This is a genomic window from Pseudomonas ulcerans (genome assembly GCF_036324125.1).
Classification (GTDB): Bacteria; Pseudomonadota; Gammaproteobacteria; order Pseudomonadales; family Pseudomonadaceae; genus Aquipseudomonas; species Aquipseudomonas ulcerans.
This window is the reverse complement of the sequence record NZ_JAZDQN010000051.1, coordinates 1-42,294: the sequence shown is the minus strand read 5'-3', so window position 1 is coordinate 42,294 and position 42,294 is coordinate 1. Positions and strand designations below refer to the sequence as shown.

Genomic DNA, 42,294 nt, shown 5'->3' with positions numbered 1-42,294 from the left:
TTGGTGGAGCTAAGCGGGATCGAACCGCTGACCTCCTGCATGCCATGCAGGCGCTCTCCCAGCTGAGCTATAGCCCCACAATGTCGCTTTGAACTTGATCCGCTTGGCTGGGTGCTTCGCGTTTCGTTTTCGTTCATCGCTGTGGACGGGGCGCATATTAAGATCGGATTGCAGACCTGTCAAATATATTTTCAACAAAATTCAAAAATTTTTTCCCAGATAACAATCACTTACCGCCCTCCCCCGGCAAAAGCCCCGTATTTGCGGGGGATTGACGCTGCACGGCAGGCCCCGAAAACGCTGCGGGGCGAACCCACTGCCCCGGCACACAGCCCCAGGCAGCGGATTCGCCCCGCGAAAAAACAGGCGTCGGCTATCAGGCGATGGTGCCCAGCAGCTTCTCCCATTCCTTGTTTTCTTTCTTCGATACGCCGCCCAGCAGGTCCAGGGCCTGGCGCAGGCGATAGCGGGTCAGGTCCGGGCCGAGGATTTCCATGGCGTCGAGTACCGAGACCGAGCTGGCCTGGCCGCTGATCGCAGCGAACATCAGCGGCATGGCATCACGCAGCTTCAGCTCCAGGGCCTCGACCACGGCCTGGATGCAGCCGGTGATACGGTCCTTCTCCCACTGGCGCAAGCTTTCCAGTTTCCACAGGATCAGTTGCATGACCTGGCGCACCTGATCGGCCGACAGCTTCTTGTGCTCGAACAGCTTCGCATCGAGCTTCAGCGCGCCTTCGAAGAAGAAACCACCCAGCGGGGCGATCTGGCTGAAGGTTTCCACCCGGCCCTGCACGTGCGGGGCGATCTTCATCATGTAGTCACTGTTGAAGGCCCACTTCTGTACCCGTGCGGCGAACTCTTCCACCGGCAGGTCGCGCAACCACTGGCCGTTGAGCCAGGACAGCTTCTCGATATCGAAGATCGGCCCGCCCAGGGACACGCGGGACAGGTCGAAGTGCTCGACCATCTCGGCCAGGGAGAACTTCTCGCGCTCGTCCGGCATCGACCAGCCCATGCGCCCCAGGTAGTTGAGCATGGCTTCCGGCATGAAGCCCATGCGCTCGTAGAAGGTCACCGAGGTCGGGTTCTTGCGCTTGGAGAGCTTGCTCTTGTCCGGGTTGCGCAGCAGCGGCATGTAGCACAGCTTGGGTTGTTCCCAGCCGAAGTATTCGTAGAGCTTGATCAGCTTCGGTGCCGACGGCAGCCACTCTTCGCCGCGCAGGACGTGGGTGATGCCCATCAGGTGGTCGTCGACCACGTTGGCCAGGAAGTAGGTCGGCAGACCGTCGGTCTTCATCAGGACCTGCATGTCCATGCGGTCCCACGGGATCTCGACGTCACCGCGGAGCATGTCCGGAACCACGCAGACACCTTCGCTCGGCACCTTCATGCGGATCACGTGGGGCTCGCCGGCGGCCAGGCGGCGCTGGACTTCCTCCGCTGACAGCAGCAACGCGCGACCGTCGTAGCGCGGAGTCTCGCCGCGGGCCATCTGCTCGGCGCGCATCTGGTCCAGCTCTTCGGCGGTGCAGAAGCACGGGAAGGCATGACCCAGGTCGACCAGTTGCTGGGCGTATTGCTTGTAGATCTCACCCCGCTCGCTCTGCCGGTACGGGCCGTGCGGACCGCCGACGTCCGGGCCTTCGGCCCATTCGATGCCGAGCCAGCGCAGGGCGTCGAAGATCTGTTGTTCGGATTCGCGGGTCGAACGCAACTGGTCGGTATCTTCGATACGCAGGATGAACTCGCCACCGTGCTGCTTGGCAAAGCAGTAGTTGAAAAGGGCGATGTAAGCGGTGCCGACGTGGGGATCGCCGGTAGGCGAAGGCGCGATGCGCGTGCGAACGGTGGTCATGAGAGTCTCGAACAAGAGGTGAAACAAAGCCGGGATGGTAACAGGGAGCGGGCGCCGGGCTCCAGTAATGGGCGCGATCGTCACTTGCGCCAGCGGATCCAAAATTTGTTAAATTTGGTTACATTTCTGGAACGATCGTCCTTATGCCTGCCCAACTCAAGCGTCGCCTGCTGGTTTTTCTTCTTTTGGTTGTCCTGGTCGCCCTTGGCTTCTTCGCCCATTGGTATTTCAAGGGGCGCTTCCATGAAAGCACCGACAACGCCTATGTGCAGGGCGAAATCACCCGGGTCTCCAGCCAGCTGAGCGCACGCATCGATGCCGTCCTGGTGCAGGACAACCAGCATGTGAACAAGGGCGACCTGCTGGTGCGCCTGGAAGGCGACGACTTCCACTTCGCCGTGGAACGCGCCCGCGCCACCCTCGACACCCGTCAGGCAGAGCGCCTGCAGGCGGAAAGCCGGCTGACCCAGCAATCCAGCCTGATCGCCGCCGGCCAGGCCGAGGTGTCCGCGAGCCAGGCCACCCTCGGTCGCGCCCAGCTCGACCTCAATCGCGCCCAGGCGTTGCGCAAGCCGGGCTTCGTCTCCGAGGAACGGGTCACCACGCTGTCTGCGGAAAACAATGTCGCCCGCTCCCAGGTCAGCAAGGCCCAGGCCGACTTGCAGGGACAGCGCCAGCAGGTCAGCGCCCTGGAAGCCGAGCTCAAGCGCCTCGACGCGCAGATCGCCACCGCCCGCACCGATCTGGCCCAGGCCGAGCTGAACCTGACCCGCAGCGAAATCCACGCGCCGATCAGCGGCATGATCGGCCAGCGCGCCGCCCGCGACGGCCAGTACGTACAGAATGGCGCCTACCTGCTGTCCATCGTTCCCGACGAGGACATCTGGGTGCAGGCCAACTTCAAGGAAACCCAGATCGGCAAGATGCAGCCCGGCCAGCGCGCCGAACTGGTCTTCGACAGCTACCCGGACACGCCGATCGAAGGCCGCGTCGACAGCCTGTTCGCCGCATCCGGGGCACAGTTCAGCCTGCTGCCACCGGACAATGCCACCGGCAACTTCACCAAGGTCGTACAACGGATTCCAGTGAAGCTGACCTTCAGTGCCGACAACCCGCTGCATGGCCGCATCCGTCCGGGCATGTCGGTCACCGCCACCGTCGACCTGCGCAACGATGGCCGGTGACCAACTGATCCGTCCCGTCGGCGAACCGAGCCGGCGCGACTGGATCGCGGTAATGAGCGCGATGCTCGGCGCCTTCATGGCCGTGCTCGACATCCAGATCACCAACTCCTCGCTCAAGGACATCCAGGGCGCGCTGTCGGCGACCCTGGAGGAAGGCTCGTGGATCTCCACCTCGTACCTGGTGGCCGAGATCATCATGATCCCGCTCACCGCCTGGCTGGTGCAGTTGCTCTCGGCGCGGCGCCTGGCGGTGTGGGTGTCGCTGGGCTTCCTCGTGTCCTCGCTGCTCTGCTCCATGGCCTGGAACCTGGAAAGCATGATTACCTTCCGCGCCATGCAGGGCTTTACCGGCGGCGCGCTGATCCCGCTGGCCTTCACCCTGACCCTGATCAAGCTACCGGAACACCACCGCGCCAAGGGCATGGCGATGTTCGCCATGACCGCCACCTTCGCCCCGTCCATCGGCCCGGCCCTGGGTGGCTGGCTCACGGAAAACTGGGGCTGGGAGTACATCTTCTACATCAACATCCCGCCCGGCCTGCTGATGATCGCCGGGTTGATGTACGGCCTGGAGAAGAAGGAGGCGCACTGGGAACTGCTGAAAAGCACGGACTACGCCGGCATCGTCACCCTCGGCATCGGCCTGGGGTGTCTGCAGGTGTTCCTGGAGGAAGGCCACCGCAAGGACTGGCTGGAATCCAGCCTGATCGTCGGGCTGGGCAGCGTCGCCCTGATCAGCCTGGTCACCTTCGTCATCATCCAGTTTTCCCGTCCCAATCCGCTGATCAACCTGCGCATCCTGCACAACCGCAACTTCGGCCTGTCGAGCATCGCCAGCCTGGGCATGGGTGTCGGCCTGTATGGCTCGATCTACCTGCTGCCGCTTTATCTGGCGCAGATCCAGAACTACAACGCCCTGCAGATCGGCGAAGTGATCATGTGGATGGGGATTCCCCAGCTGTTCCTGATTCCGCTGGTGCCGAAACTGATGAAGGTGATCCCGCCGAAGATCCTCTGCGCCCTGGGCTTCGGCCTGTTCGGCCTGGCCAGTTTCAGCTCCGGGGTGCTCAATCCGGACTTCGCCGGCGACCAGTTCAACCATATCCAGATCATTCGCGCCCTGGGCCAGCCGATGATCATGGTGACCATCTCGCTGATCGCCACGGCCTACATCCAGCCGCAGGATGCGGGGTCGGCGTCGAGCCTGTTCAATATCCTGCGCAACCTGGGCGGCGCCATCGGCATCGCCCTGCTGGCGACCCTGCTGGATGCGCGAACCAAGGTGTACTTCGACTATCTGCGCGAAGCGCTGGTACCGACCAACCCACAGGTGGCAGAGCGCCTGGCGCAACTGGCGGAGAAGCTGGGCAGCGATGGGGCAGCGCTGGGGCGGTTGAGCGAGATTACCCATCAGCAGGCGCTGATCATGGCCTACAACGATGCCTTCCATTTTGTCGGGATCGGGCTGGCGATCAGCATGATTGCGGTGTTGTTGACCAGGAAATTGCCGCAGGGGCTCAAGGCTGGAGAAGCTCATTGACCTTCAGGCTCCGCGATCGAGGAGCGACGCCCCCCCTGTGGGAGCGGGTTTACCCGCGATGGCGCCGGTGATATCACCATCGTAATCGCGGGTAAACCCGCTCCCACAAGAGCCCTGAAGAGCAAGAAAAATTCAGGCGGTAATCAGCTTCTCGCGCAACTTGGCAATCTCGTCGCGCATCTGCGCTGCCGCCTCGAACTCCAGGTCCCGCGCCAGCTGGAACATCTTCTCTTCCAGTTGCTTGATGCGCTTGGTGATCTCCGCCGGCGACCGCAGTTCCGCCTCGTAGCGCGCACTCTCCTCCGCCGCCTTGGCCATGCCCTTGCGCTTCTTGCTGCGCGAGCCGGGCACGTTGGCGCCTTCCATGATGTCGGTGATGTCCTTGACCACACCCTTGGGCACGATGCCGTTGGCGGCGTTGAAGGCAATCTGCTTCTCGCGGCGGCGCTCGGTCTCGTCGATCGCCCGCTGCATCGAGCCGGTCATCTGGTCGGCATAGAGGATGGCCCGGCCATTGAGGTTGCGCGCGGCACGACCGATGGTCTGGATCAGCGAACGCTCGGAACGCAGGAAGCCCTCCTTGTCTGCGTCGAGGATCGCCACCAGCGACACCTCGGGCATGTCCAGGCCTTCGCGCAACAAGTTGATCCCCACCAGCACGTCGAAGGTGCCGAGGCGCAGGTCGCGGATGATCTCGACCCGCTCCACCGTGTCGATGTCCGAGTGCAGGTAGCGCACCCGCACATCGTGGTCGGCAAGGTAGTCGGTGAGGTCTTCGGCCATGCGCTTGGTCAGCGTGGTGACCAGCACCCGCTCCTCCACCGCCACGCGCTTGCGAATTTCCGAGAGCAGATCGTCGACCTGGGTCAGCGCCGGACGGATCTCCACCTGCGGGTCGACCAGGCCGGTCGGGCGCACCACCTGCTCGACCACCCGGCCAGCGTGCTCGCCCTCATAGGGCCCCGGCGTTGCGGAAACGAAGATGGTCTGCGGGCTGACGCTTTCCCATTCGTCGAAGCGCATGGGTCGGTTGTCCAGCGCCGACGGCAGGCGGAAACCGTATTCCACCAGGGTTTCCTTGCGCGAACGGTCGCCCTTGTACATCGCCCCGACCTGCGGAACGCTGACGTGGGATTCGTCGATCACCAGCAGCGCGTCAGGCGGCAGGTAGTCGTAGAGGGTCGGCGGCGGCGCGCCGGCCGGGCGCCCGGAAAGGTAGCGCGAGTAGTTCTCGATGCCGTTGCAGTAGCCCAGTTCGAGGATCATCTCCAGGTCGAAGCGGGTGCGCTGCTCCAGGCGCTGCGCCTCCACCAGCTTGTTGGCCTTGTGCAGGTATTCCAGGCGGTCCTTGAGCTCGTCCTTGATCCCGTCCACCGCTTCCAGCAGGGTTTCCCGCGGGGTGACGTAGTGGCTCTTGGGATAGAAGGTGAAGCGCGGCAGCTTGCGGATCACCTCGCCGGTCAGCGGGTCGAAGGCGGCCAGGTTCTCCACCTCGTCGTCGAACAGCTCGATGCGGATCGCTTCCAGGTCCGATTCCGCCGGGAACACGTCGATCACATCGCCGCGCACGCGGAAGGTGGCGCGGGCGAAATCCATCTCGTTGCGGGTGTACTGCAGGTCCGCCAGGCGCCGCAGCAGGGCGCGCTGGTCGAGCTTGTCGCCGCGATCGACGTGCAGGACCATCTTCAGGTAGGTCTCGGGGCTGCCCAGGCCGTAGATGCATGACACCGTGGTGACGATGATCGCGTCGCGCCGCTCCAGCAGCGCCTTTGTCGCGGACAGGCGCATCTGCTCGATATGGTCGTTGATCGAGGCATCCTTCTCGATGAAGGTGTCGGACGACGGCACGTAGGCTTCCGGCTGGTAGTAGTCGTAGTAGGAAACGAAGTACTCCACCGCGTTGTTCGGGAAGAATGCCTTGAACTCGCCATAAAGCTGCGCGGCCAGGGTCTTGTTCGGCGCCAGGACCAGGGTCGGGCGCTGCACTTGGGCAATCACGTTGGCGATGCTGAAGGTCTTGCCCGAGCCGGTCACGCCGAGCAGGGTCTGGTGCGCCAGCCCCGCCTCGATGCCTTCGACCATCAGGCGGATGGCTTCCGGCTGGTCGCCGGCCGGCTGGAAACGGGTGACGAGCTGAAACTCGGACATGACGAACCTCTAGGGAAGTGCGGATACAGGGCAACTGTATTTTTAGCCAGTAGTTATACCCAATTAAAGGCGTCCTACGCCAGTTTCAACCCGACACTCGGCGGATTTCCTACTGTTGACTGAAGGATTCGACTAACGGTCGAAAAATATTCCGGGAAACAGCAGGAAAAGCTGCGGCAGACTGTCGCCGTGACCAGTCGGTATCACTATACTGACTCCCCGTTTGTGCACCGCTCTAGTGCATTCGGCTGGAGCGTGCAGACCCCTACTCACCCTCCATTCAGAGCCAAGGTAATAATGAGCCTGTTTTCCGCTGTCGAGCTGGCACCACGCGATCCCATTCTGGGCCTCAACGAAGCATTCAACGCCGACACCCGCACCGAGAAAGTCAACCTCGGCGTAGGCGTTTACTGCAACGAAGAAGGACGCATCCCACTGCTGCGTGCGGTCATCGAAGCCGAAACCCAACGTGCCGCCCAGCACGCACCCCGCGGCTACCTGCCGATCGACGGCATCGCTGCCTACGACCAGGCCGTGCAGAAACTGCTGTTCGGTGCCGAGTCGCCGCTGCTGGCCGAAGGCCGCGTGGTCACCGTGCAGGCCGTCGGTGGTACTGGCGCCCTGAAGATCGGTGCCGACTTCCTCAAGCAGCTGTCGCCGAACGCCGTCGTCGCCATCAGCGACCCGAGCTGGGAAAACCACCGCGCCCTGTTCGAGACCGCCGGTTTCCCGGTGCAGAACTACCGTTACTACGACGCGCCAAGCAACGACGTGAACCGCGCCGGCATGCTGGAAGACCTGAACAACCTGCCATCGGGTTCGATCATCGTCCTGCACGCCTGCTGCCATAACCCGACCGGCGTCGACCTGAGCCTGGCGGACTGGAAGAACGTCCTGGAAGTGGTCAAGGCCAAGGGCCACGTGCCGTTCCTCGACATGGCCTACCAGGGCTTCGGCGACGGCATTGCCGAAGACGCCTTCGCCGTGCGCCTGTTCGCCGAGTCGGGCCTGGAGTTCTTCGTTTCCAGCTCGTTCTCCAAGTCGTTCTCGCTGTATGGCGAGCGTGTCGGTGCCCTGTCGATCGTCACCAGCGCCAAGGAAGAAAGCGCGCGCGTGCTGTCCCAGGTCAAGCGCGTGATCCGCACCACCTACTCCAACCCGCCGACCCACGGTGCCAGCATCGTCGCTGCCGTGCTGAACAGCGCCGAGCTGCGTCAGATGTGGGAAACCGAGCTGGGCGAGATGCGCAGCCGCATCCACGGCATGCGCAAGCAGATGGTCGACCTGCTGGCCGAATACGGCGCCAAGCGTGATTTCAGCTTCGTCGGTCGCCAGCGCGGCATGTTCTCCTACTCGGGCCTGAGCGTTGACCAGGTGGCTCGCCTGAAGAACGAATACGGCATCTACGCCCTGGATACCGGCCGTATCTGCGTGGCCACGCTGAACCAGAGCAACATCCACGTGGTGACCAAAGCCATCGTCGAAGTGCTGTAAGCGACAATTTCCCGGGGGAAGCTTGACTTCCCCTTGGGAATCAGTAAGATACGCCCCAGATTCCGCGATAGCTCAGTCGGTAGAGCAAATGACTGTTAATCATTGGGTCCCTGGTTCGAGTCCAGGTCGCGGAGCCAAATACTGAAAACCTCCAGATGCGCAAGCACTGGAGGTTTTTTATTGCCGCTTGAAACTTACGGCTTGCAGCTCAAAGCCGCCCGATCGGGTAGAACTCGCCCGAGCTCCACACACCCAGCCACTCCTCGCCATCGATCTTTCGCGGTACCGCCAGGTCCACCAACTGGTAGAACACATTGCGATGAATCAGCGCCTCCAGGTTGGCGCGCATGTGCACATAGGGCGAAGGCTCCTGGGTCAGCGGATCGATGACGAAACGCAGCGGATGCCCGGGCCCGGCCTCGACCCGGTCCTCGACATTGCTGGTGAACGCCAGCACCTGCTGCTCGCCCTCCCCCTGCACGTCCACGCCCACCGCCACGAACGGCGCATCATCGACCTTGATCCCGACCTTCTCCACTGGCGTCACCAGGAAGTAGTCGTCGCCATCGCGGCGAATGATGGTGGAGAACAGGCGGACCATGGGCTTGCGCCCGATCGGCGTACCCAGGTAGTACCAGGTGCCGTCGCGGGCGATGCGCATGTCGATATCGCCACAGAAATCCGGATTCCACAGGTGAACGGGCGGCAACCCCTTCTCCGCCTTGGGGATCTGCGCCAACAGGTCGTTGGCCTTGCCCTTGTCAACCATTGCCTTGCGCCCTCAGCGACTCATGCCCAGAAGCGAACGAGCGTAGTCCTCCAGGGGTGGCCCGAGCAAATCTTCCGGCTTGTTGTCGTGGAACGTCAGCAATCCGCCGCGGCTGCGAATGCGCGCGGTGTCGATCAGGTAGCGGGTATTGGTTTCGATGAGCATCATCTGCACGACGCCGGTATCGACGCCAAGACGATCCACCGCCTGCTCGTCATACCATTCGTCGCCATTGCCGATGCGGTTGTCTGCCTTGGCGAAGCGGGTATACAGCAGGTAGTGCGCACCGTACGAGCGGGCCTGGGCCAACGCCTCTTCCAGGCCGATCGGCGCTTCGGCGCGGCGCACCAGCGGGAAGTACTCGACGAAGCCCCTGAACGCCTCCTCGGCCACCACGTTGGGCCGCGGATAGGCTCGACCGGGCGGAGCAAAGGCGCCCTGGGCAATGAAAATGAACGAGTCGGGTTGCAGGCGCAGCGATATCGAGCGCTGGGTGTCACTGTGGTCGAGCAGACCGGCGTCGCTCATGTGATAGCGGGCACCTTCGCCCATGTCGCTGACATTCATGCAGCCACCCAGCGCGATGAACGCCAGCAGCAGAACCAGGCTACGCATCTTTCCTCCAGAGGCCGGCGACGGAAAACCGGCGAACAGCCCCGAGATGCAGGTTCTGCGCCAGCTTGCCGGGTCAGCCGCCGATGATCTTCATCACCGTAGCACCACCGGAGAAGGCCACGCTCTGCTTGTCGCCGAGGGCCTTGACCAGCAGGCCCTGGAGAGCCGGCAATGCCTGGTGGCGCGGGCGGTCGAGCAGATCGCCGATGTAATGGCGGTTACTCGACGACAGGCAGCCATGCAGCCAGCCGGTGGACGACAGGCGCAGGCGCGAGCAGGTCCGACAGAACGGCACGCTTTCGTTGGCGATCACGCCGAAGCAGCCTTGCCCCGGGATCCGGTAGCGCAGCGCGGTGGCGTCCAGAGGGGCATCGGTCTGGGCGTACTCGTAGCGCTCGCCGATCACCTGGAGCAACTGCTCCAGGCCAACGAACTGCTGGAGGAACTGGTTGTTGTCCCTGGCCAGGTGCCCCATGCGCATCAACTCGATGAAGCGCAGCTCGTAGCCATGCTCCAGGCAGTACTCCAGCAACGGCAGGACCTGGTCGAGGTTCTGCCCGCGCAACGGCACCATGTTGACCTTGATCTTCATGCCCGCTGCTGCAGCCCGGGCCATGCCATCCAGCACGGTAGCCAGGTCGCCACCACGAGCGATGCTGCGGAAGGCCTGGGGATCGAGGGTGTCGAGGGAGATATTGAGACGACGGATACCGACGTCCACCAGCAGCGGCAGCTTGCGCGCCAGCAACTGACCGTTGGTGGTGAGGCTGATGTCGTCGAGGCCGAGCCCGGCAACACTGCTGAGGAAGGTTTCCAGCTTGGGACTGACCAGCGGTTCGCCACCGGTAACCCGCAGGCGCTCGATACCGGCGGCCTCGATCAGGTACGCCACGCCGCGGGCCAGGGCCTCGGCAGAGAGCTCGTCCTGGGCCGCGACCAGCCGCTTGCCGTCGGGCACGCAATAGGTGCACGCATAGTTGCAGGCGGCGGTAAGGCTGACACGCAGATTGCGAAAACGCCTGCCTTGACGGTCGACGATCATGGAGAACTCCGGCATGGATGAATCGGGCCGGCAAAACCTGACTCAAAAATCAGGTTTTTGCAAGCCTCATCTCCAAAGTATATTCCTGCCCCGTCGCGTCCAGTAGCGCTCGTGTCGCCAACAGATATCAGCTGGCGGATGGCTCCGGGTCGCGCTTGCGCTTGTTGCCCATGCGCACACCGATATCCATCAGGAACTGGAAGAAGCCTTCCTGGTCTTCCAGGACATTGCTCCAGAACGGCGAGTGGTACAGCGCTACGGCGCCATGCACCAGCGCCCAGGCGGCACAGTAGTGGAAGTACGGCGGTACGTCTTCAAGCTTGCCTTCGCTGATGCGCCCCTTGATCAGCAGGGTCAGGCGATCGAAGTTCGAGGCGCGGATCTTGTGCAGCTCCTCGACCATCTCCGGCACCTGGTGACCCTTGACGACCTTCTCTTCCAGGCGGTCGAACAGCCGGTAACGCTGTGGATCGCGCATGCGGAATTCGAAGTAGGCGCGCGACAGGGCTTCCTTGTCGCGGTCGACATCGGCGGAGTGCAGGAGCTGGTTCAAATCCCGCTCGTAGTCGAGCATCAGGCGCAGGTAGATCTCCGCCTTGGACTTGAAATGCTTGTAGATCGTGCCTTTGCCGATACCCACAGCATCAGCGATCATCTCGACGGTGACGCTGTCTTCACCCTGTTCGAGAAACAGCTTGAGTGCGGTATCGAGAATCTCTTGCTCACGGCGACGAAATTCACGGACCTTGCGAGGTTCTTTCTGCATAAGAAGGACTGGATCAAAATCGAAGCCAAGTATTATGCCTAACTTGCGGCAAAATGCACGGATCATCCAACCATGTCGGGGCTTTCTGACGCTTTCACCCTGCCACCTTGCTCTCCCTCGCCGCCCGGCCGCCACGGCAAGGCGCGGCTGATTTTCATTCCAGAATGCTGCGGCGCCGGTTTTTCCCTGCACATCGCTACCGAACGCCGCTTGATCGCCGAGACATTTCCTACAGTCACGGAAATTGCAGAGCGATGAGTGCTCAGCAGCCGCAGGCGTATTCCAAATCTGTTTAAAAAACGAGCAGAGGGCGCTGGAAGCCCATCAATCCTGATTAATACTTGAACTGTTGGCGGGGCATATCCCCCCAAGTGTCGCGCCAATAAAGGTGATCAAGGAGTGTTCGCCTTTGTTTTACTCCTAATGGTCTTAACCCGGATTCCCCCCCCCAGAACCCGGGTTTTTTTTGCCCGCGCGCCGGGCTCAGGCTTGACGCACGCGCGCCAGAGGGAACAGGCGACGGAAGTTGTCGGTGGTCCGCTCGGCCAATTGCTCGTAGCGCTCGCCTCGCACAAGGGCGATGAATTCGGCGACGTCACGCACGTATTCCGGAAGGTTCGGCTTGCCCCGGTGGGGAATTGGCGCCAGGTACGGCGAGTCGGTCTCCACCAGCAGGCGATCGGCCGGCACCTGGCGCGCCACGTCGCGCAGGGCGTCGGCATTGCGGAAGGTGACGATACCCGACAACGAGATGTAGTAACCGAGGTCCAAGGCAGCCTTGGCCATGTCCCAGTCCTCGGTGAAGCAGTGCAGTACACCCGCCTGCGACAAGGCCGCCTCGCGCAACAACGCCAGGGTATCGGCCCGCGCCGCGCGGGTATGGATCACCACCGGCTTGCCAGTGATCCGGGCGGCATCCAGGTGCAGGCGGAATGATGCCTCCTGCAATTCGGCGGCTTCCGGCTCGTAGTGATAGTCCAGGCCAGTCTCGCCGATGGCCACCACGTTGGGGTGGTTCAACTCCTGCAGCAGCCAGTCCATTGCCGGCGCGGCACCGGGAGCGAGGTCCAGGGGATGAATGCCCACCGAACAATCGACATCCGCATAGCGCTCGGCGAGCGCCTTGACCTGCGCCGCGTTGTCGGCGCTGACGCCGATGCACAGGAAATGCCCGACTCCGCGCGCCCGTGCCGCATCCAGCGCGGCATCGAGGGAGCCACCGTGGGCGGCGAGGTCAAGGCGGTCGAGGTGACAATGGGAATCTACGAGCATGGCGAGATGGAATCTATCTAGGGAATAGGATGGCCGGCGCCTCAGCGCTGGCCTGGCAACAGGGCCCAGGAGGCCAGCAAGGCTTCGATCAGCAACACCCGGTTGAGGTTGGCCTTGCCGAGCACCTTCTGCCGCTGTTCGAGGATCCAGTCCTGAATTTCCAGGACCTTGCCTTGCGGGGTTTTCTGCGCAAGGTACTGCACCACCTTGCGCATATCGGCCAGGCCGAGGCCTTCTTCGTCCTGGGTCAGCTGGTAACGCAGGATCAGGTTCGACCAGTCGCAGAACCAGTCGAACAGGTGCAGCAGGGAAACATCCTTCCAGGACTCGGCGAGCTGGCTGGGGGACTGCTGCTGCTTGAGCAGCTTCTTCACCCCGTCGACCACCTGCGCGCGATGCTCGCGGACACCCTGCGCCTGCAGGCTGATCGCCATCAGCGGTGAACCGGCGGCCAGGCTCAGCAGCTCGATACGCTCCTGCTCGTCACACTCCGGCAAGGCCGAAGCCAGCCAGGCCAGGCTCTGAGCCTCCAGTGGCTGCGGACAGGCGATCTGCTGGCAGCGGCTCTTGATGGTCGGCAGCAACCGGCTCGGCTGGTGGCTGACCAGCAACAGCACGGTATCGCCGGACGGCTCTTCGAGACTCTTGAGCAAGGCGTTGGCTGCGTTCACGTTCATCGCCTCGACAGGCTCGATCAGCACCACCTTGCGCCCACCGAGCTGGGCGGTCTGGGTGACGAAGCCAACCAGGTCACGCACCTGGTCGACCTTGATCGGCTTGTCTGCTTCTTCCGGCTCCAGCACGTAGTTGTCCGGATGACTGCCAGCGGCCAGCAGCAGGCAGGACTTGCACTGCCCGCAGGCGCGCAAGGCTTCGGGGCGCTGGCACAGCAACAGGGCCATCAGGCACTCGGCCATTGCACGCTTGCCAATGCCCTGCGGACCGTGGAGCAGGTAGGCATGGGCATGGCGAACGCGGCCGGCCAGTTGCTGCCAGAGCGTCGCCTGCCATGGGTAGGCCTCAGCCACGGCAACGCTCCACGATCTGACCGACCAGGCCGTCCAGGGTTTGCTGGACCGCCGCCAGCGGCTGCGCCGCGTCGAGCAGGCGATAGCGTTGCGGGTCTGCCTCGGCCCGCTGCAGATACGCCTGGCGCACGGCCTCGAAGAAGGCCTGGCCTTCCTGCTCGAAGCGATCCAGGCGACCACGGGCGGCGGCACGGGACAGGCCGACTTCCACCGGCAGGTCGAACAGCAGGGTAAGGTCCGGCTGCAGGCCGTTCTGGACGAAACGCTCCAGGGTGGCGATGCGCTCGACGCTCAGGCCACGACCCCCACCCTGGTATGCGTAGGTGGCATCGGTGAAACGATCGCACAGCACCACTGCGCCACGAGCCAGTGCCGGGCGGATCACCTCGGCCAGGTGCTGGGCGCGCGCAGCGAAGACCAGCAGCAGTTCGGTATCGGCATCCATGCGCTCCTCGCTGGGCGCCAGCAGCAGCTCGCGGATACGCTCCGCCAAAGGCGTGCCCCCAGGCTCGCGGGTCAGCAGGACATCCAGGCCGCGATCACGCAGAAGCCCGGCCAGGTAGTCACGGTTAGTACTTTTGCCCGCGCCTTCCGGACCTTCCAGGGTGATAAACAAACCGCTCACTCGGCATCCTCGAAAAAAATCATTGCGTGGTGGACTCGCCATTGGTCGGGGCTTCGGTCGCATCCGCCGGGGCTTCATCCGTCTCGGTGGCCGGCGGCGCGACCGGTGCCTCCTGCTGCACCGGTACCTCCGGCAGCGTCGGTGCAGCGCCATTGGCCGGCGCCGGACTGGACCGGTAGTCCGCACGGCGTTTCAGTTGGTATTCGCGAACCGCCGAATTGTGTGCGTCGAGGTCGTCGGAGAACACGTGGCTACCATCACCGCGGGCGACGAAATACAGGCTGCTGCCAGGGGCCGGGTTGAGCGCGGCATGGATCGCCTCGCGACCGACCATGGCGATCGGTGTCGGCGGCAAGCCACTGATCACGTAGGTGTTATAGGGGGTGGATTCACGCAGGTCGGCCCGGGTGATCTTGCCGTTGTAGCGCTCGCCCATGCCGTAGATGACCGTCGGATCGGTCTGCAGCATCATGCCGATCTGCATGCGCCGGACGAAGACGCCGGCGATCTGCCCGCGCTCTTGCGGCACGCCCGTCTCCTTCTCCACCAGCGACGCCATGATCAGCGCCTGGTAAGGGTCGCGGTAAGGCAGTTCGGCGGGACGATCGGCCCACTCCTTGGCCAACACCTCTTCGAGGCGGGCGTAAGCCTGCTGCAGCAACTCGACATCGGTCATGCCACGGACGAACTTGTAGGTATCGGGGAAGAATCGACCTTCCGGGAACACCGTGGGGTGACCGATCTTGTCCATGACCTCGGCATCGCTCAGGCCGACCAGGGTCTGCTTGATCTTTTCATGCCTGGCCAGGGCGCCACGCACCTGGCGGAAGGTCCAGCCCTCGACCAGGGTGAGGTTGTACTGCACCACGTTACCGCGCTGCCAGTCGTCGAACAGGTCGCGCACGGTCATGCCCGGGGTCATGCGGTATTCGCCGGTATGCAAGGCGACACCGGCCATATTGAAGCGCCAGTAGATACGCAGCCAGAACGCGTCCTCGATCAGGCCGTCGTTCTCCATGCGATAGAACATGCGATTGGGGTTGGTGCCGGTCGGGACATCCAGCAGCTCTTCACCGGACAGGTGCAGCGATTGCTTCACCGACGTGCTGACTTTCCACGCGGAATACCCAAGCACCAGGCCAGCCAGGATCAGGCCGATCTCCAGCAACAGCAGCAATTTACGTCTCACGAAATCAGGCATCCAGTAGCGTACGGGCAATGGCCTGCAGTTTACGGGTGAGAGGCCCCGGCGGCCAGTTCAGCGATGCAAATGAGCGTACCGGCCAGATACCGTAGACACTGTTGCAGAGAAACAATTCATCGGCCTGTTCGAGGTCATCCAGGGACAGGTCGCGGATGCTGACCGGGATCCCCTCGCGGACCGCCGCGTCCAGCAGCGCCGCACGCATGACCCCGGCCACACCGCAGCGACCGAGGTCGGCAGTGAGCAACTGGCCATCGCGGACCAGGAACAGGTTGCTGTACACACCTTCGATGACTCGACCGGACATATCCAGCATCAATCCTTCGGCGTATTCGCTCCCCTGCCATTCGGCACGGGCCAGCACCTGCTCCAGGCGATTGAGGTGCTTGAGCCCCGCCAGCAGAGGCTGCTCGGCCAGGCGCGTACGACAAGGAAACAGGCGCACGCCCTGTTCGGCATGTTCGGCGGGATAAGCGGGGGCGGGGTTGCCCTGCAGGATGCGCCGTGGTGGCGCGCCAGCGGCGGCGGCATAACCGCGCTGGCTGTCACCACGGGTGAGGATCAGCTTGAGCACGCCGTCGCCGAGCAAGACGGCATAACGGCAGGTCTCTTCGCGGATCAACGGGAAATCGGCCTCGATCGCCAGGCGCCGGCAACCCAGGGCCAGGCGATCGAGGTGGTAGTCAAGCAGGGACGGCTTCCCCGCGTTGACGGCGATGGTCTCGAACAGCCCATCGCCATACGCCAGGCCGCGGCTTTGCAGCGCCAGGGTGTCGGCGCTGCACCCATCGACCCAGGCCTGCATCAGCCGGCGAACCGACGGAACACCAGCGAGCCGTTGGTACCGCCAAAACCGAACGAGTTGGACAGCACCACGTCGATCGGCATGTTGCGCGCCTCGTGAGCCACGAAGTCGAGGTCGCAGCCGACGTCCGGTTCGTCAAGGTTGATGGTTGGCGGTGCCACCTGGCTGTTGATCGCCAGGACGCTGAAGATCGCCTCCACCGCGCCCGCCGCACCCAGCAGGTGACCGGTCATGGACTTGGTGGAACTGACCGCCAGCTTGTAGGCGTGCTCGCCGAACACCGACTTGACCGCCGCGACTTCGGCGAGATCGCCCGCCGGGGTCGAGGTGCCATGGGCGTTGATGTAGTTGACCTGGCCCGGATCGATCTGCGCGTCGCGCAGGGCATTGCTCATGCAACGCGCGGCGCCGGCACCGTCGTCAGGTGGCGAGGTCATGTGGAAGGCGTCACCGCTCATGCCGAAACCGACCAGCTCGGCATGGATGGTCGCACCGCGGGCCTTGGCATGCTCAAGCTCTTCCAGGACCAGGGCACCGGAACCGTCGGACAGAACGAAACCGTCGCGACCCTTGTCCCATGGACGGCTGGCGCGGGTCGGATCGTCATTGCGGGTCGACAGCGCGCGGGAAGCGCCAAAACCACCCATGCCCAGGCCACAGGCGGCCATCTCGGCACCACCGGCGATCATCACGTCGGCTTCGCCGTAGGCGATGTTGCGTGCCGCCATGCCGATACAGTGGGTACCGGTGGTGCAGGCAGTGGCGATGGCGTAGTTGGGACCCTGCACACCCAGGTGGATGGACAGGAAACCGGAAATCATGTTGATGATCGAACCCGGCACGAAGAACGGCGAAATGCGCCGCGGGCCTTGTTCGTGCAAGGTACGACTGGTGCCTTCGATGTTGGTCAGGCCGCCGATACCCGAGCCCATGGCCACGCCGATACGCTCGCGGTTGGCATCGGTGACTTCCAGACCGGCATTGCGCACCGCCTGGAAACCGGCTGCCAGGCCGTACTGGATGAACAGATCGAGCTTGCGGGCTTCCTTGAGCGACAGGTACTGCTCGACGTCAAAGCCCTTTACCGAGCCGCCAAAACGGGTGGAGTAGGCAGAAAGGTCCGTATGCTCGATCAGACCGATTCCACTGCGGCCAGCCAGAATGCCCTGCCAAGTGCTCGGTACATCGGTACCCAGTGGCGACAGCATACCCATACCGGTGACCACGACGCGTCTACGCGACACAGCGCTCTCCTTTTTCTATATGTCTACATCTTCTGGCAAAGAAAAAACCGCACGCCGGCAAAGGCAGTGCGGTTTTTCCCTGACAAGAAGCGACGACTATGAAGTCTTACGCCTGGTTGGCGTTGACGTAGTCGATAGCAGCTTGAACAGTAGTGATCTTCTCGGCTTCTTCGTCAGGAATCTCGGTTTCGAATTCCTCTTCCAGAGCCATCACCAGCTCAACGGTGTCAAGGGAATCGGCACCCAGATCGTCAACGAAGGAAGACTCTGGCTTCACTTCTTCTTCCTTGACGCCCAGTTGCTCGGCAACGATTTTCTTGACGCGTTCTTCGATGGTGCTCATACCTTGTTTTCACTCCTAATGGACATATGTCAGGCAGCTGGCCGGTGTGTAAGTTTATAGAAAGGCGTCCGCTTTTCAAGCTCAACACGCCCCTCCCCCATCACACCCGCCGACTCCCCTGGAATTTGATTGCAGCTTTATAACGGATTTTAGTCAGCTCGTATGACATTTTTTTAAAGCAATCCGTCACATTTGACTACATGTACATCCCGCCGTTGACTGGAATGGTTGCGCCAGTCACGTAGGCCGCGCCATCGGACGCCAGGAATGCGACCACTTTCGCGATCTCATCAGCCTGACCCAGACGGCCCAGCGGAATTTGTGTCTGCAGCGCTTCACGCTGCGCTTCAGGCAGCTCGCGGGTCATATCGGTGTCGATAAAGCCCGGAGTGACCGAGTTGACCGTGATGGAACGGGAACCCACTTCGCGGGCCAGTGCACGGCTGAAGCCCTCCAGGCCGGCCTTGGCGGCGGCGTAGTTGGCCTGGCCGGCGTTGCCCATGGCCCCGACCACCGAACCGATGCTGATGATACGACCCCAGCGTGCCTTGGTCATGCCGCGCAGCACGCCCTTGGACAGACGGTAGAGGCTGTTCAGGTTGGTGTCGATGACATCGAACCACTCGTCATCCTTCATGCGCATCATCAGGTTGTCGCGGGTGATACCGGCGTTGTTGACCAGGATCGCCGGCGCACCGAACTGTTCGGTGATGCTCGCCAGGACCGCACTGACCGACTCGTCGCTTGTGACGTTCAGTTCCAGGCCGGTACCGGTGATGCCGTGTTCCTTGAGAGTGGCCGCGATACGCTCGGCACCGGAAGCGGACGTGGCGGTACCGATCACGGTAGCGCCCAGGCGACCCAGTTCCAGGGCAATGGCCTGGCCGATGCCACGGCTGGCGCCGGTGACCAGTGCAACTTTACCTTGCAGACTCATGCAAGCTCTCCTAATTAGGCCAGCGCCGCGCGGGTGGCGGCGACGGCATCCGGGGTGTTGAGGTTGTAGGTGGTGACGCCTTCGGCGCAACGCTTGTTGAGACCGGCGAGGACCTTGCCAGGACCGCACTCGACCAGTTGCACCGCACCCTTGGCGGCCAGGGTCTGCACGCATTCAACCCAACGTACCGGCTTGTACAGTTGCTCCAGCAGGTCACGCTTGAGGGTTTCCAGATCGGCCGGCACTGCCGCGCTGACGTTTTGCACCAGCGGGATCTGCGGGGCCTTCCAGGCGATGGCATTGACCGACTCGGCGAAGCGCTCGGCGGCCGGGCGCATCAGTTCGCAGTGCGATGGCACGCTGACCGGTAGCGGCAGGGCGCGCTTGGCGCCACGGGCCTTGCAGCCTTCCATGGCGCGATCGACCGCAGCCTTGGCACCGGCGATGACCACCTGGCCAGGGGAGTTGAAGTTGACCGCGCTGACCACCTCGCCCTGGGCCGCTTCGGCACAGATGGCGACGACATCGGCGTCGTCCAGACCGAGAATCGCGGCCATGGCGCCCTGCCCGGCCGGCACGGCTTCCTGCATCAGTTGACCGCGGCGCTCGACCAGCTTGACCGCGTCGGCCAGCTCCAGGCTGCCGGCAGCGACCAGCGCGCTGTATTCACCCAGGCTGTGCCCGGCGACGAAGACCGGACGCGCGCCGCCTTCGGCCAGCCACAGGCGCCACAGGGCGATCGAGGCGGTCAGGATGGCCGGCTGGGTTTTGTCGGTTTGGTTGAGTTGCTCTTCCGGACCATTCTGGACCAGCGCCCAGAGATCGTAGCCCAGAGCCTCGGAGGCCTCACGGAAGGTGTCGATGACCAGCGGGTGCTGGGCGCCCAGCTCGGCAAGCATGCCGAGCGACTGCGAACCTTGACCAGGAAAGACGAATGCGAGGGATGCAGACATTGAACAAGCCCCTAGTGATCTTGTCGTCGAAAATGAGTGTCCAGCCGTAGCTGGACACAAGAAAACCGAAAGTTGGATGGTAACGAGAACCAAGCGGTCACATTTAACCACTTCCTGGCGAATATGCCTAAAGCAACAGATCCTCGAGACGTCCGTGCAGGCGCTGAGGCAGGTTTTCCTGGATCTCGATGAGCGCGCGCTGGATGGCACTCTGGAAACCCTGCACCCCGGCGGAACCATGGCTCTTGATGACGATGCCCTGCAGGCCGAGGAAGCTGGCGCCATTGTGCCGCGCTGGCGCCAGGTCTGCCTGCAGGCGCTTGAGCAGCGGCATGGCCATCGCTCCGACCACCCGCGCAGCCATGCCACCACGGAACAACGCTTCGATACGCGCACCGATCATGGTCGCCAGGCCTTCGCTGGACTTGAGCAGGATATTGCCAACGAAACCATCGCACACCACCACGTCCGCCTCGCCGCGATACAGGCCGTCACCCTCGACGAAGCCGATGTAGTTGAGGCCGCGGGCCTGCTGCAACAGGCTGGCCGCCAGCTTGACCTGCTGGTTGCCTTTTATGTCCTCGGTGCCGACGTTGAGCAGGGCCACCCGCGGCCGGGAGATCCCCAGGGCCTGGGCCGCCACCGACCCCATCACCGCGAACTGGTACAGGTGCTCGGCGCTGCAATCGACGTTGGCACCAAGGTCGAGCAACTGGCAGTAACCGGTCTGGGTCGGAATCGCCGCGACCATCGCCGGGCGATCGATGCCGGGCAGGGTCTTCAGCACATAACGCGACAGGGCCATCAGCGCACCGGTATTGCCGGCACTGACACAGGCCTGGACCTTGCCGTCACGCAATAATTCGAGGGCGACGCGCATCGACGAATCGGGCTTGCCACGCAACGCCTGGGACGGCCTCTCGTCCATGCCGATCACTTCGCTCGCCGCAACGATCTGCAGGCGCGCGCGATCCGCAGCCGACTGGCCAGCAATCAGGTCTTCAAGGAGGGAGGGTTGACCGACGAGGGTCAGGTGTAGCGAGGGTGTTGCCGAGAGACAAGCAAGGCTTGCCTGGACAATGCTGCGGGGACCGAAGTCCCCGCCCATTGCGTCGATCGCAATGATCTGAGCGGACAAGGATTACTCGTCAGCGCCCTTGTCGATCACTTTGCGGCCACGGTATACGCCTTCTGGCGAAACGTGGTGACGCAGGTGAACTTCACCGGTGGTTTTCTCTACGGACAGGGCGTTGGCTTCGAGGGCATCGTGCGAACGGCGCATGTCACGGGCAGAGCGGGATTTTTTGTTCTGCTGAACAGCCATAATTGATTAACTCCTAAACGTTTGGGTCACGCTTTAACTGCGCCAATACACTGAACGGGTTGGACCGCTTTACCTCGTCCTCGCTCGGTTCGGGCTCATCGGCGCCCGCCGGCTGCTGGCATTCTTCCGGATGATGAGCAGGCACGATGGGCAAGGCGAGCAACAGCTCTTCCTCGACCAATGCCTGCAGATCCAAAGGATCCTCGCCCAGTTCCAGCACGTCATAACCTTTCGGCAACGACTGGGTATTCGCACCCTCCTTCACCACGGCGTAAGTACATTCGCTGTGGATCGGCAGGGTGACCAGCTCAAGACAACGCTGGCAAACCATCTTGACCTCGACGTTCAGGTCGGTGTGGAAAACCACCGAGCCCTGCTCGTCGCGCTCAAAATCGAATTTGGCCTGCACCGTACCGACATTATCGGAAAGCGGGTCGCAGAGTCTCTCCAAATCGGCGAGCGGTACGCTTCCTTCGATGGAAACGCCACGATCGGCCAATTTGCGCGGGTCAACGTGAGGTGGAATCGGGTCATTCAACATAGGCGCAGCATTCTAGGGATGCCCCCCGCCCCTGTCAAAGGAAATTCCGCCCGTCCGGCATGTTAGAATCGCCGAACCTGCACTGGAGTACTTCATGCTACCGCTGATCCTGGCTTCCAGCTCACCCTACCGGCGCGAATTGCTGGCGCGCCTGCATATTCCCTTCGACTGGGCCGCCCCGGATATCGACGAGCGGCGCCTCGACGACGAGCCTGCGGTCGAGCTGGTCAAGCGCCTGGCCCGGGAAAAGGCCCACGCCCTGACTGATCGCTTCCCCGCCCACCTGATCATCGGCTCCGACCAGGTCGCCGTGCTCGGCGAGCAGATCCTCGGCAAGCCGCACACCTTCGACAAGGCCTGCGAACAACTGCTGGCGGCCAGCGGCAACCACGTCACCTTCCTTACCGGCGTCGCCCTGCTCAACAGCGCGACCGGTGAATGCCAGGTGGATTGCGTGCCGTTCAGCGTGCACATGCGAGAACTCGACCTGCCACGGATCGAGCGCTACCTGCACATCGAGCAGCCCTACGACTGCGCAGGCAGCTTCAAGTGCGAAGGCCTCGGTGTCAGCCTGTTCCAAGGCACCCATGGCTGCGATGCCACCAGCCTGATCGGCCTGCCGCTGATCCGCCTGGTGGACATGCTAATAAAGGAAGGCGTCAGCGTTCCTTGAGCCAAATGAAAAGCCGACCATGAGGTCGGCTTCTTTCATCGAGAACGCGATCAGCGCAGGGTCGGCCCCTGGAAGCCCATCCACATCGCCAGGTGCTCGGCGACACTGGCACCGAGACGCTTGGAGAACCGATCGAACGGCGATTCCTCGATGGTGAAGTCCACCAGATCCTTCTCACCCACCACCTCACGCGCCACATAGCCGGCACTGCCCAGGGCATCCACCAGCCCCAGGCCGACAGCCTGCTCACCCGACCAGATCAGCCCGCTGAACAGCTCGGGATGCTCCTTGTCCTTCAGTCGCTCGCCGCGGCCCTGCTTGACGCTGGCGATGAACTGCTTGTGGGTGGTTTCCAGCACCTGCTGCCAGAACTTCGTCTCCTCCGGTTTCTCCGGCTGGAAGGGATCGAGGAACGACTTGTGCTCGCCCGAGGTATAGCTGCGGCGCTCGACGCCCAGCTTCTCCATGGCGCCGACGAAACCATAGCCCGCCGCCGTCACCCCGATGGAGCCGACCAGGCTGGCCTTGTCGGCGTAGATCCGGTCCGCCGCGCTGGCGATGTAATAGGCGCCGGAAGCACCAAGATCGGTGATCACCGCGTACAGCTTGATATCCGGGTATTCGCCACGCAGCCGGCGGATCTCGTCATACACATAGCCCGCCTGGACCGGACTGCCGCCAGGGCTGTTGATGCGCAGGACCACGCCCTTGGTCTTCGGATCCTTGAACGCCGCGCGCAGGCTGCCGATGATATTGTCGGCACTGGCCTCTTCCTTGTCGGCGATCACCCCGCGCACCTCGATCAACGCCGTGTGCCCGTTGCCACCAACCGCACTCTTCTCCATCTTCGCCAGCGGCGAGAACAGGAACAGCAGGCCGAACAGATAGAGGAACGTCAGCAGCTTGAAGAAGATCCCCCAGCGCCGTGCCCGACGCTGCTCCTGGACACTGGCCAGCAGGGTTTTCTCCAGCAGCTGCCAGCTCTTCTGCTCTTCGTTCCTCTCTTCGCGAGGCGCCTTCCACTCATCGACCATGCTTTACCTACCCTGGAATTACCGTTGCCGCCGCCCGTCCGAGCCAGGCCGGCAACTGTGAAAAGTGTTCGATAGACAACTGCGGCTGGTGAACGCTCAACATCTCCAGCGACATCGCACCATAGCCCACTGCCACGGCGTGCATGCCGGCATTTCGCGCCATGATCAGGTCGAAAGCCGAGTCACCGACCATCAGCGCCCGCGACGCCGGGACCTGGCAGTGCGCGAGGATCTCTTCCAGCATCAGCGGATGCGGCTTGCCGCGGGTTTCGTCGGCAGCACGGGTGATGTCGAAGAAATCCTCCCAGCCGTTGGCACGCAGTACCCGATCCAGACCACGACGCGCCTTGCCGGTCGCCACCGCCAGACGGTAGCCCTCGCCCCGGAAGGCGTCCAGCGCCTCGACCACACCCGGGAACAACGGTGAGGGCTGGTCATCCAGAGCCATGTAGATATCGGCATAGTGCTGACGAAACGCCATGACCTCGGCCTCGTCCAGCGCCGGGTACAGCACGCTGATCGCTTCGGGCAGGGCCAGGCCGATGATGCCCTTGACCGCGTCATCGCTGCACAGCGGGTAGCCCGCACGCTCGGCAGCGCCATGCATGGCCTCGACGATACGGCCGATGGAATCGGCGAGGGTGCCGTCCCAGTCGAAGATCAGCAGGTCATAGTCACGTTGCACTCAGGCGCTCCACGGTCTGGGCCCACATTTCGTCAACCGGAGCCTCCAGTTTCAGCTCACCGCCCTCCGGCAGCGGCACGGTCAGGGCATAGGCGTGCAGGAACAGGCGCTTGCCACCCAGCTCGCGAATTTCCCGAGTGAAATCCTCGTCACCGTACTTGCTGTCACCAGCGATGGAATGACCGGCGTGCAGGGCATGCACGCGGATCTGATGGGTACGACCGGTGATCGGGCGCGCCTCGACCATGGTGGCAAAGTCACCGAAGCGGCGCAGCACGCGGAATACCGTCAGTGCTTCCTTGCCTTCATCGTTGACCTCGACCATGCGCTCGCCGGAGCGCAAGTTGCTCTTGAGCAGCGGCGCGTTGACCTGCTTCTTGCTGGTGGCCCAGTGCCCCCGGACCAGCGCCATGTAGCGCTTGTCCACCCCATCGCCACGCAACTGGGTGTGAAGATGGCGAAGCATGCTGCGCTTCTTGGCGATCATCAGCAGGCCGGAGGTGTCACGATCGAGGCGGTGCACCAGCTCCAGTTCCTTGGCATCCGGGCGCAGCTGGCGGAATGCCTCGATCACGCCGAAGCTCAGGCCGCTGCCGCCATGCACGGCGATACCCGCCGGCTTGTTGAGCACGATCAGCGCCTTGTCTTCGTAGACGATGGCCGCTTCGAGACGCTGCAACAGGCCCTGGGCCACCGGCACCGGCTCGTCGCGCTCGGGCAGACGAACGGGCGGGACGCGCACGATGTCGCCGGCCTGGATCTTGTATTCGGGCTTGATGCGACCCTTGTTCACCCGCACTTCGCCTTTGCGCAAGATGCGGTAGATCAAGGTCTTGGGTACGCCCTTGAGGACATTGACAAGGAAGTTGTCGATACGCTGGCCGGCAAGTTCCGGCGGGACTTCGATCAGCTGGACGCTGGAAGTCGGAGGGGTAGTGGTCGTCATTGGCGGATCATAACAATTTTTTATGGAATTGAAGCACTTAATCATTGCTGCTATAGTCGCGAACGCCGCCAAAAGCGGCTGGCCAGCGGACCAATGGCTTCGAGCCGGCCCTGACCTACGCAATTCTCGAGGACGCGAGGCCGTCCGACGGGGCTTTCGCCAGTTTACAGAAATGCCTGGAATCGCCACCAGCGCCGATGAGAGAAGACCGATAAAAAACAACAAGAGCGGCTTTTGACCCTCCCTTCCCGTTTTTTTTCGATGCCACTCTTCTCAGTGCCAACGCTTTCACGCAGTCATGGCGGATGCTTCGGAAATACCTGCCTTAGCCATAAACTGCGCGGGCTCCCGTTCGGAGCCGGCGATAAATGCAACCCGTTGCGGATTCAGCGCGCGGCAGCACCCGATTATCAGGGATACGTGTAGGGTGGAGATGCACAACCGTCGGACCGTGTAGTACTGCGTCCAGGCCTCATCGCCGGACCTGGTCTCGAAACAGGATGCCCTCCGGGCGTCCACGGACGAAGGCTGATTCCTCCTCCTGACTGACGTGCATATGACACAACAGCAAGCAGGACGCGTCGTCGCGGCTTCGGCAGCACTGGTCACCAGTCAACCGGATGTCGCGGGACACGGGATGGCCCGCCACCCCTGACGCACCCTGACACCGACCGTGAGAAGTCGTGTGTGCCGAACGCCGTTTCCGGCAGCCCGGAAACCGACGGTATTACATGAAAAGAATGCTGATTAACGCGACTCAACCCGAAGAGTTGCGTGTTGCTCTGGTAGATGGCCAGCGCCTCTACGACCTGGACATCGAGTCCGGTGCGCGCGAGCAGAAGAAGGCCAACATCTACAAAGGCCGGATTACCCGCATCGAACCCAGCCTCGAAGCCGCCTTCGTCGACTTCGGCTCCGAACGCCATGGCTTCCTGCCCCTCAAGGAAATCTCCCGCGAATACTTCAAGAAGAACCCGGAAGGCCGGGTCAACATCAAGGAAGTACTGAGCGAAGGCCAGGAAGTCATCGTCCAGGTCGAGAAGGAAGAACGTGGCAACAAGGGCGCCGCCCTGACCACCTTCATCAGCCTGGCCGGCCGCTACCTGGTCCTGATGCCGAACAACCCGCGTGCCGGTGGCATCTCCCGCCGCATCGAAGGCGAAGAGCGCAACGAACTGCGTGAAGCCCTCAACGGCCTGGTCGCTCCTGCCGACATGGGCCTGATCGTGCGCACTGCCGGCCTGGGCCGCAGCAGCGAAGAAATGCAGTGGGACCTCGACTACCTGCTGCAACTCTGGACCGCGATCAAGGAAGCGTCCCAGGACCGCTCCGCTCCTTTCCTGATCTACCAGGAAAGCAATGTCATCATCCGTGCCATCCGCGACTACCTGCGCCAGGACATCGGCGAAGTGCTGATCGACAGCATCGATGCCCAGGAAGAAGCCCTGACCTTCATCCGCCAGGTGATGCCGCAGTACGCCAGCAAGATCAAGCTGTACGAAGACAGCGTCCCGCTGTTCAACCGCTTTCAGATCGAAAGCCAGATCGAGACCGCCTTCCAGCGCGTGGTCGACCTGCCGTCCGGCGGCTCGATCGTCATCGACCCGACCGAAGCCCTGGTCTCCATCGACATCAACTCGGCGCGCGCCACCAAGGGTAGCGACATCGAGGAAACCGCCCTGCAGACCAACCTGGAAGCGGCCGAGGAAATCGCCCGCCAACTGCGTCTGCGAGACATCGGCGGCCTGATCGTGATCGACTTCATCGACATGACCCCGGCCAAGAACCAGCGCGCCGTGGAAGAAAAGGTCCGCGAATGCCTGGAAGCCGACCGTGCCCGCGTCCAGGTCGGCCGCATCTCGCGCTTCGGCCTGCTGGAAATGTCCCGTCAGCGCCTGCGTCCATCCCTGGGCGAAAGCAGCGGCATCGTCTGCCCGCGCTGCAGCGGCACCGGCATCATCCGTGACGTCGAGTCGCTGTCCCTGGCGATCCTGCGTCTGATCGAGGAAGAAGCCCTCAAGGACCGCACCGCCGAAGTCCGCGCCCAGGTACCGATCCCGGTCGCCGCGTTCCTGCTCAACGAAAAGCGCAACTCGATCACCAAGATCGAACTGCGTACCCGTGCGCGCATCGTCATCCTGCCGAACGACCACCTGGAGACACCGCACTTCGAAGTGCAGCGCCTGCGTGACGATAATCCGGAAGCCCTGAGCGGCCAGTCCAGCTACGAGATCGCCGCCGCCGAGGTCGAGGAAGCGCCGCAAGCCGCCGCCACCCGTACCCTGGTGCGTCAGGAAGCCGCGGTGAAGACCGCCCCGGCCCGTGCCAACGCTCCGGTGCCGAGCGCAGAAGAGGTGCAACCCGCCCCTGCCGCTCCGGTTCACGTCGCGCCGGAGCCAAGCTTGTTCAAGGGTCTGGTCAAGTCGCTGGTCAGCCTGTTCGCCGGCAAGGAAGAACCTGCCGCCCCGGCCGCCGCCGAGAAGCCTGCCGCCGTCGAGCGTCCGCAGCGCAACGAAGAGCGTCGCAACGGTCGCCAGCAAAGCCGTAACCGCAATGGCCGTCGCGAGGAAGACCGCAAGCCGCGCGAAGAGCGTGCCGAGCGCGCCCCACGCGAAGAGCGCCAGCCACGCGAGGAATCCCAGCCTCGCGAAGAGCGCGCACCGCGCCAGCCACGTGAAGAGCGTCAACCACGCGCTCCACGTGAAGAGCGCCGTCCCCGCGAGGAGCGTCCGGTCCGCGAACTGCGCGAGCCGCTGGATGCCGCTCCGGCCGTGCGTGAAGAACGCCCTGAGCGCGCACCGCGCGAGGAGCGTCAACCACGGGAAGAGCGTGCGCCGCGTGAAGAACGCGCCCCACGGGAAGAGCGCGCACCGCGCGAGGAACGTGCTCCACGTGAAGAGCGTGCCCCTCGCGAGGAACGCCAGCCACGTGAAGAGCGCCAGCCGCGTCCGCCGCGTGAAGAGCGTCAGCCACGCCCAGCCGAGCAGGCTGCCGAGGCTGCCGAGGAACAACTGCCGAACGAAGAACTGCTGCAGGATGACAACCAGGAAGGCGCTGAAGGCGAACGTCCGCGTCGTCGCTCCCGTGGTCAGCGTCGTCGCAGCAACCGTCGTGAGCGTCAGCGCGATGCCAACGGCAACCTGGTCGAAGGTGACGACGCAGGCGAAGAAGGTCAGGAGCCAAGCGCTGCCGAACTGGCTGCCGGCCTGGCCGTGACCGCCGCAGTCGCCAGCAGCGCCATCAGCGCCAACGCCGAAGCCGAGGCGCACGCCCAGGCCGAGCGCGCCACCGCTACCGTCGAGGAAAGCGCACCGCAGGTCGAGCCTGCTCCAGTGCAATCCCAGGCCGCGGAAATCGCCGAAGTCGCCGAGGCGGTGAAGCCTGCCGAAGAAGCCCCTCAGGTGGAAATCGCGCCAGTGGTCGAGCAGCCTGCCAGTGTCGTCGAAGCGGTAGAACCGAGCGTCGAGCCAGTGGTTGAAGTCGTTTCGCAGCCTGTTGAGCAGCCTGCCGAAGTGCCAGCGCCGGTCGTTGAAGCGCCTGTCGAGCCGGTAGTGGCCGAGCAGCCTGAAGCCCAGGAGCCTGTGGCGGAAGTCCAGCCACAAGCCGAAGCGATCGTCGCCGAGCCTGCGCCAGTGGAAGCTCCTGCCGTCGTGGAAGCGCCAGCCCCTGTGGTCGAGGCGCCAGCCGCCGAACCTCTGGCGAGCGAAGCGCCAGTCGTGGCGCCGTCGAACGGCCGCGCACCGAACGACCCGCGTGAAGTGCGTCGTCGCAAGCGTGAAGCTGAAGCAGCCGCTGCTGCCGCAGCCGCTGCAGCGGCCGCCGCCGAGGCGCAGGTCACCGAGGCGCCAGCCAAGGAAGCTGCCCCTGAAGTGGTAGAGGAAGCGCCAAAGGCCCTGGAAACCACTGAAGAGCACAAACCGCACTTCTGATTTCCAAAGGCTGATAAAAAGCCCCGCCAGTGAAAACTGGCGGGGCTTTTTATTTTCTGATTGCTACCGGGAGACCGATTCACCAAATCAGTACAGATTCGGCTCCATCTCCAGCTCGACACCAAACCGCTCCAGCACATCGTCCTGGATCTTCTGCGCCAGCTCATGCAACTGCTCGCCGCTCGCCTGGCCATAGTTGACCAGCACCAGCGCCTGCATCCGGTGCACACCGGCATCGCCGTCACGATAGCCCTTCCAGCCCGCCTGCTCGATCAGCCAGCCCGCCGCCAGCTTCATCTCGCCATCGGCCTGTGGATAAGCCACCAGCCCCGGATGCTGCTCACGAATGCGCCCGGCCAGTTCGGCACTGACTACCGGATTCTTGAAGAAGCTGCCGGCATTGCCCAGCTCGGCGGGATCCGGCAGTTTCTCCCGACGGATGCTGCAGATCGCCACACTGACATCCTTGGCGGTCGGCTCCGCGATATCCGCCAGGCGCTGACGCACCGGGCCATAGTCGAGGTGCAGCGCTGCCGTGCGACTGAGTGCGAAACGCACCCGCAGGATCACCCAGCGCCCGGGATTGCGCTTGAAGTAGCTGTCGCGATAGGCGAAATCGCAGTCTTCCAGGGTGAAGTCGCGCAGCTCGCCGGTCTGCCGGTCCAGCGCGGTAAGGCCGGCGAAGACATCCTTGATCTCCACGCCATAGGCACCGATGTTCTGCATCGGTGCGGCGCCCACGGTGCCCGGGATCAGGCTGAGGTTCTCCAGCCCCCCCAGACCTTGCTCAAGGGTCCACTGCACGAACGGATGCCAGGGCTCGCCCGCCTCCGCCTCGACCACGACCCGCTGGCCATCGTCGGACAGCAGGCGGATACCGCTGCTGCTCATGCGCACTACCAGGGCGCTGATGTCGCGGGTCAGCAACAGGTTGCTGCCGCCGCCGATCACCAGCACCGGCAGGTCTTCGCTGCCGGCGTACGCCAGCAGCTGGCGCACATCGTCGTCGCTGCGGGCCTGGGCAAAATAACCGGCCTTCACGTCGATGCCGAAGCTGTTATAGGGCTTGAGGGAAACCTGTGATTCGACCTTGGCGCTCATAGCCGCCCCTTCAGTTCGATGACTAGGCCGCGGCACGCCGCCTCGATCAGGTCGAGAACCTGTTCGAAGCCCTGCTCGCCGCCGTAGTAAGGATCCGGCACTTCGTCCATGGTGCTTTCGTAGCGACGCAGGAAGAGGTCCAGTTCGGCGCTGGCATGGCCCGGACGCATGGCCTTGAGATGGGCCAGGTTGCTCTCGTCCATCGCCAGGATCAGGTCGTAGCGGGTGAAGTCCGCTACGCTCACCTGCTGCGCACGTTGCGCCGACAGGTCATAGCCACGCAATTGCGCAGCGCGGCGGGTACGGCTGTCGGGCGGATTGCCGACATGCCAGTCACCGGTCCCGGCCGACGCCACGTGAATGACCTCGGCCAACCCGGCCTCGGCCAGCTGATGACGCAGCACGCCTTCCGCAGTCGGCGATCGGCAGATATTGCCCAGGCACACGAACAGGACGCGCATCAGGCCTCCAGCAAGCGCCGCACGCGCTCCAGGTCTTCCGGGGTATCGACGCCCACCGGCGGTGCTTCCAGGGCATCGGCGACGTGGATGCGCACGCCATGCCAGAGGGCGCGCAACTGTTCCAGCGCCTCGGTCTGCTCCAGCCAGCACGGACCCCAGCCGACGAAGTCCTGGAGGAATCCGGCACGGTAGGCGTACATGCCGATATGACGGCGATACGGCACGCCTTCCGGCAATTGCTCACGGTTCCGGGCCAGGGCGTCGCGAGCCCAGGGCAGCGGCGCGCGGCTGAAGGTCAGGGCCAGGCCGTTGCAGTCGGCCACCACCTTGACCACGTTGGGGTTGAACAGGGCCGTGACATCCTCGAGCGGCTCGCCCAGGGTGGCGATGCCGGCTTCCGGATGGGCTGCCAGGTTGGCCGCCACCTGGTCGATGATCGACGGCGGGATCAGCGGCTCGTCGCCCTGCACGTTGACCACGATGGCGTCGGCGGGCAAGCCCAGCGCGGCCGCCACTTCGGCCAGGCGGTCGGTACCCGACTCATGGTCGTCGCGAGTCAGCAGCACCTCGGCACCGAAGGCCTGGCAGGCCTCGACGATGCTCGCGTCATCGGTGGCGATCACCACGCGCTCGGCGCCGCTCTTGTGCGCCTGCTCCCAGACATGCTGGATCATCGGCTTGCCGGCGATCGGCAGCAGCGGTTTGCCCGGCAGGCGCGTGGAGCGCAGGCGAGCCGGAATCACGACGGTGAAGACCAGGCTCATTTGTCCAGGCGCTCGTCGTCGCTCAGGGTGCGTGCTTCGCTTTCCAGCATCACCGGGATGCCGTCGCGAATCGGATAGGCCAGGCCGGCGCCCTTGCTGATCAGCTCGGTCTTGTCGGCGCTGAGCTTGAGCGGGCCCTTGGTGATCGGGCAAGCGAGGATATCGAGCAGTTTGGTGTCCATGGGGGTTTTCCTCAGGCCTGTGGCCGGAAACAGAAAAGAATCAGGGCTGCCGGGTAGTCGGCAGCAGGCGTGCCAGTTGCTCGTCGAGCCAGCGCACGAACGCCGGCGACGGCTGCGCATCGACGGCAAGATACCACCAGTCGGCTGCGGCGAAACTGCGACATTTCACGGCATCCTTCTCGGTCATCACCAGCGGCAGCGACGGGCTGAAAGCCAGGGCTTCGGCGCTGAAGACAGCATGATCGGCGAAAGGATGCTCCACTGGCTTCCAGTCTAGCCCGCGCAGGGTGTTGAAGAAGCGCTGCGGGTTGCCGATGCCGGCCACCGCGTGCACGGCCTGGCCGGCGGGAAAGTGCTCTACGGGGCGGCGCTCGCCGCTGCGCAGGTTGACCAGCGCGGTGGGCCGCAGGCTGAAGGCGAAACCGTCATCGCGATCAGCGACAGCACCGTTGTAGAGCAGCGCATCGACCTCCTGCAGCCGCTCCACCGGCTCGCGCAGCGGCCCGGCCGGCAGACAGCGGCGATTGCCGAGACCGCGGGCGGCGTCGATCAGCACCAGTTCCAGGTCGCGGGCCAGGCGGTAATGCTGCAGGCCATCGTCACACAGGATCAGGTCCAGCGGCTCGGCGTCGAGCAACGCGCGCACTGCCTGCGAGCGGTCCGGGTCGATCATCAGCGGCACGCCGCTGCGCTGCACGATCAGCAGGGGTTCATCGCCCGCGTGCTCGGCCGGCTGATCGGCCTGCACCCGCCATGGCAACTGTGGCGGTTTGGCGCCGTAGCCACGACTGACCACGCCAACGCGCAGGCCGCGCTGGCGGCAGTGTTCGATAAGGAAGAGGATCAGCGGGGTCTTGCCCGTGCCACCGACGGTGATGTTGCCCACCACCAGCACCGGCACCGGCGCGCGGTAGATGCTGCCCTCCCCGGCCAGGAAACGCTGGCGTTTGCCACGTACCACCTTGCGGTACAGGGCTTCGAGGGGCGAGAGCAGCGCAAGCAGTGGATGGCCCTTGTACCAGGCCTCCAGCAGACGATCAGCGAAGGCCATCAGGGCGTCCCCGGCGCGGCCTCGACCGTGGTCATGCGCAGATGGCTGAAGCCGAGCTTGCCGGCCGCATCCATCGCGGTCACCACGGCCTGGTGCGGGGTCTTACCGTCGGCGCTGATCGCCAGCGGCAGCTTGGTGTCACCGCCGGACTCCTTCTGCAAGGCCTCGGTCAGGGTCGCCAGGTCGCTCTTGGGCAGCAGGTTATTGTTCACCGAATACACGCCCTCGGCGCTGATGGTGATTTCCACCAGCTTCTGCTCCGAGTCTGGCGCAGGCGCGCCGCTGGCGGCTTCCGGCAGCTCGACGCGCAGCTGCGTCTCGCGGGTGAAGGTGGTGGTGACCACGAAGAACAGCAGCAGGATGAACACCACATCGATCAACGACGCCAGGTTGATGTCGACGTTCTCGCGTTGCTTGCGCCGGAATTTCACGCCTTGCCCTCGGACAGGTCGACTTCACGGTCGCCCTGCACCACTTCGACCAGCTTGATCGCTTCCTGCTCCATGCCGACCACCAGCTCGTCGATGCGGCGCTGCAGGAAACGGTGGAAGAATACCGACGGGATACCGACCATCAGGCCTGCGGCAGTGGTGATCAGCGCCTTGGAGATACCGCCGGCGAGCACCGCGGCGTTGGCAGTCATGCCCGAACCCATGAACGAGCTGAAGATGTCGATCATGCCCAGCACGGTGCCGAGCAGGCCCAGCAGCGGCGCCATGGCGGCGATGGTGCCGAGGGCGTTGACGTAGCGCTCCAGTTCGTGGATGACCCGGGCGGCCGCTTCCTCTATGCACTCCTTCATGATCTCGCGGCCATGGCGCGAGTTGGCCAGGCCAGCGGCCAGGATCTCGCCCAGCGGCGAGTCGGCGCGCAATGCCTTGAGTTTCTCGGTGTTGAGTTGCTTGTCCTTGATCCAGCGCCAGACCTGACCGAGCAGGTGCGGCGGGGTCACGCGGCTGGCGCGCAGGGTCCACAGGCGTTCAGCGACGATAGCCATGGCAGCGATGGAACTCAGAATGATCGGCAGCATCATCCAACCACCGGACTTGACCAATTCCCACACAGTAAGGACCCCCTCGGAAAAAGTCCTGCACTCTACCATAGGGGCCGTGGCTGCCGAAGGCTGTCATGTCGGTTCGCGCCAGAATCGCGGCCGTTCGCGCAAGCCTCGCGCCTTGCCGAAGCTGCCGAGTCGCAGATGCACGGCGCCGAGCAAGGCGCTGTCGTAGGTGGCGATTTGCCGCGCCGCATAGCGGGCCATCACCAGCAGCGACGGATGGCCGAAGCCGTTGTGCCTGCCACGGGAAATCAGCACGCCGCGAGGTAGCAGGGTGTCCAGGAAGCGCGGGCTGGAAGAAGTGCGACTGCCATGGTGCGGCGCCTGCAGCCAGTCCACCGGCCCGGCCTGCGGACCTTGCAGCCAGGCCTCCTCGGCGAGGCGATCGATATCGCCGGCAAGCAGCAGGGTTTCACCGGAAGCCTCGACCTTCAGCACGCAGGAATGCTGGTTGCTGTCATCGGCGCCCGCCCATTGCCAGAGCGAGAAACGCACCCCGTCCCACTCCCAGCCCTCGCCGCTGGTGCAGGGCTGCATCGGCAATTCGGAGGCTGGCTCGCCGGCGATCACGCGGCGCACCGGCAGACCCTGCCAGACCGCGCCAGCACCTCCGGCGTGATCGGCATGGGCATGGCTGAGCAGCATCAGGTCCAGGGTCTCGACGCCCAGCTTGCGCAGGCTCGGCAGCACTACGCGCTCGCCGAGGTCCAGCGCTTCCCGTGCGGGGCCGGCGTCATACAGCAACGCATGCTCGCGGGTGCGCAGGACAAAGGCCAGGCCCTGACCCACATCCAGTTGCCAGACATCCACCTGTCCCGGCGGAATCTGCTCGCGGGGTGCGAAGCCGGCCAACAGCAAGAGGGGCCAACCGAGCACCCGCATCGGCAGGCCCGCCGGCAATAGAAGCAGGAGTGCGCCCAGGCTGACCAGCAACCAGATCCCAATTGGCAGTGCAGGCGCAATCCAGGCAGGGCGCCAGTTGGCCAGCCAGCCCAGCAGCTCGAAGAGCACGGCGAGCAAGCCACCGGCCAGCCACAACAGCGCCTCCCCCACCAACGGCAACGGCAGCAGGACAGTGCCCGCCAGCGCCAGCGGCAGGACCAGCACGCTCAACCAGGGCACGGCGAACAGATTCGCCAACGGCGCGCTGAGGCTTACCGGCAACCCCAGCGCCAGCAGCACTGGCAACAGACCAACGGCGATGCACCACTGCGCCCTCCCCCAGGCCCGCCATGGCGACCAGGCGCCCAGACGAGCGCTGAACACCAGCACCAACACCGCGACAGCGGCGAAGGACAGCCAGAACCCGGGCAGCAGGCCGGCCAGCGGCTCGAAGAACAACACGGCAATCAACGCGATCAACAGCGGCCACGCGATACCCAGGTGACGGAAGCGCAAGCGCCACAGCAGCACCACTGCCAGCATGACGCAAGCGCGCTGCACCGGTACCTGGAAGCCAGCCAGCAAGCCGTAGCCCAGGGCGGCAGCAAACGCCAGGCCGCAGGCCCAGGGTAGCCACGGCTGACGCGGCGGCCACCAGCCGAACCGGAACAAGCCGGCCACCAGGCTGTAGACCAGCCCGGCCAGCAGGCCGATATGCTGGCCGGAAATCACCAACAGGTGCACGGTGCCTGTCGCCTGGAGCACATCCCAGCGCTCGCGCGCCATTCCACCACCATCGCCGAGCACCAACGCCGCGAGAGCCGCTTCCTGCCCCCAGGCATCCACCGCAAGCAGGCGCTGGCGAATGCCGTCGCGCCAGGCGCCGCTCGCCGCGGACAGGCGCTCACCATCCTTGACCGAACCCAATCCGCCGATGCGCCGTGCCAGCAAGGCCGCCTCGGGATCTGCTGCATGAGGATTGAGCAAACCCTGAGGGCGCTTGAGCGTGACCGCCAGGCGCCAACGCTCGCCGCTGTTGACGGGTGGCGCGTCGCGCCAGGTCAGGCGCAGTCGCTCGGGCAGCTCGGCACGCCGTGAATGCGGGGCCTCCAGTTCGAAGCGGACCTGGTCCGTATCCCGCGTCGGCAGGCCGACCACCTTCCCCTCGATCCACAAGGTGCGGCCATCGAGTTCCGGCGGCAGCCGGTCATCCAGCGCACGCTGCGCCGACGGCACGCTCCAGCACACGCCGAGAATGAACAGCGCCAAAGGCAAAAGCCGCCGCCACAGGCCTATCAGCCCCAAGGCAGCGATAAGCAGCAGCATGCCGACGGACGGCAAGACTGGAAGAAAGAGCGGACACAGCAGTCCGACCGCGAGCGCCAACATCCCTGTGCGCGTCATCTGAGCCCCGGATAATACGAAACGACCCAGCAGGCTTAGCCCATGACGAGGCGGGACTCGCTTATTAATTGTCACAAAGTCTGAATAGGCACAGTTTGTAATACGTGCATACTGGCCCCCTTCCGCACGCCGAGACCCCACATGCCGCGTCGACTTTTCAAGCGCTACATGCCCGATCCGACGGTCATCCGGGAACACAAGTCCTTACGATTCCTCGGTCGGTTGCTGCATGACGCCAACCTCTGGCACCTGAATCGTCACTCGGTGGCCCGGGCCATGGCGGTGGGGTTGTTCGCGGCGTTCATCCCCATCCCGATGCAGATGCTGCTGGCCGCCAGCCTCGCGGTGCTGGTGCGGGGCAACATGCCGATCGCGGTGAGCCTGGTCTGGCTGACCAACCCCATCACCATGCCGCCGGTGTTCTATTGCACCTACCAGATGGGCGCCTGGCTGATGGGCATCCCGGCCCGCACCCTGCCCGAGGAAATCACCTTCGACTGGATCACCGAGCAACTGTCGACCCTGTGGCAGCCATTCCTGCTCGGTTCGGTGGTATGTGGCGTGCTGCTCGGCGTCCTCGCCTACTGCCTGACCATGCTCTACTGGCGCTGGTGGGTGGGCAGGCAGTGGCGCCGGCGCAAGGCGAAGTCAGCTGCGCATTCCGCGTCCGCTGACCAGTAGGCGCACGCAGCCGAAGTACAGCACGGCAGTGGCGATCAGCATGAAGGTGATGGCAACGCCGATGCGAATGTCGGACACCCCGAGGATGCCGTAGCGGAAGGAGTTGACCATGTGCAGCACCGGGTTGGCCATGGACACGGTCTGCCAGAACGGCGGCAGCAGGTTGATCGAGTAGAACACCCCACCCAGGTAGGTCAGCGGCGTCAGCACGAAGGTCGGGATGATCGAGATGTCGTCGAAATTGCGCGCGAACACCGCGTTGATGAAGCCCAGCAGGGAGAAGATCGTCGCGGTCAGCACTACCACAAGAACGGTCACCCCCAGGTGATGCACCTGCAGATGGGTGAAGAACAGTGACAGCAGGGTCACGATCACCCCCACCGCCAGCCCGCGCAGCACGCCGCCCAGGACATAGCCGATGAGGATTGTGTGCGGCGACACCGGCGAGACCATCAGTTCCTCGATGGAGCGCTGGAACTTGCTGCCGAAGAAGCTGGAGACCACGTTGCCGTAGGAGTTGGTGATCACCGCCATCATGATCAGGCCCGGGACGATGTACTCCATGTAGGTGAAGCCGCCCATGTCGCCGATCTGCCTGCCGATCAGGTTACCGAAGATGACGAAGTACAGGACCATGGTGATCGCCGGAGGCAGCAGGGTCTGCGGCCAGATCCGGGTGAAGCGGCGAACTTCGCGGTAGACGATGGTATTGAGGGCGACCAGGTTGGCGCGCAGTTCCGAACTCATACCGCCACCTTGGACAGGTTCTTTTCAACCAGGGACACGAACAGCTCCTCGAGACGATTGGTCTTGTTGCGCAGGCTGGTCACCTCGATATTCTGCAGGGCCAACTGGCCGAACAGCGCGGTGATGCCCACTTCCTTGTCCACCTGGACTTCCAGGGTGTGCGGGTTGATCAACCGGCACGGGTAGCCGGCCAGTTGTGGCGCCTGGGGCAGGTCATGCCTGAGGTCGAGGACGAAGGTCTCGACATGCAGCTTGCCCAGCAACTGGCGCATGCTGGTGTTCTCGACGATGGTGCCGTGGTCGATGATGCCGATGTTGCGGCACAACTGCTCGGCCTCTTCGAGGTAGTGGGTGGTCAGGATGATGGTGATGCCCTGCTGGTTCAGCTCGGTGAGGAAGCTCCACATCGAGCGACGCAGCTCGATGTCCACCCCTGCGGTCGGCTCGTCGAGGATCAACAGCCGCGGCTGGTGGATCAGCGCCCGGGCAATCATCAACCGGCGCTTCATGCCGCCGGACAGCGAACGCGACGGCACGTCGCGCTTGTCCCACAGGCCGAGCTGGGTCAGGTACTGCTCGGCGCGTTCGTTGGCGACCTTGGGCGGAATGCCGTAGTAGCCGGCCTGGGTGACGACGATGTCGAAGGTCTTCTCGAACTGGTTGAAGTTGAACTCCTGCGGCACCACGCCGATGCTGCGCTTGAGCGCGGCGGGCTGGCGGTCGAGGTCATGGCCGAAGACGCTGACGCTGCCGCTGGTCTTGTTCACCAGGGTCGAGAGAATGCCGATGGTGGTGGATTTGCCGGCGCCGTTGGGGCCGAGCAAGGCGAAGAAGTCACCTTCGGCGACGTCCAGGTCGATGCCCTTGAGGGCCTGGAAGCCGTTGCCGTAGGTCTTGGTTAGCTGCCGAATGGACAGGGCTGAACTCATAGCGGGTCTGTGCACCGTTCGAATTGTTCGTGAATCAGGCTGTGACCGCTCGGGACGGTCGCGACAAGTGTGGCCATGGTGCAAGCCCCGGCCACACAAGTACAGTCAAGTCTATCGATAATAACTATCACATCGAGCGAAGCGATCAGGTCAGCGCGGTCATCACCGCCGCCTGATAGGCCGGACGCTCGCGCAGGCGCTCGTACCAGGCGCGCAGGTGGCGCATCTCCGGACGCTCGATGGGCATCTCGAACCAGGCATAGACAAAGCAGCCCAGGGGGATGTCACCCATGCCGACCTCCGCACCGGAGAGGAAGGGTTGCGCGGCCAGCGCTTCATCGGCGATGGACAGCAGTTGCGCGCAGGCCTTGTGCGCGGCGTTGATCGCCACCCAGTCCCGTTGCTCCTCCGGCGTGCGCAGGATGCCCCAGAACAGCGGGCGGAATGGCGTGGCCAGGGACGAGGTGGTCCAGTCCATCCATTTCTCCGCCCTGGCCCGCTCGACCGGATCCTGCGGGGACCAGGCAGTACCCGGCGCATGCTTGCCGCCGAGGTAGCGCACGATGGTGTTGGATTCCCAAAGCACCAGGCCGTCATCCTCGATCATCGGCACCAGGCCGTTGGGATTGAGTGCACGGTAGTGCGGCTCGTTGACCACACCGAAGGCACCGCCGGCGTCCACCGACTGATATTCCAGCCCCAGCTCTTCCGCGCACCACAGCACCTTGCGTACGTTGCTGGAATTTTTCCGACCCCAGATCTTGAGCATTTTTACATCCTGTTACCTGCGAGGGAGGCCCAGTCTACTCCAGCAGGGCGGCCAGGCAATCGTTGGCGAACTCCATCGGCAAGGACCTGTCACTGTTCAGACGAGGTCGTTCTGCAGAGGCGGGCTACGCTCTGTTGGACGTACTGACACGTGAAAAGGCTTCCAGGAGGAAACACTATGTTGCTGTTGTGGTTAGTGGTGCTGGTACTTGGCGCGGCCTGGCTGGCGCATCGACGGACGCCGGCACTGCCGGCCCTGGGGCTGGTCGCGGTGTATGTCATCGCCATGGGTATCTTCTCGCGGGCCCCGGGCTGGCTGACATTCCTGCTGTTGCTGGTGATCGCCGCCATCGCCGCGCCCCTGCTGCTTCCCGACCTGCGCCGCAGGCTGTTCAGCGCACCACTGTTCGCCTGGTTCCAGCGCACCCTGCCACCGATGTCGACCACCGAACGCGAGGCCATCGACGCCGGCACCGTGTGGTGGGACGGCGAACTGTTCAGTGGGCGCCCGGACTGGAACACCCTGCTGGGCTACTCGAAATCCGAACTGACCGCCGAAGAGCAGGCCTTCATCGACGGCCCCACGGAAGAACTCTGCGCCATGGTCACGGACTGGCAGATCGGCCAGGATATGGACCTGCCCCCCGCCGCCTGGCAACACATCAAGGATCACGGCTTCTTCGCCCTGATCATTCCCAAGGAATACGGCGGCAAGGGCTTTTCCGCCTACGCCCACTCCCAGGTGGCGATGAAGCTGGCGACCCGAAGCGGCGACCTGGCGTCCACCGTGATGGTGCCCAACTCCCTCGGCCCTGCCGAACTGCTCCTGCACTACGGCACCGACGAACAACGCAACCACTACCTGCCACGCCTGGCCCGTGGCGAGGAAATACCCTGCTTCGCCCTCACCGGCCCGCTGGCCGGCTCCGACGCGGGCGCCATGCCGGACACCGGGATCATCTGCAAAGGCCAGTGGAACGGTGAGGAAGTCATCGGTCTGCGCCTGAACTGGGAAAAGCGCTACATCACCCTCGGACCGGTCGCCACCCTGCTCGGCCTGGCCTTCAAGGCCCATGATCCGGATCACCTGCTCGGCGACCAGGAAGACCTCGGCATCAGCCTGGCACTGATCCCGACGGACACTCCCGGCGTCGAGATCGGCAAGCGCCACCTGCCCCTCGGCGCGGCCTTCATGAACGGCCCCAACGCCGGCAAGGACGTGTTCGTCCCGCTGGACTTCCTCATCGGCGGCCAGGCCATGCTCGGCAAGGGCTGGATGATGCTGATGAACTGCCTGTCGGTGGGCCGCTCGATTTCCCTGCCGGCGGTGGGCACCGGCGCGGCCAAATTCACCAGCTTGGTCAGCGGCCAGTACGCGCAGGTTCGCGAGCAGTTCAACGTGCCGCTGGCGGCCTTCGAAGGCATCCAGGAATCCCTCGCGCGCATCGGCGGCAATGCCTGGCTGATGGACAGCGCGCGCCTGCTGACCGCCAAGGCCGTGGACCTGGGCGAGAAACCCTCGGTGCTCTCGGCAATCCTCAAGTACCACCTTACCGAGCGCGGCCGCGAGTGCATCCAGCACGCCATGGACATCCACGGCGGCAAGGGCATCATCATGGGGCCGAACAACTATCTGGGTCGCAACTGGCAGGGTGCGCCGATCTTCATCACCGTCGAGGGCGCCAATATCCTCTCGCGCAACCTGATGATCTTCGGCCAGGGTGCGATCCGCTGCCATCCGTTCGTCCTCAAGGAAATGGCCCTGGCCGGTCGCGAGGATCATGAGCAGGCGCTACGGGAATTCGACGGCCTGCTGCTGCAGCACATCGGCTTCGCCGTCGGCAACGCCGCCAGCACCCTGGTGCTTGGCCTGGGCCTGGGACATTTCGAAAAAGTCCCGGGGGATGCGCTGAGCCAGGGCTATTTCCGCGCGCTGAACCGCCAGGCTGCGGCCTTCGCCCTGCTCGCCGACCTGTGCATGATGCTTCTCGGGGGCGAACTGAAGCGCCGCGAGCGCCTGTCCGCGCGACTCGGCGACGTGCTCAGCTACCTGTACCTCGGCTCCGCGGCACTCAAGCGCTACCACGACCTCAACTCCCCCTCGCATCTGCAACCGCTGTTGCGCTGGGCCATGGAGGAAAGCCTGGGCCAGGCGGAACAGGCGCTGGACCGCCTGCTCGACAACTTCCCCAACCGCTTCCTCGGCTGCGCGCTGCGCCTGGTGGTGTTCCCGTTCGGCCGCCGGCACAGCGGACCAAGCGACGAACTGGACGCGGAAATCGCCGCGCTGATCGGTCGTGGCGCCGGCGATCCGGCACTGGAAGAACTGCTGACCGGCTGCTATCGCCCGACCGATCCGAACGATCCGGTGGGCGCCCTGCAGCACGCCAGCCAGTTGCTGGCGGACAGCGCCGATCTGCACAAGAAGCTGCGCCACGCCCAGAAAAACGCCGGGTTCACGGTAAGCGCCGGCGAACCGCTGGTCGACGCGGCCCTGCGTGCCGGTGTCCTCGATAGCGCCGAGGCGCAACAGTTGCGCGATGCCGAGGCCGCGCGGCGCAAGGTCATCGACGTCGACGCCTTCACCAAGGAGGAACTGCTGCCCACCACCGGCAAGGTACGCTGAGCTCAATCCAGCCGGGACATCGGGCGCGGAGGGCCGTATACTCCCGCGCCCGTTTTTGCTTACAGAGGATCGCCGCATGGCCAACGCACACCTGGACTACCATCTCGTCCTGCTCAACCACCTGCGCAGCATCCTCGCCGCCCTGGGCGAAGCCGAACAGGTCCCGGAAGAAAGCCACGCGCTGTTCCTGGAGCGCTTCGATGAGCTGCTGGAACAACTGCCGCAGGATCCACTGGAAAGCCAGTACCTGGGCCAGGACCTGATGTGCCAGGTCATCCAGCGTTATCCACAGATCGCCCACCTGGTCCCGCGGGATCTGCTGTGGTTCTTTGGTGGCGACTGCCTGCACTTCATGCCGGACGAGGAACTGGACATGTACCAGGCCCTGGAAGAGCGCCGCTACGAAGCCGAGCAGAACGACGAGCCGTTCGACTGGAACCAGGAAAAGCAGCTGTTGAGCATGTCTGACCGGGACAGCCGGCACTGAAAGAAAAACGCCGCCTGTCCAGGCGGCGTTTTTTGTGCGGGTGTTTTCATGCACAAACGAAAAAAGGACCCGAAGGTCCTTTTTTCCTGGCTACCCGACCCGAAGATCCAGTAGCGCCATATTTGGAGCGGGAAACGAGACTCGAACTCGCGACCCCGACCTTGGCAAGGTCGTGCTCTACCAACTGAGCTATTC

General features: G+C 63.9%; 40 protein-coding genes and 2 tRNA genes. 9 read left to right on the top strand and 33 right to left on the bottom strand.

Features of this window, described 5'->3' with window-relative positions:
* Nucleotide 1: 1 nt before the first annotated feature.
* Nucleotides 2-77 (bottom strand) — tRNA-Ala (locus V0R59_RS28105).
* Nucleotides 78-376: 299 nt separating this feature from the next.
* Nucleotides 377-1,858, bottom strand: coding sequence for a glutamate--tRNA ligase (gene gltX / locus V0R59_RS28100; RefSeq protein WP_330077843.1), 1,482 nt, complete (start codon nucleotides 1,856-1,858; stop codon nucleotides 377-379).
* A gap of 143 nt (nucleotides 1,859-2,001) precedes the next feature.
* Between gltX and V0R59_RS28095 the strand changes: the two genes are divergently transcribed.
* A complete protein-coding gene (locus tag V0R59_RS28095; protein WP_330077842.1) occupies nucleotides 2,002-3,042 on the top strand; it encodes an HlyD family secretion protein in 1,041 nt (346 codons plus the stop codon).
* Complete coding sequence (locus tag V0R59_RS28090; RefSeq protein WP_330077841.1) at nucleotides 3,032-4,582, top strand: MDR family MFS transporter; 1,551 nt, start codon at nucleotides 3,032-3,034, stop codon at nucleotides 4,580-4,582. Before V0R59_RS28095 ends, V0R59_RS28090 begins: the two co-directional genes overlap by 11 nt.
* A gap of 132 nt (nucleotides 4,583-4,714) precedes the next feature.
* On the opposite strand, the gene uvrB is transcribed toward V0R59_RS28090, so the two are convergent.
* Nucleotides 4,715-6,730, bottom strand: coding sequence for an excinuclease ABC subunit UvrB (gene uvrB, locus V0R59_RS28085; protein ID WP_330077840.1), 2,016 nt, complete (start codon nucleotides 6,728-6,730; stop codon nucleotides 4,715-4,717).
* Nucleotides 6,731-7,027: 297 nt separating this feature from the next.
* Here uvrB and V0R59_RS28080 point away from each other — a divergent pair, with 297 nt between their 5' ends.
* Both V0R59_RS28080 and V0R59_RS28075 read left to right on the top strand, forming a co-directional pair.
* Nucleotides 7,028-8,224 (top strand): amino acid aminotransferase, encoded by a 1,197-nt coding sequence (locus tag V0R59_RS28080; RefSeq protein ID WP_330077839.1) that lies wholly within the window; start codon nucleotides 7,028-7,030, stop codon nucleotides 8,222-8,224.
* Nucleotides 8,225-8,285: 61 nt separating this feature from the next.
* Nucleotides 8,286-8,361: transfer RNA gene (locus V0R59_RS28075), tRNA-Asn, on the top strand.
* A 71-nt stretch (nucleotides 8,362-8,432) separates the two neighbouring features.
* Here the strand turns inward: V0R59_RS28075 and V0R59_RS28070 are convergent.
* The 16 genes from V0R59_RS28070 to V0R59_RS27995 all read right to left on the bottom strand — a co-directional run bounded on the left by V0R59_RS28070 (nucleotide 8,433) and on the right by V0R59_RS27995 (nucleotide 21,692).
* The gene (locus V0R59_RS28070; protein ID WP_330077838.1) at nucleotides 8,433-8,993 is read right to left on the bottom strand and encodes a DUF1285 domain-containing protein; all 561 of its coding nucleotides are present in this window, start codon (nucleotides 8,991-8,993) and stop codon (nucleotides 8,433-8,435) included.
* Nucleotides 8,994-9,005: 12 nt separating this feature from the next.
* Nucleotides 9,006-9,608 (bottom strand): DUF4823 domain-containing protein, encoded by a 603-nt coding sequence (locus V0R59_RS28065; protein WP_330077837.1) that lies wholly within the window; start codon nucleotides 9,606-9,608, stop codon nucleotides 9,006-9,008.
* 73 nt (nucleotides 9,609-9,681) lie between these two features.
* A complete protein-coding gene (locus tag V0R59_RS28060) occupies nucleotides 9,682-10,650 on the bottom strand; it encodes a GTP 3',8-cyclase MoaA (protein WP_330077836.1) in 969 nt (322 codons plus the stop codon).
* A 127-nt stretch (nucleotides 10,651-10,777) separates the two neighbouring features.
* A complete protein-coding gene (locus V0R59_RS28055) occupies nucleotides 10,778-11,416 on the bottom strand; it encodes a TetR/AcrR family transcriptional regulator (RefSeq protein WP_075803898.1) in 639 nt (212 codons plus the stop codon).
* A gap of 483 nt (nucleotides 11,417-11,899) precedes the next feature.
* Entirely contained in the window at nucleotides 11,900-12,688 is a 789-nt protein-coding gene (locus V0R59_RS28050; RefSeq protein ID WP_330077835.1) for a TatD family hydrolase, read from the bottom strand.
* 41 nt (nucleotides 12,689-12,729) lie between these two features.
* Nucleotides 12,730-13,716 (bottom strand): DNA polymerase III subunit delta', encoded by a 987-nt coding sequence (locus tag V0R59_RS28045; protein ID WP_330077834.1) that lies wholly within the window; start codon nucleotides 13,714-13,716, stop codon nucleotides 12,730-12,732.
* Nucleotides 13,709-14,341, bottom strand: a complete 633-nt coding sequence (gene tmk, locus V0R59_RS28040; protein ID WP_330077833.1) for a dTMP kinase — start codon at nucleotides 14,339-14,341, stop codon at nucleotides 13,709-13,711. The genes V0R59_RS28045 and tmk overlap by 8 nt, the downstream gene beginning before the upstream one ends.
* Before the next feature lie 19 nt (nucleotides 14,342-14,360).
* Nucleotides 14,361-15,530: an endolytic transglycosylase MltG gene (mltG, locus tag V0R59_RS28035; protein WP_330077832.1), complete on the bottom strand. Its 1,170-nt coding sequence runs from the start codon at nucleotides 15,528-15,530 to the stop codon at nucleotides 14,361-14,363.
* 4 nt (nucleotides 15,531-15,534) lie between these two features.
* Nucleotides 15,535-16,350 carry an aminodeoxychorismate lyase gene (gene pabC, locus V0R59_RS28030; RefSeq protein WP_330077831.1) on the bottom strand — a complete coding sequence of 272 codons (816 nt, stop codon included), beginning with the start codon at nucleotides 16,348-16,350 and terminating at the stop codon, nucleotides 15,535-15,537.
* Entirely contained in the window at nucleotides 16,350-17,594 is a 1,245-nt protein-coding gene (gene fabF, locus V0R59_RS28025) for a beta-ketoacyl-ACP synthase II (protein WP_330077830.1), read from the bottom strand. The genes pabC and fabF overlap by 1 nt, the downstream gene beginning before the upstream one ends.
* A 106-nt stretch (nucleotides 17,595-17,700) precedes the next feature.
* On the bottom strand, nucleotides 17,701-17,937 hold the full coding sequence (gene acpP, locus V0R59_RS28020; protein ID WP_330077829.1) for an acyl carrier protein: 237 nt from the start codon (nucleotides 17,935-17,937) through the stop codon (nucleotides 17,701-17,703).
* Nucleotides 17,938-18,133: 196 nt separating this feature from the next.
* A complete protein-coding gene (gene fabG / locus V0R59_RS28015) occupies nucleotides 18,134-18,874 on the bottom strand; it encodes a 3-oxoacyl-ACP reductase FabG (protein WP_330077828.1) in 741 nt (246 codons plus the stop codon).
* A gap of 14 nt (nucleotides 18,875-18,888) precedes the next feature.
* Nucleotides 18,889-19,827, bottom strand: a complete 939-nt coding sequence (gene fabD, locus V0R59_RS28010) for an ACP S-malonyltransferase (protein ID WP_330077827.1) — start codon at nucleotides 19,825-19,827, stop codon at nucleotides 18,889-18,891.
* A gap of 127 nt (nucleotides 19,828-19,954) precedes the next feature.
* A complete protein-coding gene (gene plsX, locus V0R59_RS28005; protein WP_330077826.1) occupies nucleotides 19,955-20,965 on the bottom strand; it encodes a phosphate acyltransferase PlsX in 1,011 nt (336 codons plus the stop codon).
* Between the two features lie 3 nt (nucleotides 20,966-20,968).
* A complete protein-coding gene (rpmF, locus tag V0R59_RS28000) occupies nucleotides 20,969-21,151 on the bottom strand; it encodes a 50S ribosomal protein L32 (RefSeq protein ID WP_009406838.1) in 183 nt (60 codons plus the stop codon).
* Between the two features lie 13 nt (nucleotides 21,152-21,164).
* Nucleotides 21,165-21,692 (bottom strand): YceD family protein, encoded by a 528-nt coding sequence (locus V0R59_RS27995; RefSeq protein WP_330077825.1) that lies wholly within the window; start codon nucleotides 21,690-21,692, stop codon nucleotides 21,165-21,167.
* A gap of 94 nt (nucleotides 21,693-21,786) precedes the next feature.
* On the opposite strand from V0R59_RS27995, the gene V0R59_RS27990 reads away from it, so the two are divergent.
* Nucleotides 21,787-22,365: a Maf family protein gene (locus tag V0R59_RS27990; RefSeq protein ID WP_330077824.1), complete on the top strand. Its 579-nt coding sequence runs from the start codon at nucleotides 21,787-21,789 to the stop codon at nucleotides 22,363-22,365.
* A gap of 50 nt (nucleotides 22,366-22,415) precedes the next feature.
* On the opposite strand, the gene V0R59_RS27985 is transcribed toward V0R59_RS27990, so the two are convergent.
* From V0R59_RS27985 to rluC, 3 genes are read right to left on the bottom strand one after another with little or no spacing between them, the layout of a single operon-like run.
* On the bottom strand, nucleotides 22,416-23,399 hold the full coding sequence (locus V0R59_RS27985; protein WP_330077823.1) for a S49 family peptidase: 984 nt from the start codon (nucleotides 23,397-23,399) through the stop codon (nucleotides 22,416-22,418).
* 7 nt (nucleotides 23,400-23,406) lie between these two features.
* Nucleotides 23,407-24,084: an HAD-IA family hydrolase gene (locus V0R59_RS27980; RefSeq protein WP_330077822.1), complete on the bottom strand. Its 678-nt coding sequence runs from the start codon at nucleotides 24,082-24,084 to the stop codon at nucleotides 23,407-23,409.
* On the bottom strand, nucleotides 24,074-25,030 hold the full coding sequence (gene rluC, locus V0R59_RS27975) for a 23S rRNA pseudouridine(955/2504/2580) synthase RluC (protein WP_330077821.1): 957 nt from the start codon (nucleotides 25,028-25,030) through the stop codon (nucleotides 24,074-24,076). Before rluC ends, V0R59_RS27980 begins: the two co-directional genes overlap by 11 nt.
* A 731-nt stretch (nucleotides 25,031-25,761) precedes the next feature.
* On the opposite strand from rluC, the gene rne reads away from it, so the two are divergent.
* On the top strand, nucleotides 25,762-28,959 hold the full coding sequence (gene rne, locus V0R59_RS27970) for a ribonuclease E (RefSeq protein WP_330077820.1): 3,198 nt from the start codon (nucleotides 25,762-25,764) through the stop codon (nucleotides 28,957-28,959).
* Between the two features lie 87 nt (nucleotides 28,960-29,046).
* On the opposite strand, the gene murB is transcribed toward rne, so the two are convergent.
* The 8 genes from murB to V0R59_RS27930 form a co-directional block, all read right to left on the bottom strand.
* Nucleotides 29,047-30,060, bottom strand: a complete 1,014-nt coding sequence (gene murB / locus V0R59_RS27965) for a UDP-N-acetylmuramate dehydrogenase (RefSeq protein WP_330077819.1) — start codon at nucleotides 30,058-30,060, stop codon at nucleotides 29,047-29,049.
* A complete protein-coding gene (locus V0R59_RS27960; protein WP_330077818.1) occupies nucleotides 30,057-30,521 on the bottom strand; it encodes a low molecular weight protein-tyrosine-phosphatase in 465 nt (154 codons plus the stop codon). The genes murB and V0R59_RS27960 overlap by 4 nt, the downstream gene beginning before the upstream one ends.
* Entirely contained in the window at nucleotides 30,521-31,285 is a 765-nt protein-coding gene (gene kdsB, locus V0R59_RS27955) for a 3-deoxy-manno-octulosonate cytidylyltransferase (RefSeq protein ID WP_330077817.1), read from the bottom strand. The genes V0R59_RS27960 and kdsB overlap by 1 nt, the downstream gene beginning before the upstream one ends.
* On the bottom strand, nucleotides 31,282-31,467 hold the full coding sequence (locus tag V0R59_RS27950; protein ID WP_045187141.1) for a Trm112 family protein: 186 nt from the start codon (nucleotides 31,465-31,467) through the stop codon (nucleotides 31,282-31,284). The genes kdsB and V0R59_RS27950 overlap by 4 nt, the downstream gene beginning before the upstream one ends.
* A gap of 40 nt (nucleotides 31,468-31,507) precedes the next feature.
* The gene (gene lpxK / locus V0R59_RS27945) at nucleotides 31,508-32,518 is read right to left on the bottom strand and encodes a tetraacyldisaccharide 4'-kinase (protein WP_330077816.1); all 1,011 of its coding nucleotides are present in this window, start codon (nucleotides 32,516-32,518) and stop codon (nucleotides 31,508-31,510) included.
* Nucleotides 32,518-32,949, bottom strand: a complete 432-nt coding sequence (locus V0R59_RS27940; protein ID WP_330077815.1) for an ExbD/TolR family protein — start codon at nucleotides 32,947-32,949, stop codon at nucleotides 32,518-32,520. Before V0R59_RS27940 ends, lpxK begins: the two co-directional genes overlap by 1 nt.
* Nucleotides 32,946-33,581 carry a MotA/TolQ/ExbB proton channel family protein gene (locus tag V0R59_RS27935; protein WP_330077814.1) on the bottom strand — a complete coding sequence of 212 codons (636 nt, stop codon included), beginning with the start codon at nucleotides 33,579-33,581 and terminating at the stop codon, nucleotides 32,946-32,948. The genes V0R59_RS27940 and V0R59_RS27935 overlap by 4 nt, the downstream gene beginning before the upstream one ends.
* Nucleotides 33,582-33,644: 63 nt before the next feature.
* Nucleotides 33,645-35,846 (bottom strand): DNA internalization-related competence protein ComEC/Rec2, encoded by a 2,202-nt coding sequence (locus V0R59_RS27930; protein WP_330077813.1) that lies wholly within the window; start codon nucleotides 35,844-35,846, stop codon nucleotides 33,645-33,647.
* Between the two features lie 156 nt (nucleotides 35,847-36,002).
* Between V0R59_RS27930 and V0R59_RS27925 the strand changes: the two genes are divergently transcribed.
* Nucleotides 36,003-36,542 carry a DUF2062 domain-containing protein gene (locus V0R59_RS27925; RefSeq protein WP_330077812.1) on the top strand — a complete coding sequence of 180 codons (540 nt, stop codon included), beginning with the start codon at nucleotides 36,003-36,005 and terminating at the stop codon, nucleotides 36,540-36,542.
* On the opposite strand, the gene V0R59_RS27920 is transcribed toward V0R59_RS27925, so the two are convergent.
* The 3 genes from V0R59_RS27920 to V0R59_RS27910 all read right to left on the bottom strand — a co-directional run bounded on the left by V0R59_RS27920 (nucleotide 36,510) and on the right by V0R59_RS27910 (nucleotide 38,987).
* Complete coding sequence (locus tag V0R59_RS27920; RefSeq protein ID WP_330077811.1) at nucleotides 36,510-37,289, bottom strand: ABC transporter permease; 780 nt, start codon at nucleotides 37,287-37,289, stop codon at nucleotides 36,510-36,512. The genes V0R59_RS27925 and V0R59_RS27920 overlap by 33 nt on opposite strands.
* Nucleotides 37,286-38,218 (bottom strand): ABC transporter ATP-binding protein, encoded by a 933-nt coding sequence (locus V0R59_RS27915; RefSeq protein WP_330077810.1) that lies wholly within the window; start codon nucleotides 38,216-38,218, stop codon nucleotides 37,286-37,288. Before V0R59_RS27915 ends, V0R59_RS27920 begins: the two co-directional genes overlap by 4 nt.
* A gap of 145 nt (nucleotides 38,219-38,363) precedes the next feature.
* Entirely contained in the window at nucleotides 38,364-38,987 is a 624-nt protein-coding gene (locus tag V0R59_RS27910) for a glutathione S-transferase family protein (RefSeq protein ID WP_330077809.1), read from the bottom strand.
* A 177-nt stretch (nucleotides 38,988-39,164) separates the two neighbouring features.
* Here V0R59_RS27910 and V0R59_RS27905 point away from each other — a divergent pair, with 177 nt between their 5' ends.
* Together V0R59_RS27905 and V0R59_RS27900 are read left to right on the top strand one after the other, a co-directional pair.
* Nucleotides 39,165-41,612, top strand: a complete 2,448-nt coding sequence (locus tag V0R59_RS27905; protein ID WP_330077808.1) for an acyl-CoA dehydrogenase — start codon at nucleotides 39,165-39,167, stop codon at nucleotides 41,610-41,612.
* Between the two features lie 76 nt (nucleotides 41,613-41,688).
* A complete protein-coding gene (locus V0R59_RS27900) occupies nucleotides 41,689-42,099 on the top strand; it encodes a PA2817 family protein (protein WP_330077807.1) in 411 nt (136 codons plus the stop codon).
* Nucleotides 42,100-42,294: the final 195 nt, after the last annotated feature.

Excerpts from the sequence above, each read along its gene's own strand:
- rpmF (WP_009406838.1), bottom strand. The coding sequence starts at position 21,151 with ATGGCTGTTCAGCAGAACAAAAAATCCCGCTCTGCCCGTGACATGCGC.
- fabD (WP_330077827.1), bottom strand. The coding sequence starts at position 19,827 with ATGTCTGCATCCCTCGCATTCGTCTTTCCTGGTCAAGGTTCGCAGTCG.
- lpxK (WP_330077816.1), bottom strand. The coding sequence starts at position 32,518 with ATGGCCTTCGCTGATCGTCTGCTGGAGGCCTGGTACAAGGGCCATCCA.
- uvrB (WP_330077840.1), bottom strand. The coding sequence starts at position 6,730 with ATGTCCGAGTTTCAGCTCGTCACCCGTTTCCAGCCGGCCGGCGACCAG.
- V0R59_RS27960 (WP_330077818.1), bottom strand. The coding sequence starts at position 30,521 with ATGCGCGTCCTGTTCGTGTGCCTGGGCAATATCTGCCGATCGCCGACT.
- V0R59_RS27995 (WP_330077825.1), bottom strand. The coding sequence starts at position 21,692 with ATGTTGAATGACCCGATTCCACCTCACGTTGACCCGCGCAAATTGGCC.
- V0R59_RS28090 (WP_330077841.1), top strand. The coding sequence starts at position 3,032 with ATGGCCGGTGACCAACTGATCCGTCCCGTCGGCGAACCGAGCCGGCGC.
- V0R59_RS28080 (WP_330077839.1), top strand. The coding sequence starts at position 7,028 with ATGAGCCTGTTTTCCGCTGTCGAGCTGGCACCACGCGATCCCATTCTG.
- V0R59_RS27925 (WP_330077812.1), top strand. The coding sequence starts at position 36,003 with ATGCCGCGTCGACTTTTCAAGCGCTACATGCCCGATCCGACGGTCATC.
- pabC (WP_330077831.1), bottom strand. The coding sequence starts at position 16,350 with ATGCAGGCCTGGGTCGATGGGTGCAGCGCCGACACCCTGGCGCTGCAA.
- V0R59_RS27990 (WP_330077824.1), top strand. The coding sequence starts at position 21,787 with ATGCTACCGCTGATCCTGGCTTCCAGCTCACCCTACCGGCGCGAATTG.
- rne (WP_330077820.1), top strand. The coding sequence starts at position 25,762 with ATGAAAAGAATGCTGATTAACGCGACTCAACCCGAAGAGTTGCGTGTT.
- V0R59_RS27905 (WP_330077808.1), top strand. The coding sequence starts at position 39,165 with ATGTTGCTGTTGTGGTTAGTGGTGCTGGTACTTGGCGCGGCCTGGCTG.
- V0R59_RS28065 (WP_330077837.1), bottom strand. The coding sequence starts at position 9,608 with ATGCGTAGCCTGGTTCTGCTGCTGGCGTTCATCGCGCTGGGTGGCTGC.
- V0R59_RS27985 (WP_330077823.1), bottom strand. The coding sequence starts at position 23,399 with ATGGTCGATGAGTGGAAGGCGCCTCGCGAAGAGAGGAACGAAGAGCAG.
- gltX (WP_330077843.1), bottom strand. The coding sequence starts at position 1,858 with ATGACCACCGTTCGCACGCGCATCGCGCCTTCGCCTACCGGCGATCCC.
- fabG (WP_330077828.1), bottom strand. The coding sequence starts at position 18,874 with ATGAGTCTGCAAGGTAAAGTTGCACTGGTCACCGGCGCCAGCCGTGGC.
- V0R59_RS27915 (WP_330077810.1), bottom strand. The coding sequence starts at position 38,218 with ATGAGTTCAGCCCTGTCCATTCGGCAGCTAACCAAGACCTACGGCAAC.
- V0R59_RS28055 (WP_075803898.1), bottom strand. The coding sequence starts at position 11,416 with ATGCAGAAAGAACCTCGCAAGGTCCGTGAATTTCGTCGCCGTGAGCAA.
- acpP (WP_330077829.1), bottom strand. The coding sequence starts at position 17,937 with ATGAGCACCATCGAAGAACGCGTCAAGAAAATCGTTGCCGAGCAACTG.
- V0R59_RS28095 (WP_330077842.1), top strand. The coding sequence starts at position 2,002 with ATGCCTGCCCAACTCAAGCGTCGCCTGCTGGTTTTTCTTCTTTTGGTT.
- rluC (WP_330077821.1), bottom strand. The coding sequence starts at position 25,030 with ATGACGACCACTACCCCTCCGACTTCCAGCGTCCAGCTGATCGAAGTC.
- V0R59_RS27900 (WP_330077807.1), top strand. The coding sequence starts at position 41,689 with ATGGCCAACGCACACCTGGACTACCATCTCGTCCTGCTCAACCACCTG.
- V0R59_RS27950 (WP_045187141.1), bottom strand. The coding sequence starts at position 31,467 with ATGGACACCAAACTGCTCGATATCCTCGCTTGCCCGATCACCAAGGGC.
- V0R59_RS27920 (WP_330077811.1), bottom strand. The coding sequence starts at position 37,289 with ATGAGTTCGGAACTGCGCGCCAACCTGGTCGCCCTCAATACCATCGTC.
- V0R59_RS27930 (WP_330077813.1), bottom strand. The coding sequence starts at position 35,846 with ATGTTGGCGCTCGCGGTCGGACTGCTGTGTCCGCTCTTTCTTCCAGTC.
- murB (WP_330077819.1), bottom strand. The coding sequence starts at position 30,060 with ATGAGCGCCAAGGTCGAATCACAGGTTTCCCTCAAGCCCTATAACAGC.
- V0R59_RS28050 (WP_330077835.1), bottom strand. The coding sequence starts at position 12,688 with ATGCTCGTAGATTCCCATTGTCACCTCGACCGCCTTGACCTCGCCGCC.
- V0R59_RS28070 (WP_330077838.1), bottom strand. The coding sequence starts at position 8,993 with ATGGTTGACAAGGGCAAGGCCAACGACCTGTTGGCGCAGATCCCCAAG.
- V0R59_RS27910 (WP_330077809.1), bottom strand. The coding sequence starts at position 38,987 with ATGCTCAAGATCTGGGGTCGGAAAAATTCCAGCAACGTACGCAAGGTG.
- kdsB (WP_330077817.1), bottom strand. The coding sequence starts at position 31,285 with ATGAGCCTGGTCTTCACCGTCGTGATTCCGGCTCGCCTGCGCTCCACG.
- V0R59_RS28060 (WP_330077836.1), bottom strand. The coding sequence starts at position 10,650 with ATGATCGTCGACCGTCAAGGCAGGCGTTTTCGCAATCTGCGTGTCAGC.